The following is a 56,307-nucleotide window of genomic DNA, read 5'->3' as shown; positions in this document are numbered from 1 at the left end:
CTGGCCGGTGACGCCCGCCGTGCCCGTGCCGTTCAGGAAGTTGCCGAGGTCGTTGATGCCGGCGACGTCGAACCAGAACACCGCGTTGAGCGCGTGGTGCAGGCCAAGCGGGATGAGGAGGCGGTTGAAGAAGCCGTACAGACCGGCGCCGACCGGGCCGAGCCCGACCATCCACTCACCGAACGACACGAGCCCGCCGAAGAGGACCGGCCACACGAAGTAGAGCACGAGGGCGACCACGAGGGATGCGCCCGTCGTGACGATCGCGACGGAGCGCTTGCCGGAGAAGAACGAAAGCGCCGATGGGAGCTTCACGTCCTTGAACTTGTCGTAGCAGTAGGCGCCGATGAGGCCACAGATGATTCCGACGAAGGCGTTCTCGATGCGGCCGAAGCCGATGTTGACATCCTCGACAGCGATGCCCTGCAGGGTCGCGACCGTTTCAGGACTGAGGAGGCGCGTGACGACGAGCCAGGACACCAGCCCTGCGAGTGCGGCGGTACCGTCTGGCTTCGATGCCATACCGATCGCCACACCGAGCGCGAAGAGCAGCGGCAGGTTGTCGAGCAGCGCGCCGCCGGCCGCGGTGAAGAAGGCCTGGACGAAGTTCTCGCCTGCCGTGTTGAGGATCCAGTACCCGATACCGGACAGGATCGCCGCTACCGGCAGGACAGCCACCGGCAGCATGAGCGACTTGCCGAGTTTCTGGAGATATTTCATGGCGTGACTCCATGGTCAAAGGAAAAGTTAGGGGGACTCTACTTGGAAAATCCCCCCTGGTATAGACCAGAGTTCGCCGGTGGCTCGTTTGGCGTCAGGAGAACGGCAGCGTGAGGCGCTCCTGGAGCGGGAAAGTGAGCTCGAAACGGTCGGCCGGGAACGTCGCCCGCGAGTAGGACATCGGGAGGCCGCGGGCGATCGCCGCTCGGGTGAGGCGCAGGACCGGGTAGCTTGCGGCGATGCCGAGCACCTCGATCTCCTCGGGGCTCGGCAGTGTGGCGGTGACGACCTCGACGCCCTCCGTCGGCAGGAGGTCAAGGGTCTCGAGCATCTCGTAGAGGCTCCCCTTGGCCGTCTCCTCGTTGAGCTGCGGCACCAGCGCCGCGGGAATCCACTCGTCCTCGAGCGCGAGCGGGCGGTCGTCCCCGAGACGCAGCCGACGCAGGTGGATGGTCTCAGCATCCGGTGGGAGCTGCAGGTGCTCCTCCACTTCGGGCGGGCGCTCCGTGCTCCGAACAAACGACAGCACCTGAGTCTCGGCGCGCATCCCGTGCTCACGGACGGCGCTCGCGAACGACCGAAGCCGAACCTGCAGGGAGACGGGTGGTGCGAGCTTCTCCGTGCCGACGCCTCGCTTGGTGCGGACGAGACCCTCGCGCTCGAGGATGTCGATCGCCGCTCGCACGGTCATGCGCGCCACCCCGAGATCGGCGGCAAGCGTGCGCTCTGACGGCAGCAACTCCCCGGGAGAGAGAGACGAGGCGAGAGCACGAACGCCCTCGAGAGCTGTTGATCCGCTGAGCCGTGCCATGTCGCAAGTATCCCATCGCCTCCGGAGCGCGGCCGCGAGACCAGTGAGCCGTTGTCTCGTGCCGCGGGGGTCGGGTAGCTTCTCACCATGAGGATCAGCGGCGCTCCACGACGGGCCTCGGCCGCATTTGCGGCGATCCTTGCCCTCTTCGCACTCTCGGGATGCGCACCGCAGCTCGACCCCGTCGACCTGCCTCCCACGTTCACCTACGAGGAGTCCGCGTCCCCGGCAGCAACTGAGCCGGAGCTCTTCTGGACAGCCGACAGAACCGGCGTTGTGGTGAGCTTCGAGAGCACCCTCGTGGCGGGCTGCTCCGCCGTCCAGTCGGCCACGGTCGAGCAGGTGGATGAGCACAATCTGACGGTCGAGATCGTGAGCTCAGCATCGCGGACCGGCTTCTGCTTGGCGACAGCTGAACCCCTGCGTGTGACAGCGAACTTCCCAGACGGAGAAACCCCGAAGACGCCGGCCTTCGTCAACTTGGGGTTCCCCGACTCGGGGCAGCACTTTGAGCTCACGCTCAGTGGCGGTGTGACCGCAGAGCCATCATCGACCCCCGCCGATCTGCCTCCGTCGTTCACGTTCGGGGAAGACCCCTACCCGCCAGAAGTGGGCCCAGAGGTGTTGTGGGCGGCAGACCAGACGGGCGTCGTGGTGAAGTTCGCCAGTCACCAGCTCGCGCCGTGTTCGGTCGAGCACTCGAGCACGATCGAACAGGTCGACGACCGGAACTTCACGGTCGTCATCAGGAGCACGGGGGAAGCGGGTGGCGCCGATTGCCCGCTCGACGACCCGCTCAACTACGAGACGATCAACTTCCCCGCGGGTGAAGCGCCTGGCGCGCCGGTGTTCATCGACCTGAGCTTCCCCGACACGAACACCGGCTACGAACTCACGCTGAGCTGAGGCGCCTGCCTCAGCCGAGGCTGACCTGCGCCTTGTCGAAGGCGACGTAGCCGGCGAAGTCGTGGCCGACCCGTTCGGTCGATCCATCGAACGGTTCGGGGTAGCTCCAGGCGGCGTCGCGATGCGTCTCACCGTCGACGACGACGTCCCAGTACTGGGCGTGCCCCTTCCACGGGCAGGTGTATTGCGTGTCGCTCTTCGTGAAGGACGAGGCGTTCAGCGACGACGGCGGGAAGTAATGGTTGCCCTCGATGCCGACGAGCTCCGACTCGGGGGCTTCGGCGATGACGCTTCCGTTGACAGTTGCCTTCATGGTGGTTCCTCCGGTTGGTCGACAGACCCGAAGCCTGACCCTGTCTGCTGGGAGAAGGATGATGCCCGTGGATGAGGCGGCCGCCGTACCTGGGAGAACGTCGGTGGGTCAGCAACATGCCTGGCTTACTGTCATCGGCGGGGACCTCGACCCAGGCCCCGTCTCCCCCCTGTAACTGGAAGGTCCCTCGATGCCAACCCCCGCATCCTCGCTGCCCTATCCGCTCGGCTTCAGCACCGTCGACGGCCGATCGAACTTCGCCGTCTACTCGGAGACCGCCGACGCAGTGTACGTGTGCACGTTCGACGAGTCCGGGGCTGAGACGCGCACACTCCTCGAGGAGCGCACTGGCCACGTCTTCCACGGCTTCGTCGACGAGCTGCAGCTCGGTTCGCGATACGGACTCCGGGTCGATGGCCCGTGGGAGCCGGAGCAGGGCCTCCGCCACAATGTCAACAAGCTCCTCCTCGACCCGCACGCCACCGCGATCGAGGGCCAGTACAACTGGTCGCAGGCAGTGTTCGGCCACGACATGAACGAGCCGGAGCAGCGCGACGACACTGACTCGGCGGGGTCCGTGCCGCTCAGCGTCATCACCGACCCCAGCTTCGACTGGGGCGACGACGTGGCTCCGCGCATCCCGCTCGACCAGACCGTGGTTTACGAAGTGCACGTCAAGGGCTTCACGCAGCTGCACCCCGACGTGCCGGAGGAGATCCGCGGAACGTACGCCGGCCTCGCGCATCCCGCCGCCATCCAGCACCTCGTCGATCTGGGCATCACCTCCGTCGAGCTGCTCCCCGTGCAGCAGTTCGTGCAGGACAGCCACCTCGAGGAGAAGGGCCTCCGCAACTACTGGGGCTACAACTCCATCGGATTCTTCGCACCGCACGGCGACTACGCGGCGGCCGGCGACGGCGGTGGGCAGGTCGCCGAGTTCAAGGAACTCGTGAAGGCCCTGCATGCCGCGGGCCTCGAGGTGATCCTCGACGTCGTCTACAACCACACTGCCGAGGGCAATCACCTGGGCCCGACACTGTCATTCAAAGGCCTCGACAACGCCGCCTACTACCGGCTGGTGGAGGGCGACGAGAGCCACTACTTCGACACGACGGGAACCGGCAACAGCGTCAACGTTGGCCACCCGGCGGCGCTCGGCCTCATCATGGACTCCCTGCGCTACTGGGTGACCGAGATGCACGTCGACGGCTTCCGCTTCGACCTCGCCACGACTCTCACCAGGCAGGGCGGCGACGCGGAGCTGCACAGCGCCTTCCTCACGCTCATCCAGCAGGACCCGGTGCTCGCGCCCGTGAAGATGATCGCCGAACCATGGGATACCGCCGGGTACCAGGTGGGTGGGTTCCCCGCCGACTGGTCTGAGTGGAACGGCAAGTTCCGCGACGACGCCCGCGACTACTGGAACGGCAGCGACGCGACGCTCGGCACGACGGCGCAACGCATCCTCGGCTCCCCCGACGTGTACGAGGCGAGCCGGCGGTCGCCGCTGTCGAGCGTGAACTTCATCACCGCCCACGACGGCTTCACGCTCGCCGACCTCACGTCCTACAACGACAAGCACAACACCGCGAACGGCGAAGACAACCAGGACGGCGAGAGCGACAACCGCTCAGCTAACGGCGGCGCTGAGGGGCCGACCGACGACGAGGCCGTCAACGAGCGCCGTGCGCGCAAGCGCCGCAACCTGCTCGCGACGCTGCTCCTCTCCGCCGGCGTGCCCATGATCCTCGGCGGCGACGAACTCGGCCGCACGCAGGGCGGCAACAACAACGCCTACTGCCAGGACAACAACATCTCCTGGTTCGACTGGGAGGCCGTGGATGCCGACCTGCTCGAGTTCACGCGCAGGCTCATCTCGCTACGCGCCGCGAATCCGGCGCTGCGGCCCGTCTGGTTCCGACAGGCACCGGATACGGGCGCGGACGCCACCGTGGACGTCCTGCGATCGGATGCGCTGGGCTTCGACGACGCCGACTGGGACAACCCGGAGGCGCGCTCCATCGCGTTCGTGTTCTCGCACACGGGTGCCGACTCGTTCGCGCTGCTGTTGAACGCGGCCGAGAACGCCGTCGAGTTCACCGTCCCGGATGCGCCGCACGGCACCTGGGAGCTGGCGATCTCCAGCGACGACGAGCAGCGGGTCAGCGACCCCGTAACGACACTCATGGTCAAAGAGGGCTCGTTCACGCTGCTCCGTTCGCCCGCCGAGAGCTGAGCTTCGCCTCGCCCGCGCCGCGAATGTTCGCGCGCAGTCATGCCACGTGCACGCAGCGGCAAGACCGATCCTCGCCCCGAAAGCACCATGGAGGGAGTGCCCGCTGACGGAGTCGGGCCCGACCACACGGAGGCATCGTGACCAAGAACGCACAGCTCGCCACGGAGCTCGCCACGGACGAGTTCTCGCTCATCGCGGGAGTTCAGGCGCCTGAGGGCCAGGGCCGCGTGGCCGTGGATGCGGCGACGCGGGAGCCCATCGGCCGGGTTCCGCAGCACACGGTCGCGGACCTCGAGGCCGCGATCGAGCGCGCCACTGCTGCCCAGCCGGCGTGGGAGGCGCTCGGCCACGGGGAGCGCTCCCGCCTGCTGCACGCCGCCGCCGATGCCATCGAGGCGAACAGCGAACCGCTCGCGAGGCTCCTCTCCCGCGAGCAGGGGAAGCCGCTCAACGGCCCGAACGCGCGCTTCGAAGTCGGGGCCTGCGCAACCTGGCTGCGCTCCGCGGCCGACACGGTCCTCGAGGCGGAGACGGTCGTGGACGACGCGTCGGGTCACGCCACGCTCCACTACCGTGCCATCGGGCTCGTGGGTGCCATCGGCCCCTGGAACTGGCCCCTCATGATCACGATCTGGCAGATCGCTCCGTCGCTCCGAATGGGCAACTCGGTCATCGTGAAGCCAAGCGGCAACACGGCCCTGAGCGTGCTCACGATGCTGTCGATCCTGAACGAGGTGCTGCCGGCGGATGTGCTCATCGGCATCTGCGGCGAGCGCGGGGTCTCGTCGACGCTGGCCGCGCATCCCGCCGTCGGCAAGGTCATGTTCACGGGCTCGACCCCCACCGGCCGCAAGATCGTGGAGAGCTCCGCGTCGAACCTCGCCCGGCTCACCTTGGAGCTCGGCGGCAACGACGCCGGCATCGTCTTGCCGAGCGCCGACCCCGCCGCAATCGCCGAGGGCCTCTTCTGGGGGGCCTTCATCAACACGGGGCAGACCTGCGCCGCCCTCAAGCGCCTGTACGTGCACGATTCGCTGTACGACGCGGTCGTCGACGCGCTTGCCGACGTGACAGCGCGGATGCCGATGGGCAATGGGCTCGACGAGCAGAATGTCCTCGGCCCGCTGCAGAACAAGGACCAGTTCGACATCGTCGCGAGGCTTGTCGAGGACGCTCGCGCTGGCGGCGCACGAATCGTCACGGGCGGCGCACCGGCGAGCGAGCTCGGTGAGCTCTTCTACCCCGTCACGCTCGTCGCCGACGTCAAAGACGGCGCGGCCATCGTCGACGAGGAGCAGTTCGGGCCCACGCTCCCGATCATCCGCTACAGCGACCTCGACGAGGCCGTGCGGAACGCGAACCGACTCGACGTCGGACTTGGCGCATCCGTCTGGGGAGACCGAGACGAGGCACTTGCCGTCGCGGGTCGGCTGCAGGCCGGAACGGTCTGGATCAACGGGCACGGGGGGTTGCATCCGCAGATACCGTTCGGTGGCGTGAAGTCTTCAGGCTACGGCCTGGAGTTCGGCGTCGAGGGGCTCAAGCACGTGTCCGTCCCCCAGGTCATCAGCGGCTAGGGCAGCACATGACCGATTTCACTCCGCGGATCGACTTTCGCTTCCTCTCCGAGCCGGACATGATCGCGGCCGGAGTCACCGACATGCCAGCCTGCGTCGACGCGATGGAGGAGACCCTCCGACTCGTCGACGCCGGCGACTACCGGATGGCCGGCCCCGACGCGAACTCGCACGGCGCCATGGTGACCTTCCCCCGGGAGTCGCCGCACGACGGCATGCCGCTCGATGGCGCGCACCGACGCTTCATGGCGATGCCGGCCTACCTCGGCGGGTCCTTCCAGACCGCCGGCTGCAAGTTCTACGGCTCCAACCTCGCCAACCGTGAGCGCGGACTCCCCCGCTCCGTGCTCATGTTCACGCTGTGCGATAAGGACACCGGGGCGCCTCTCGCGTACATGTCGGCGAACCTGCTCAGCGCGTACCGCACCGGCGCGATCCCCGGGGTCGGCGCACGCCATCTTGCGAGAGCGGATGCGCGCAGTGTCGGAATCGTCGCCCCCGGCGTCATGAACCGCACAACCCTCGAGGCGTTCGCGGCTGTGCGTCCGGGCCTCGACACCCTCAAGATCGCCGGGCGGAGTCGCGGCAGCATGGATGCGTACGCCGACTGGGTTCGGACGGAACTGCCGCAGTTCACGAACATCCAACTCGTCGACTCCATCGAGGAGGCAGTGCGTGACAGCGACCTCGTCTCCATCGCGCCGACGACGCCCGCCGGGTCCGAGAACTACGTCAGGCTCGAACGTGAGTGGCTCAAGCCGGGCGCGTTCGTGAGCCTGCCGGCGGACATCATGATCGGGGACGGGCTGCTCGACGCCGCCCGCCATATCGCCGACTACCGGGGGCTCTACGAGGCCTGGCACGCGGAAGTGCCCAGCCCCGCGCACGAGCGCATCGGTCTGCACGGCATGTACCTGCTCGATCGGATCGCGGAAGGCACGGTCGACGATGCGGTGCTCGAGAACCTCCCGAGCATCATGGCCGGACGAGCGGCGGGGCGCCGCGACGACGAGGAGGTGATCCTCTTCTCGGTCGGCGGGATGCCGGTCGAAGACGTCGCCTGGGGCACGGTCGTCTACCGCAACGCGGTCGAGCGTGGCATCGGGCAGACCCTCAACCTCTGGGAGACGCCGGCGCTCGCATAGCTGCACACCGCGTCGACTCCAGCCCAAGCCTCACTTCGGAAGAATAGGAACGAACCTCATGTCATCTCCCCCAACGGTTGTCATCGTCGGTCTCGGAGCCGTCGGCGCGATGGCGGCCTGGCAGCTCTCCAAGCGCGACGACGTGCGCATCATCGGTATCGAGCAGTACGGGAGGGTGCACCAGCACGGCTCCTACGCCGGGGAGTCGAGGGTCTTCCGCACCGCCTACCACGAGGGTGGCCTCTACGTGCCGATGCTGCTCGAGTCGCGCGAGCTGTGGCGCGAGCTGGAGCGGGAAGCTGGCCGTGAGCTCTACCTCGAGGTCGGTGCGCTCTCGATCGCGCAGGCGGACCGCATCGAGATGCGGACCACGCTCGAGACCATCGACGAGTTCGACCTGCCGCACCGACGCTACGACACCGATGAGCTGCGTGCGGCGTTCCCGCAGCACCGCATCCACGACGGCGACATCGGCGTGCTCGACGAGTACGGCGGAGGCATCCGGTCGGAGGTGAGCGTCCTGTCCGCGCTCCGCCTGGCGGAGGAGCGGGGCGCCGAGCTGCGGTTCAACACGCGCGTGCTGGCCATCGAGGAAGAGCGCGGTGCCGTTGTTGTGCGCACGCCGGGCGAGGCCATCCGCGCGGACCGCGTGATCGTCGCATCCGGGTCGTGGTCTGGCCGCATCCACCCTGACCTCGACCGTCTCCTCCGCCTGCAGGTGCTCGGTCTCACCTGGTTCATGCCGGACAGCATCGACGCGTTCCTGCCCGACCGCTTCCCCGCGTTCCTGCGTGACATCGGCCCTGTGCACTTCTTCGGCGCCCCGAGCCTCGATGGGTACAGCGTGAAGGCGTGCTCGAACCCGACCTGGCCGGTGTTCCGTGACGTGTCCGAGGTTCCGACGGCGTACACGCGCGACGAGCTCGTGAAGATCGGGCAGCAGGCGAAGGAGTTCTTCCCAGCCCTCAACCCGGAGCCGGTGCGATCGAGCGTGCACCACTGCGCGTACACGCCCGACCGTTTGCCGGTCGTCGACCTGAGCGACTCCGGCCGCCTGGCCGTGCTCGCGGGGCTCTCCGGTCACGGGTTCAAGTTCGCCCCGGTGCTTGGCAAGTGGGCGGCGCAGCTCGCCGTGGATGGCACACGCGACGGGATCGACGAGAGATTCGCCTTGGCGAGCCACCTCGAGCGCCTGGACGCACTCGGCCCGTACACGGGCGGCGGACACTGACGGCGACCGGATGCTGAGCCCGGCTGGGCTCAGCTCCTCGCGCGCTCCGCTCGGAAGGCGCTCGGCGAGATGCCGAACCGCGCCTTGAACGCTCGACTGAAGTGGGCGGCGTTGACGAAGCCCCAGCGCATGGAGATGTCGCTCACCGAGTGCGCGGCCAAGCCGGTGTCGGCGAGGTCCCGGCGACAGCGCTCGAGCCTTCGCGCCCGTATCCACGTCGACACCGTCGTCTCCTGCTCGTGGAAGAGTCCGTGCAGGTGGCGGGTCGAGATGAAGTGGGCGGCCGCGATTCCGGCCGGGTCGAGGGCTGCGTCGTCGAGCCTGTCGTCGATGAACGCCATGATGCGCTGGACGAGGTCCGTGTGCGCGTCGGGGCGGGATACGGAAGTTCCGAGCTCCTGCGCGTAGAGCGCGGAGACGAGGTCGACCGCGCTCTGCGCGAGACGGGTGCCGCTCGACCCGGCCAGCGGCACGTGCTGCGCCGCCAACTGGGTGAAGAACGCCGAGGCGACCGGGGTCAGGCCCTTGTCGGGGTCGAGTCGTACCGCGGTGAGGTCGGCGATCTGACCGACGGGGATGCTCATGAGCTCGCGCGGGAACATCACGACCAGAGTCTGGAAGCGTTCCTCGAACAGCAGCGTGTACGGGCGTCCCGTGTCGTAGATGGCGAGGTCGCCCGGCCGGAGCACGGTCTCGCGGCCGTCCTGCGCGAGGAGCGCGGACCCTGCGACCATCATGCTGAGCTTGAAGTAGGAGCGCGACGCGGCGCTGATCAGCTCGGGAGTGCGCTCGACGGCGTGGCTACCGGCCTGCACCCTGGTGAGGTGGAGGTCGCCGAACCGCTCTTCGTCGAGGGCGCCCACGAAGTCATCCGCGTGGTCGCTCGTGACTCGGAGCGGAACGAAGGACTCGTTCACGGCAGTCCGAAAGCCCGTGATGTCGAGATGTTGCATGGGAGCCTCAATGGTCGAATCGGCACAGCATTGTATACGATTACTCTCGAACTATACCCGACGGAGCCCCGGGTTCCAAGGGATGCGCGCTCTGCGCAGGGCGACAAGCATCGTTCCCGGTCGGTCAAGAGCCCCGCCCGCGGGCCGCGCACGATTGGCTCATGACTCAACTCTCCTCAGCAACGCTCGAGCAGCCGGGACAACGTCGTCTCGGCGTGCTGTCTGTGGCGTTCCTCATCATCGCGGCGTCAGCGCCGCTCACGGTCGTGGCCGGTGGCGCGACGAGCGCCTTCTCCGTCACCCAGGTCCTCGGCATCCCCCTGGGCTACGTCGTCCTGGCGGCGATCCTCGCCATCTTCGCGATCGGGTACTCGGCCATGAGCCGCTTCATCTCGAACGCGGGAGCCTTCTACGCCTACATTGCCCAGGGACTCGGCCGCCCCGTCGGGGTCGGCGGGTCGATCGTCGCGCTCATCTCCTATAACGCCATGCAGATCGGCATCTACGGGATGTTCGGTTTCCAGGTGTCGGCGTTTGTCGCCGAGAAGACCGGCGCCGACATCCCCTGGTGGGTGTGGGTGCTCGTCTGCATCGCCCTCATCGCGGTGCTTGGCGTGAACCGCGTGGACTTCTCGGCGAAGGTCATCGCCGTGCTGGTTGTGCTCGAGTTCCTCGTCGTGATCGTCTTCGACGTCGTTGCGTTCGCCCAGGCCCCGGAAGGCGTCAGCTCCGCCCCGCTCGAGCCCTCGTCACTGTTCGTTCCTGGCATCGGCGCAGTGCTCGCGTTCGGCATCGCGGCGTTCATGGGCTTCGAGTCCGCGGCGATCTACAGCGAGGAATCGAAGGACCCGAAGCGCACGATCCCTCGCGCGACGTTCCTCGCGGTCGCCGTCATCGGCATCTTCTACGCGTTCTCGACCTGGGCACTCGCCCTCGCGATCGGCCCGGATCGGCTCGTCTCCCCCGGAGGCATCAGCCCGGAGGAGGCAGGCCCTCCCCTGTTCTTCACGTTCGTCGCCGAGCATCTCGGCACGCTGTGGGTCGACATCATGTCGCTGCTGTTCATCACGAGCCTCTTCGCGGCACTCATCAGCTTCCACAACGCCGTCGCCCGGTATAGCTTCGCGCTCGCCCGCGAGAGCATCCTGCCCGCGCCGCTCGCACGCGTGCGCGACGGCGTGACGCCCTGGGTCGCGTCGATCGCGCAGACCGTCACCGCCGTCGTCGTGATCGCGGCGTTCGCGATCGGCGAGCTCGGCTGGGATCCCGCCAACGGACCGTTCGCCGTCCTCACCCTTTTCACATGGCTCACCAACCTCGGCGCATTCGGGCTCGTACTGCTGATGCTCCTCACCTCGCTCGCGGTCATCGGCTACTTCCGAAAGGACCCGCGTGACGTCGGTGTCATCTCCCGGCTCGTGGCGCCAGCACTGGCGCTCCTCGGTCTCGGGACCGTGTGGGTGCTCATCCTCCTGAACTGGGATGTGCTGCTCGGGCAGACCGAATCGACTCCGACGACGTTCATCCTGCCCGCCGTCGTGCTTGTCCCCGCGATCGCCGCCACCCTCTGGGCCGTAGGCCTGCGCCGCAAGAACCCCGGCGTCTACGAACGCATCGGCACGGGCACGGTGGCCGTCGTACTGCCAGACGGGGCCGCCGTTCCAGGCGAGCGCGTCCTCTGAGCCCGCACGCCGCTCTCGGGATGGGTTCCTCGTCTCCGCATGGGTTGCTCCCCATCCCGAGATGAGGAACCCATCCCGAATTCATGCAGACGGGAAGGCGAGAGCACGCGGCAACCCGATTGGAAAATCAATACGCACGAGCACTGCGCGCTATACTATAGTATGATCAGATCTGGCGCCCGCCCCGAGGCGTCTCAGATCTTGAGGACGATCCTCCGGGAAAGTTGAGCAAAGGAGCTCCATGAGCGCACAAGACGTCGCAGCGCCCGAGTCAACACAGTTGACGGGCAAAGCCAACAAAACAGAGCGTAAGAACCTTCGCGCGCTCAGCTGGGGCCACGCCCTCGAATGGTACGACTGGGCCATCTTCGGCCTCCTCTCGTCCTACCTGGGAGCCCACTTCTTCCCTGCCGACAGCGAACTCGCATCGACACTGAATGCGCTTGCCGTCTTCGCCGTTGGTTTCGTTGCTCGCCCACTGGGCGGCGTCATCTTCGGATCGATCGCTGACCGCCTGGGCCGCCGCAAGATCATGATCTTCGCCATCGCAGCCGTTGCGTTCGGGAGTCTCGTCATCGGCATCCTGCCGGGTTACGAGACGATTGGTGTTGCCGCACCGATCCTTGTTGTCGCCATGCGCCTGCTGCAGGGACTGTCCGCCGGTGTCGAAGCGCCCCTCGGAACCGCCTATGCGCTTGAGCTGGTTCCGAACCGCCCGGGTTATGTCTCCGGCTTCTTCGGGTTCTTCAACAACCTCGGAAACCTCTTGGCGCCGTTGTCGATCTTCTTCCTCACACAGCTGCTCACGGGTGACAACCTCGCCGAATGGGGCTGGCGCATCCCGTTTATTATCGGCGGCTTGTTTGGTCTCATCGTGTTGCGGCTGCGCTCTACACTTCCCGAGACCCTCGACGTCGCTGCGGCACGCGACGCAAAGGATGAGAAGAAGCAGCTTCCCTCGGTATGGGGCGACGTACGCAAATACTGGCTGAGTGTTCTCGCCACCGTCTTCATCGTCGGTGCAATTCAGGCGTACAACTACACGTGGATCGCCGGCCTCCCCAACCTTGCGCGCGCTGCCTTCCAGGAAGACCCAGCTGCAGTGTTCGGCATCACCACCGGCTTCGGCATCTTCATGACGCTCGGTGCACTGTTCCTCAGCAAGGTTCTTGACCGGTTCGCGTTGTCGAGAGTCTTCGTCGTTGCTCGCGTCTTGGCAATTCCAACGATCTTCTTGTCGCTGCTGTACACCGAGCCCGGCATCGGAACCTTCGCCGGCGTTATGTTCGGTGGCGCAATTGTCCTGCTCCTCAACATGACGATCTTCGTCACGATCTCCAACTCGCTGTTGCCCCAGCACATCCGCGGCACAGGCCTCGGCCTCGGCTACGGCTTCGGGGTTGCGCTCTTCGGCGGCACCGCTTCGTATCTGCTGCTGTGGCTGCAGGGCGAGGGAATGTTCTGGATGTTCCCGGTCTACATCGCCATCCTGTGCGCAATTAGCGTGCTCCTCTACCTTGCGGCCAAGAAGCGCAACGGCATCTTCGTCGGTAAGTAATTCGACACTCTGCGCGGCACCGTCGGCTGCGTCGGTGGTGCCGCAGAGGCTTCCCCACAGATACAGGCACCACACAAAGAACGGAATCATGGAACGTTTCATCATCGACACTGACCCCGGCATCGACGACGCCGGAGCGCTGTTCTGGGCGCTCGCAACGGACAAGTTCCACGTCGAGGCACTCACAACCGTCTTCGGAAACGTCAACGTCCAGAAGGCAACCGCCAACGCACGAAAGATCACGCACCTGTCGGGTCGCGTCGAGCTACCGATCTGGGTGGGCGCTCCCCGCCCGCTCGTTGGAGAGCCGAACTTCGCCGAGCATATTCACCGTCCGAGCGGTGTTGGGTACTGGGAATACCCCGATCCGGCCCCCGGCACCGACGGCCCTACCGAGGCCGTGCAGAACATGATCGACCTCGTCATGTCAAAACCGGGCGAGATCAGCATCATGGCGCTCGCGCCTCTCACAAACGTTGCTCTCGCGATCTCGCTAGAGCCGAAGTTCGCTGAGAACGTTCGCCGCATCATCTACATGGGTGGGGCAGCGCTCACGTGGGGCAACGCCTCGCCCGTGGCCAGCGCGAACATCTTCAACGATCCTGAAGCTGCCGAAATCGTCGTGCAGTCGGGTGCGAAGCTCACACAAGTTGGTCTTGACGTGTGCCGCAAGTTCTCGGTCACCCCCGACCGGGTCGAGAAGCTGTGGGCGTCAGGTTCACCTATGGGCCGCGCACTGTGCGAAATGATCGGGTACCCCGACCGTCACCAAGACACCACTGAGATGCCCGAGTGGAAGAGCGAGGGCATGCACCTCAACGATGTCCCATGCATCGCTTACGCCATCAACCCGAGCTGGTTTGAGGCGCGTCACCTGCGCGTCGACGTTGAGCTGGACGGCAAGCACACCCGCGGCCAGACCGTCGTCCAGATGGTTGACCGCTGGGGTGGCGTTCCCAACGTTGACGTGCTGATGGACATCGACGCGGCGGCCGTCGCGGATGCGCTCGTCGAGGCCGTCACCGCATTCGGAACCAGCAACGAGTAAAACGGACCGCTGCACCCCCGAGTGTGGCCAGCTGCGAAAGCCTTCGGCCGTGGATCTTCTCCACAGTCGAAGGCTTTCGCTCTTGTCCCGTGTAACTAAGAAAGGTACGGAATGACTCACGAACTCCTTCCCTCAGATGCGGAACTCATCGAGGCCGCGTCCGCCCTCCTCTCGCGCGTGCACGATCCGAGCACCGTGCGGGTTGCCGCCGCCGCACGCGGCGTCTCGGGCGCCGTGTATCTCGGCGTGAGCCTCGCCACCCCGCGCGTCAAGGTGTGTGCAGAGAGCAGCGCGGTCGCCAATGCGAAAATCGGCGGCGAGGAAGCCATCACCACAATCGTTTCCGTCGGACTCGGAGTTGACGATGTTCCCCACGTCATCAACCCGTGTGGCGTGTGCCGTGAACTGATCCCGAAGTTTGGTCACGACCTTCGTACGCTCATCGACACGGGTGACGGTGTTGTTGCCGCAGCGGCGCCCGTGGAACTGCTGCCCATGCCGTGGATCCGCGCGCGCTCGTACGAGGACTAGGACAAGCACCAGGACCAGGACCAGGACCAGGACCAGGACCAGGACACAGAGAAATGCCCCTGAACTCGCGTGAGTTCAGGGGCATCCTTGTTCCGCGTCAACGCCAGGGCAGTGGGCGGCGCAGGGTTTCGCCGATCATCTCCAGTACGCCGTCAAAGTCCATATCCACCACGACGCGGTGCCGCGGACGGGGGTCATCCTTCACGGCATGCACGCCGGCCAGGTAGCGATCACCCGTCGCCGGATCCTGGAACGTCTGCAATGGGCGCTGCACAGAAGCCGTGATCAGATCAGGGCGCAGGAGTGCCGCGACGGCCATGCTGTCGTTGATCCCCATGACGCGCTCATCGTCCGGCTGCGGGTAGGAGCGACTGTAGAAGCCTGCGTAATCCGCACTGATCTTGGTGATCAGGCCGGCGGGTGCGTGCCCCGTTGACTCCGCGATCTCGAGGAAGAAGTTCTCCGGAACGAGCGCCTGGCGAGTCACGTACGGGCCGCACCAGGTCACATCGCCCTCGTGTGCGGCGACTGCTTCAGCCGCGTCGATGTCGAACGTCACATTGGGGTCGCGCGAGACGCGGAAGCGGCGATCAGCCCACGGTTCCGTGTCACGGTAAAGCGCAGGCCCCAGCGTGCCAACGATCGTCGTGCTGCGCAGCTTCTGCACCAGATCCGGTTCACTCTCCAAGGCCCGAGCAAGGTTCGTCTGCGGGCCGATGGCGAGGTAGTCGATCTCTCCCGGGTACTCGCGCACAAGATCGAGCACAACTTCGACGCCGTTCGGCTCAGTCGCAACCGAAACCTCGGGGCTCAATCCAGTATTCCCGAATCCGTCTTCGCCGTGGATGCCCGGGTTCAGACGCAGCTCCTGCTTCACCGGAACATCGCTGCCGCGGTACACCGGAACATCGCTGCGCCCGCACGTGTCGAGCACGTATCGAGCGTTGTCTGCTGCGCGTTCGCCCGTGCAGTTTCCGAAAACGCTGACCACCGCAAGGATTTCCACCTCAGGGTCTGCGGCGAGCAACATGATCGCCAGCGCGTCGTCAACACCCGTGTCAGTGTCGATAATCACTTTTCTCTTCGTCATGATCCCTAACTTTCCGCTGCGTCGGCGCAGCAGGTTGTGAGTGTGAGGCCTTATGGCGCGCTGAGTCCAACACTTGCGAATGCCGCTTGCGCACGCGCTTCAGTGAGCGTCGCCGAGAATGCCCGAGCGGATGCAGGGGCAGACACGCCCACACCGATCGCGAAGGCACCGTACGACTGCAGCGCGTGCGGAATCGGAGCCACCACATGCTCACCTTCCACAGAACGCAACTCAGCTATCTGCTGGATCGCGACGTCTGCGCGACCGTCAATCACGGCTTCTACGGTGAGGCCTGCGGGGAAACGCACGGCACGCTCGTCGACAGCATCGAGCAGGTTCCGCTCACGCAGCACATTCATGAAATGGATGCCGCTGGCGCCCGAGAGCGTGTACGCCACTCGAGACTCACGGAGGTATTGGAGAAACGCCTCTTCGGTGTCTTCCGAGGGTGCGGGTGTCTGCGCCAGTCGTGCGAATCCGACGGCCGACACGGCGATGTCTGCAACGGTGTCGGCATCAAGAATCCCCTGAGCCGCGAGCTCATGCGCGGAGGACGAGACACCCAAAAAGAGGTCAGGGCGGTCCCCGCCGGCGATCTTCTCGAGCAGCACGGTCGTTGGTTCAAACGTAGCCACGATGCGCTCGCCGGTCGCGGCCTCGAACGCCGGGATCAGTTCGTCAACGAGCGCCTGTCGAACGACGAGTCCGCTGTACAGGGTGATCATGCGTTGGGCTCCTGAGGGGTCGGGGACTGCAGTGCAGCGAGGTTTTGCGCCGTCAAGGGAGCCGTGCGCATCCCGGACGTGAGGAAGAAGATCTGGGCGGTGTGTTCGAGTTCTTCGAGCGCATCCAGCGCGGAGTCCAGATCTACGCCAGCTATCACGGGCCCATGATTACGCAATAGCAGTGCGTGCGAGAGCGTGGCAGCCTGCTCAACGGCAGAAGTCGCCGCCTCATCTCCCGGCGCAAAGTAGGGCAACAGCTGTAGCGGCGCAACACGCATCCCGTAGTACGCCGTCAGCGGTGGGAGTGGCTCATCGTGATCAAGATCTGCCAGGCAGGCGAGCGCTGCGGCATGTACCGAGTGCGTGTGCACAATGGCTTGGGCCGCCGGACGAGCCCGGAACACGGCAAGGTGCAAGAAGGCCTCTTTGGTCGGTCGAGGGCCGTCGAGATGGCGTCCATCGGCATCGAGCACAGACAGATCATTGGCCGAGACATCGGCCAGGCTCACACCGGTCGGCGTGACCAGAATGCGGGCGCCTTCGCGCACGGCCAGATTCCCCGTGCGACCGTGGGTGAGACCGCGCCGGTGGATCGAGTGCGCAACTCGTTCGACGGTCTTACGGAGCTCGATCATGATTGGCGCCGTCCAGCTACATCGGTAAACATGTCGACGTCGCCAAAGTTCCCTGACTTCAGTACGAGGTGCACGTCTCGGGCAACGTCGTGAACCCAGGGAGCCCCTACGGCGGCTTCCTCCCCGACGACAGCAACGGTTGTTCCCAGTTTGCGAATCACAGCACCCGACGTTTCGCCGCCGGCGATGAGCATTCGCTGAACGCCGCGCTGAGCCAGGCCGTCGGCGACGATTCCGGCCACCTGTTCGTACAGTTCACCGGCCCCTGGGAGCTCGTTCTTGCGTTCTTCGGCCGATCCGGAGGAGTAGATCAGCGCAGAGGTGTCTGCGGGCTGGTTGTCCCACCACGTCAACGCCGCCTCAGCCAGCTCTGCTGCGCTCTGGCCCCGTTCTGCGATGACACGATGCGAGGATCCACCCGCTTTCTTGAAGGCGGCGATCTGCTCGAGCGTCCGCCCTGAACAGCTTCCCGCGATGATCGCGGTGCGTCCCACTGGCGGCGCAGAAACGGTGCGTCCTGACGCGACTTGTCGCCCCGCAATGGCTCCGATCAGACCGGCGGATCCGGCCGTCAGTACGGCGCTGTCTACCGCCTCAGCGATGACGGCAAGATCGGCGTCGGTAACCGCGTCTGCGATCGTGTGCGCCACGCCTGTCCTTTCGGCGTCGGCGATCGTGGCGCGCACCGCGGCCACTCCATCTCGAACGGCAGAAAGCGGCAGGGTCGAGACCGAGCCCTGAACCTGCGGGGTGAGCAAGCACACGAGGTTTGAGTCACGCATCGGCGTGATCGGGTGGTGCGCCATGTGCGTCTCGTGCAGCGGAACATCGAAGACATACAGATTGCCGTCATCCACGGTACGCCCGTGGATCGGGGCCGCCGGGGTCGTCACCACTGTCGACACTCCCAGAGCCTGCGCGACGGCCTCCGTGATGGGACCGATGTTGCCCTCGTCCGTTGAATCGAAGGTCGAACAGTACTTGACGTAAAAGCTCGTGGCACCAGCGTTTTGCAGTGTGCGCAACGCCACCAGGCTCGCCGCTACAGCGTCGGCCACCGGGATCGACCGGGTCTTCAGACCGATCACGATCGCGTCAGCATCTCCCGTGACAGGAGCCTCTGCGTTCAGCGCAAGCAGTGTTCGCAGGCCCTCGCGACTGAACGCTGCAGCCACATCGGTTGCGCCCGTCACATCATCAGCAATCACGCCGATCATCGTGGTGATCCGTCGATCACGTCGCGCAGACGCGCTGCAGCAACACTCGGGCCGTCAAGCACGGGCACGGTGGTGTTCTCGCGGAGCGCTTCTGCAGCGGGGGCAAGCGAATACTGGGCGAGTACGACGACGTCGTAGGCCTCCGAGACCTCGGCGATAGCCGCAGCCAGGTGAGCAGCCAACTCAGGGGTGGCGAGCGGTTCAGACGCGGCGGGAACCACGACGGAGTGGATGTTCGTCGTGGTGCCTGCCGCGGCGAAGACGGCGCGCAGGCGCACGGTGCTGTCTGCAGCCGCCGAATCTAGAGACGCCACAAGAAGAACATTGGCGGGCGCGAGCGACACGGTCTTTTCGAACAGCGGGCCGTCCGCAGAGAACACGCCAACACCGTCGATTGCGGGGTCGCGATGGTCGGCGCGCACGCCGTACTGAGAGCACGTCAGCAAGACACCGTCAGCGCCGCCGGCGAGGGCGGACTCGATGAGGATGTCCATGCGGGCCGCGAGCGGCTCCGTCATCTCCCCCTGCTGCTTCAGATCGGCGAGCAGACGGTCATCGAGAAGATTCCACACCGTGCTGTTCGGAATTGCCGCGCTCACGGCGGCTGCAGCCGGAGCAATTGCCAGCGGTGTTGCACTGATCAGGGCGATCTTCACGTCGTTCACCGGCGTATCCCTTCGATCCACTTGAGGCCTTCTCCGGTGTCGCCGACGGGACCGTACTCGCAACCAATCCATCCGGAGTAGCCGCTGGCAGCGATCCGCGCGAGCACGCGCTCGTACGCGATTTCGCCCGTTCCTGGCTCACCACGGCCAGGGTTGTCTGCAATCTGCACGTGCCTGACCAGTGGGGCAAGCCGTTCGAACCGCTCGATGACGTTTCCGCGATCGGTCTGCGCGTGGTACACATCGAACAGCACGCCGACGGTGTCAGGGCCAACGGCTTGCGCTACCGCTCCCGCCGTTTCCATCGAAGCCAAACCGTATGCAGGCTGCTCGCGCTTGTTGATCGCTTCGAGCACGATGCGAACCCCAGCGGCGCGCGCCTGAGAGGCGGCCCATCCAATGTTCGTGACGTAGGTCGCAAACGCAAGCTCTGGGTCCGCATCCGCAGGGCATAGTCCAGCCATCACGTGAACGATGGGGTTGCCGAGCGCATCGGCATAGTGCAATGCCCGCTCGACGCCCTCACGGAAGACGTCCTGAGCGCCAGGCACGTAGGCCGCGCCCATGACGGTAGCGGAACCGGCAGCGCCGCCAGGAGTGTTGATGAGCACCTGTGTGAGGCCCGCGTTATTCAGCAAGTCTCGCACGCGTGCGGCGGGCAGGCCGTACGGGGATGCAAATTCGACTCCGGTGAATCCCGCGGCCGCAGCTGCGTCGAATCGTGCGTCGAAGGGCAATTCGGTGAACATCCACTTGAGGTTGGCTGCCAGCCGAAGCTGCCCCCCCGATGTCTGAACGATCATGCGACGTCTTCTTTATAGGCTGGGTTGACCACGAATTGCGCATCGCCGCCCGTGAGCACGCTGATGACGTTGGCGGCCGCCATACGGCCAGACTCGCCACGAGCTTCGCGGGTTGCACCCGCGACGTGAGTGGTGGCCAGAATGCCAGGTGTGTGGAGCAGCGCGCTGTCTGCCGGCAGAGGCTCCTTCTCGAAGACATCCAAAGCTGCACCGCCAATCACTCCGGTGCGAACAGCCTCGACGAGGGCTACCTCATCGACGATGCCGCCACGAGCCGTGTTCACCAAGATCGCGTCGTTCTTCATGTGGCGCAGGCGATCTGTGTTGATCAGGTTGCGCGTCGATTCATCGAGAAACAGGTGCAAGGTCACAAAATCGGCCTGCGCCAGCACATCGTCAAGTTCGGCACGAGCAATGTTGTGTGCCGACGCGAATGCGTTGTCGAAGTACGGGTCGTAGGCGATGACATTCATTCCGAAACCTGCGGCAATCTTGGCGACGGCCTTTCCGATGGATCCAAGGCCCAGCACACCCAACGTCGCGCCGCGGAGTTCCCGGCCGGTGAGCTGCTGCCAGCTCCCAGACGCCAGGTTCGTGATGTTCTCCGGAACGCGACGGGCCACCCCCAGCATGAGGGCGAACACGTGTTCGGCGACGGCCTGGCGGTTGGCGCCCGCCGTGACGCACACGGGAATGCCGTGGTTCGTCGCTGCGGCAACGTCAACACTGTCGTACCCGACGCCCGTCCGAACAACGATCTGCAGGTTCGGGGCGCTGGCGAAATCGCTCGATGTCAGCGGTTGTGTTCCCGCGATGATGGCGCGTGTCGAGGCGAGGAGCGCACGACGCTCTGCAGCCGGGAGGGCCGCAAGGTTGGGTTCGTGGTGCGTCGCCAGACCGGAACCACGCAGCAGGGCGTCGACGTCGTCGCCGGGGTTCAGAAAGGCAGTCGTGATCAGTACATCGTGGGACGTGGTGTTTTGGCTCACCAGATTCCTCCTTGATACTCGGAAGCGGTGAATGCTCCGCCGTGATATTTCGGTGCGGGAACACTGTGATCAACGTTCTGCGCGTGTTCCGCCGCATTGTCCTGCGGGGTGAATCCGATGGCGGCCCAACCTGCCTGCGCGTTCCACCAGCCGTCGGCATTTGCCGAAACGCCGTAGACAACCTGGCATCGCACTGGGCCGTTTTCGATCGCGCAGCGGGTCAGCTCGATGCCATCTCGCCAGCTCAGCCAGAGCGCAAGCTGGCGCACATCCTCAGGGGCAGGTCGAAAGGTTCCGATGCGCAGCAGGACCGACTCAACCCCCCACTTGTCGGAGTAGAGGCTCGCCAACGCCTCGCCAAAGGCTTTCGAAACGCCGTAATAGGTATCTGGACGAATCGAAGCGGTTTCGTCGAGACGTTCGGAGGCTGGATGGAAACCAATGATGTGGTTCGAGCTGGCAAAGACCACGCGGCGCACCCCAGCGAGGCGTGCTGCCTCGTAGACGTTGTAGGTGCCGTCGATATTGGCTTCGCGGATGCGCTCAAACGACTCTTCGTCGGCGATAGCTCCGAGGTGCACGATAACGTCGATGCCCTTGACCGCCGTCTTCAGAGTTTCGAGGTCGCTGAGGTCACCTACGACGACCACTTCGTTGGCGAAGAGGGGTTCGACGGGTTCCTTGCGCACGTAGAGGACGACGCGTTCGTAGCGTCCAGCGAGTCCTTCACGAATCACGCGGCCCATGCGGCCAGCGCCTCCGGTATAGAGGACAGAAGTCATCATTGTCCTTTCATGCAGCATCGACTCAGCCGATGCTGCGGTCGCTCTCGGGGCTCAGTGCGTCGGCAAAGAAGCTGATCTGTGCGCGCTGTTCTCGGAGGCGTTGCACCTCGCCGTTGATGAGGTTGAGACCGACATCGTGACCAGGCAGCAGCGTCGCGCTGGTCTCGGTCAGGAGAGAGCGCAAGCGATGGATCGTGCGCGTGCTTGCGTCTGCGTCCATGGTCGAGTCGACGCGCGCAGTTGCCAGCTCGTGAATGTTCTTCACCGAGTCCCCGGCGAAGAGGAGCGGTCGCGCAGCGCGCTCAGTGAAGAATGCCAAATGATGGGGCGTGTGACCAGGGGCCGCAATCGCATGGATTCCTGGCAGTATCTCTTGCCCAGGGCTCATCCGTTCGACGCGCTCCTTGCGGCGAATAAGTTCCTGCACATGCAAGTCAGGGATGAATTGGGTTCCGGCTGGCCGCTCTGCGGCCCACTTGAGTTCGTGCTCGCCCACCCAGGTGACAGCGTTGGGGAACATCGTGAAGTTTGCGACGTGGTCCCAGTGCATGTGAGTCAGCACGATATCTGTAACGTCGGCCGTTGTGAGGCCGAGCCGTTCGAGTGACTCGTGGATCAGCGGAATGTAGGCCGGCTGACCCGCATCGATGAGGACACGGCGCGCGCCATCGTCGAGCAGCCAAAGACTGCTCCAGCCAAACGCACCGTGTGTGGTGGACTTGCCGGGGAATCCCTCAACGAGTGGGTGAGCGGTGTAGTGCCCCGCAGTCTCGTATGCCTGTGCCATGAACCCTCCAATCCAATACTATTCACTATAGTATTGGATTGTCTCTCCATTTGTCCAGGGTCTCGCCACTGAATTAGCTACCCAGGAGTCGCTCCGTCGCACCGAGAACGTGCAGACGCATCGCCTCGGCGGCAGCATCCGCATCACTTGCCGCCAGCGCATCGAAGACCGCGCTGTGCTCAGGTGCAGCCTGACGTGCGCCCGTGCGACCAAACTTGGAAAAGAGCCGGAACCGCTGAATCTGGCCGCTGAGCGCCGCATACGCGAGCGCCAAGAACTGGTTGCCTGACTGTTCCGCGATCAGGGTGTGGAAGCGGTTGTCCGAGCGCCAGTACATGTCAAAACCCTCGGTCTCCATGTCTGCTGCATCCGCCGAGCGCTCAAACTCGTTCATGGTCTCGCGCAACGCGGCAAGAAACTCGGGCGTGCTGTGCAGCGCGGCGTCATGCGCGAGTTGGGGCTCCAGGACAAGTCGCGCTTCCTTCAGCTGCTCGACTTCGGCGCGCGTCATCATGGGTGCGACGCGATATCCGCGAAGCGCCTCACGTTGCACAAGGCCGGTGAATTCCAACCTCGCGAGGGCCTCACGCAGCGGCGTCTGGCTGACGTCGAACTCACGCGAGAGTGCACCGATGTTCAGACTCTCACCCGCGCCGCGCTCACCCGACATGAACTGGTGCAGCAACACGTCGTGCATCTGATCGGCGATCGGTCGCCTCGTCGACTTACGCTCGGCCACTAGCTCTCCCCTGCGTCAATACCCTCAATCAGGTTTGAGCCTACCGCCCGCGCCCTGTACCGCCTGACCGGCTGTCTATCGCGACGCGATGTGTCGCATGCAGTAAGAGTGGCGACGACGGGTGAGGTCGAAACCGCCCTCCGTCCACCCGGGGCATTCTCGTGCGATTGATCAGTAGGAGCTACGGTGTTCCGCGTCGTCGGAGATGAACGTCGCGGCGAGGTGCTCAGAGGCGCGCGCCACGAGGGCGACGTCGGCGCCCACCAAGACGAAGCTCACACCGGCCGCGACGTAGTCGCGAGCGGTCTGCTCATGGAACGCATTCACGCCGACGGGCTTGCCCGCATGCACAACACCCTCGAACGCACGACGAACCGCCGCGACGACCTCGGGATGCGTCTGCTGGCCGAGCAGCCCCATCGAGGCCGCGAGGTCGCTCGGCCCGACGAACACGCCCGCAATCCCTGGCGTAGCCGCGATCTCGCGCGCGTTGTCGACGCCTTCAGAAGTCTCGATCTGCACGAACACCGCGACGTGCGCGGCCGCGTCCTGCAAGTAGTTGTCGACCCGGTTCCAGCGGGCCGAGCGGGCAAGCGCGCTGCCGACGCCGCGTCGCCCGGCCGGCGGGTAGTGCGCCGCCTCCGCGACAGCCTGCGCTTCTTCGCTCGTCGACACCATCGGCACGAGGATGCTCTGCGCGCCGAGATCAAGCACCTGCTTGATGATCACGGGATCAGCGGACGGCACGCGCACGACGGGCGTCACCGGGTAACCGGAGACGGCGTGCAGCTGCGACAGCACCGACTCGAGGCCGTTCGGCGCGTGCTCCATGTCGATGAGCACCCAGTCGAGGCCGGAACCCGCCATGATCTCGGCCATGACGGGTGAGCCGGAGCACACCCACCCGCCGTACAGCGCCCGCGGCGAGGCCTCGATGCGCTCGCGCAGCGTCTGGTTCAGATGAAGCGACATTCGATGACTCCCATCGGCCCGAAGTCGCAGCGCACCTCGTCGCCCTTGGACACCCACATCGGACGAGTGAAGGAACCCGCGAGGATCGTCTCCCCCGCCTCCAACCGCGCCTCGTGCTGGTGGAACTTGCGTGCGAGCCAGGCGACACCAGTCGCCGGGTGGCCCATGACCCCGGCGGCGACGCCGGTCTCCTCAATCTCGCCGTTGCGGGAGAGCACACCTGGCACCCACCGCAGGTCGATCTCGTCCGGCCGCTTGTGGACGTCGCCGAGCACCATGGCGCCGTAGGCAGCGTTGTCGCTGATCGTGTCGACGATCGTGCGCCCCTCCAACTCGATGTGCGAGTTCAGCACCTCGAGTGCCGGGACGGCGTAGTCGATCGCGTCGAGCGCATCCTCGAGCGTGCAGTCGGCGCCCTCGAGCGGCTTCTTCAGCACAAACGCGAGCTCGACCTCGATGCGCACGTTCGAGAAATCGTCGAACGGGATCTCAGCCCCCGACGTATACACGGTGTCGTCGAACATGACCCCGTAGTCGGGCTCGGTGATGCCCGTCGCCTGCTGCATGGCCTTCGAGGTGAGCCCGATCTTGCGCCCCACGAGGGTGCGGCCGGCCGCCAGGTTCTGGTCGCGCCACACCCCCTGGATCGCGTACGAGTCCTCGATGGTCGCGTCCGGGTAGCGCGCCGTGATGCGAGGGATCACGCCGCGCGTGCGGGACGCCTCAGACAGCTCGGTCGCGATCTCGGTGATCTTGTCTTGCGGGAGCATTCGGATTCTCCGATCCTTCGAAACTGCGGATACGCGGGGATGCGCGGGGATGCGCGGGACGGCGACCTACAGCTGGTTGCCGAGCTTGTACTCGCCCTGCTTCCAGGCGGGCATCGCTTCCTCGTCGTCTGCGCGCGTGTAGGAGAACCCGTCTGCACCGATCGTGACAGCCATCTCGGAGTCGTCGCTGCGGGCGACGACCGGCTGCGGGTTCCCGTCAAGGTCGAGCACAAGCGAGCCGTCCGTGTACCAGGAGGGCACGACGGGGTTGCCCCACCAGTCGCGGCGCTGGTTGTCGTGGACATCCCACGTGACGACGGGGTTGTCGGGGTCGCCCGTGTAGTAGTCCTGCGTGTAAACCTCGACGCGGTGCCCGTCCGGGTCGCGCAGGTACAAGTAGAAGGCGTTGCTCACGCCGTGCCGGCCCGGGCCTCGCTCGATCGCATCAGAGCGGCGCAGCGCACCGAGCTTGTCGCAGATGGCGAGGATGTTGTGCTTCTCGTGGGTCGCGAAGCACACGTGGTGCATGCGCGGGCCGTCCCCACCGGTCATGGCGGTGTCGTGCACGGTGGGCTTGCGGCGCATCCACGCCGCGTACACGGTGCCTTCCTCGTCTTGGATGTCCTCGGTCACGCGGAACCCGAGATCCTGCATGAATTTGACGGCGCGGGGAACGTCGGGGGTGATCTGGTTGAAGTGGTCGAGCCGCACGAGCTCGCCGGGGATGTGCAGGTCGTAGCGCCACGACATCCGCTCGACGTGATCCGACTGGTAGAAGAACTCGTATGGGAAGCCGAGCGGGTCGACGACCCGCACCGAGTCGCCGATGCCCTTCACGAAGCCCGTCTCCGAGCGGCGGACGTCGCAGCCGAGCTCGGTGTAGAACTCGACGGCCCGGTCGAGCTCCTCGGGGCTGCGCACGCGGTAGGAGAACGCGGCCACCGCGGCGACGGGCCCGAGGCGTAGCACGAGGTTGTGGTGGATGAACTCCTCCGTCGAGCGGAGGTAGATCGCCTCATCGTCTTCCTCGGTGACGTAGAGCCCAAGGATGTCGACGTAGAACTCGCGCGACGCGGCGAGGTCCGTGACGATCAATTCCATGTAGGCGCACCGGAGGATGTCGGGAGCCGGCGTCGACGGCGTAGCGATCGCGTTCGCGGTTTCGATGGGTGCTTCCTGCGAGACGAAGAAGCCCGAGGAGGTCTTCGTGCCCCGTGGGTCGACGGTGTCTGTAGTCATTTCAGCGTCCTTGCGTGAGATGCGTGTGGGTGAAGTGTGGCGTGCGGCGAGGGCAGCGCGCTCGGCGGCTACTGCTTGCCGAACGTGGGGTTGTGGGGTGCGCCGAGCGTGATGTGCACGCTCTGCTGGTCGGTGTAGAAGTCGATCGAGCGGTAGCCGCCCTCGTGGCCGAGGCCCGACGCCTTGACGCCACCGAAGGGGGTGCGCAGGTCGCGCACGTTGTTGCTGTTGAGCCAGACCATGCCGGCCTCGACGGACTGCGAGAAGTTGTGCGCGCGCTTGAGGTCGTTGGTCCAGATGTAGGCGGCGAGCCCGTACTTCGTGTTGTTGGCGAGGGCCAGCGCCTCGTCGTCGGAGTCGAACGGCGTGATCGAGACGACGGGGCCGAAGATCTCCTCCTGGAAGATGCGGGCATCCGGCGAGACGTCGGCGAAGACCGTCGGCGAGACGAAGTTGCCGGTCGGGAAGCCCTCCGGGCGTCCACCGCCGGCGACAAGGCGCCCCTCGGTCTTGCCGAGCTCGACGTAGCTCATGACCTTCTCGAAGTGCTCCGGGTGCACCAGCGCGCCGACCTCGGTCGACTTCTCGTGCGGGTTGCCGACCTTGACACGCGTCGCCTGCGCCGCGTACTTCTCGACGAACTCGTCGTAGACCGACCGCTCGACGAGGATGCGGGAGCCTGCCGTGCAGCGCTCGCCGTTGAGGGAGAAGACGCCGAAGATGCAGGCGTCGATCGCGGTGTCGAGGTCGGCGTCGGCGAACACGACCGCGGGGCTTTTCCCGCCGAGCTCCATCGAGAGCCCCTTCAGGAAGGGGGCGGCGTTGGCGAAGATCAGCTGGCCCGTGCGGCTCTCGCCCGTGAAGGAGATGAGGGGCACGTCTGGGTGCTTGACCAGCGCGTCTCCGGCCTCCTCGCCGAGCCCGTTGACGAGGTTGAAGACGCCCTTCGGCAGGCCGGCTTCCTCGAAGATGCCAGCCCACAGCGACGCGGAGAGTGGCGTGAACTCGGCCGGCTTCAGCACCACGGTGTTGCCGGTGGCAAGCGCGGGGCCGAGCTTCCACGACTCGAGCATGAACGGCGTGTTCCAGGGTGTGATGAGGCCCGCGACGCCGATCGGCTTGCGGTTGACGTAGTTCATCTGGCGGCCTGGCACCTTGTAGGCGTCGTCAGCCTGCGCGACGATGAGGTCCGCGAAGAAGCGGAAGTTCTCGGCGGCACGTCTCGCCTGCCCGAGCGCCTGGGTGATCGGCAGACCGGAGTCGAACGACTCGAGCTCGGCGAGCCGCGCATCCCGCGACTCGACGATGTCGGCGATGCGGTGCAGGATGCGCGCGCGGTCGCGCGGAATCATGCGCGGCCACGGGCCTTCCTCGAAGGCGGTCTTCGCGGCGGCCACGGCGCGCTCGATGTCCTCGCGCTTGCCCGCCGCGGCGTGCACGTAGGTCTCGTTCGTGACTGGGTTGAGCACTTCGAACGTGTCGCCGTCGATGGAGTCGACGAACTCACCGTCGATGTAGTGCTGGATCTTCGCTGGCAGGTCTGCGGGGGCGTACGTGTCGGTCATCATCGTCCTTACTCTCCGGGTCTGAATGGTGTGTCGTGGCTACGCGTGCGTGGCCGGCGCGGTGCGCCGAGCCTCGAGGAACGCGTCCCTCGTACGAAGTCGGTGGTTTCGTGCCGTGGTCTCGAGCTCGAGCGCGTCGGCACCCTCGCGGATGAGCCGCAGGATCTGCGTGTGCTCCTCGACGGAGCGCTTCGCCCGGTCGGGAACAAACGCGAAGGTCGAGTCGCGCATCGAGGAGAGGCGTGACCAACCGCGCTGCACGAGGTCGAGCACGTGGGGGTTGGGGCAGGGCTCGAAGAGCACCGAGTGGAACTGCCGGTTGAGCTCCGTGAAGGCGTGCGGGTCGAAGTCGTCGAGGAGGCTGATCATGCGGTTGTTGATCTCCTCCGCCCGCTGCAGGTCTTCCGGGCCGAGCAGCGGGGCGGAGAGCGCCGTCGCGAATCCCTCGACGAGCCCGAGCGTCTCCATCGTGTGGGCGTACTCGGAGGCGTCAACCAGCGCGACGCTCGCGCCGACGTTCCGCTCGAAGGTCACGAGCCCCTCGGCTTCGAGCCTGCGGACCGCCTCGCGCACCGGGACCACGCTCATCCCGAGCTCGTAGGCGATCGGCGAGAGCACCAGGCGGAAGCCGGGGCTGTAGGCGCCAGAGCTGATGCGCTCACGCAGCCAGGCGTACGCCTGCTCCGACTTACTTCCCTGGTCGGGCGCGGTCGCCGTGCCCGATGCTGTCTGCTGGGCTGTGCCGCTCATCGCCGTGCCTCCTCGTTGCTCTGATCTGCGACGTGCTGCTCAGTCTGTGCCTGCTCATATCTGGCTCGCCACTCGGCGTTCATGGGGAAGAGCCCGTCGACCGGATGCCCCTCCGCCACTCGTTCCGCGATCCAGGCGTCTTCCGCCTCCTGCGTGAAGGCCGCGTCTGCGACCTCCTGCGCGAGGGCGGGCGGGATCACGATGACGCCGTCTCCGTCGCCGACGATGATGTCGCCCGGCTGCACGGTCGCGCCGCCACAGGCGATCGTCACGTCGAAATCCCACGGCACGTGGCGCCGCCCAAGGACGGAGGGATGCGCGCCGCGCGAGAAGACGGGGAGCCCGATCTCTACGACCGCGTCGTAGTCGCGCACGCCGCCGTCGGTGACGACGCCAGCCGCTCCGCGGGCCTTGGCGCGCAGGGCGAGGATGTCGCCGAGCGTGCCAGATCCCGTCTCTCCCCTGGCCTCGATGACGATGACCTCACCCTCGCCGACCGCGTCGAACGCCTGCTTCTGCGCGTTGTAACCGTTGCCGTGGCTCTTGAAGAGATCCTCGCGGCCCGGCACGAAGCGGAGGGTCTTGGCGACCCCCACGAGCGAGAGGCCTGGGCGGTTGGCGGCGACGCCGTCGATGACGCACGCGTTGATGCCGCGCTTGCGGAGCTGCGCGGAGAGGCCGGCGGTCGGGATGGTGGCGAGCTTGGCGCGCAGCTCCGGGGAGAGCGCTGGGCCTGCCGGCTCGTCCGCGTCCTCGGGCGGCCCGGCCGCTTCGCGTGACCCCCAGGCCTCGGCCCGCTGATGGTCATCGACGGCGGGAAGCGAACCGAGGGCGTCGTCGAACGGGGCCTCGCCCTGCGTGACGGTCGTGACGAGACGGCCACTGGAGGGCACGCCGTCGATGGTGGGTGCATCCACTTCGACTTCGACGACGTCGCCGGGCACGATGACCGACGAGCCTGCGGGGGTTCCCGTGAGGATGACGTCGCCCGTCTCGAGCGTGAAGTGCTGGGAGAGGTCGGCGACGATCTGCGCGAGCGGGAAGAGGAGGCCCGCGGTTGTGTCGTCCTGGCGCAGCTCCCCGTTGACCCAGGTGCGAACACGCAGCGCCGCGGGGTTGATTGATCGGGCATCAAGCAGCTCAGGGCCGAGCGGCGTGTAGCCGTCGCCGCCCTTGGAGCGCACGTTCGAGCCCTTGTCGTTGGCGCGCAGGTCGTAGAGCCCGAGGTCGTTCGCCGCGGTGACGGATGCGATGTGCTGCCAGGCGTCCGCTGCGCTCACTCGGCGCGCTGGAGTCCCGACGATCAGGGCGATCTCGCCTTCGAAGGCGAGCAGCTCACCTCCCGCGGGCCGCTCGACTGTGGCGCCGGAGGCAGCGATGGAGCTCGAGGGCTTGAAGAAGTACGAGGGATGCGCGGGGCGGCGACCCCGCTGGTCAGCGCGAGACGCGTAGCTGAGGTGGATGGCGATGATCTTCCCCGGCTGGGCGATCGATTCCGTCATTGCTGGCCTCCTTGCGAGCGGACGCCGCAAGATCACGACGTATTTGAAATCGTATAATATCTAATCCTGGTCAGCAACCCCCACCAGAAAACGACTCCACTCGCGCGGGCGCCTGGGGCGCTCAGCCGTCGAGCGCCCGCCGCAACGCCTGCGCCGCGAGCAGCAGCCGGGCCGCGATCACGGACTCGTCGGCGTCGGACACCACATGGACCACGGCAAGCGCGGCTGGCTGCCGGCCGCGGAGCGCGAGCGGAACGGCCACGGAGCGCAGCGTGGGGACAACCTCGTCGTGGCTCGTTGCGTAGCCCGCAGCCCGCACCGCATCGACCGCAGCGAGGAGCTCGTCATCCGCCAGCTCCGAGAGCTCATCGCGCCCGAGCTGCGAGAGGATCGCCTTTCCGGGCGCCCCGGCCGTGACGCGGTGGCGAACACCGGGGCGCTGCGCGACGCGCGCCAGCGCCCGCGTCGGCTCGACGCTCACGAGGGTCACGCAGTCCGCGTCGTCGCGCACCGCGAGGAACGCCGTCATCGCCAGCTCGTTCGCGACCGCGGTGAGCTCCGGCAGCGCGGCACCCTGCAGGTCGCGCGAGACTCCCGCCGCGAGCGCCGCCATCTTGGCACCGAGCACGACGCTGCCCGCGGGCGTCCGCGTCACCAGCCGGTGGTCCTCGAGCGTGCGCAGGAGTCGGTACGCAACCGAGCGGTGGACCTCGAGTCGTGAGGCGAGCTGGTCGATCGTGAGGGGAGCATCCACCTCGGCCAAGATCTCGAGGATTCGGATGCCGCGGCTCAGCGTCTGTGAGGCGGGTGGTGGGGTTGCCATGAAGCTCCGTCCGGATGTGATCGCACCGCGATCCTTGCACGACGTGCGACTTGTGCTTACGATCAGTTCGCAAGCAGAACAGCGTGTTCTATATTAGAACGTGCGGCCCGGCCTTGCCACCGACAATGACGTCCGGAAGGAACCGACCACGATGCAGTTTCACCACCACGGGTACGTCTCCGGAGACCCGCGCACGCTCCCGGCCGCCGGAACCGGCCTCGACCGCCCAGCTGATCTCCCCGACCAGGTCGACGTCCTCATCGTGGGTTCCGGCCCCGCCGGCATGCTGCTGGCCGCGCAGATGTCGCAGTACCCAGGCATCACGACGCGGATCATCGAGCGCCGGGAAGGTCGCCTCCCCCTCGGCCAGGCCGACGGCATCCAGCCCCGCAGCGTCGAGACGTTCCAGGCGTTCGGGTTCGCTGAGCGCATCCTCGCCGAGGCCTACAACATCGCGTACATGAACTTCTGGAGCCCCGACCCCCAGAACCCGGGGAACATCGTGCGCACCGCCCGCACGGAGGACTACGCGCTGCAGATCAGCGAGTTCCCGCACCTCATCGTCAACCAGGCGCGCGTGCTCGACTACTTCGCGGAGGCCGCCCAGCGGGGCCCCGGGCGCATCGCGCCCGACTACGGCGTCGCGTTCGACGGCCTCACGGTGCACGAGGACGGCGACTACCCGGTCGAGGTGCGGCTGCGCTCCGAGACGGATGCGCGCGAGTGGACGGAGCGCACGATCACGGCGAAGTACGTGGTCGGCTGCGACGGCGCCCGCAGCCGGGTCCGCGCTGCGATCGGACGCAAGCACGTGGGCGAGCACGCTGCGCACGCGTGGGGCGTCATGGACGTACTCGTGAACACGGACTTCCCCGATTGGCGAACCAAGTGCGCCATCAACTCGGCCGCTGGCAACATCCTCCACATCCCGCGCGAGGGCGGCTACCTCAGCCGCGTGTACGTCGACCTCGGCGAGGTCCCGGAGGACGACAACCACAACGTCAGGCAGACGACGATCGAGGCCACCATCGGGAAGGCCAACCAGATCCTGCACCCGTACACGCTCGACGTGAAGGAAGTCGCCTGGCACAGCGTCTACGAGGTCGGCCACCGCGTCACCGACCGCTTCGACGACAGCGAGGACGACTCCGAGCTCACGCCCCGCGTCTTCCTCACGGGCGACGCCTGCCACACGCACAGCGCCAAGGCCGGCCAGGGCATGAACGTCTCCATGCAGGACGGTTTCAACCTCGGCTGGAAGCTCGGCTCGGTGCTCACCGGCCGCAGCCCGGAGACACTGCTGCGCACCTACTCGGCCGAGCGACAGCCGGTCGCACAGCAGCTCATCGACTTCGACCGCGAGTGGTCCTCGCTCATGGCGCGCAAGCCAGAGGAGATCTCCGACCCGCGCGAGCTCGCCAACTACTACCTCGCGACCGCCGAGTTCCCGTCCGGGTTCATGACGACCTACGGCGCATCCGCTCTTGTGCAGGACCCCACCCACCAAGCCCTCGCCCCGGGGTTCCCGCTCGGCAAGCGCTTCAAGTCGGTCGAGGTCGTGCGCACCTGCGACGGCAACGTCGTCCACCTCGGACACCACGCCAAAGCCGACGGGCGCTGGCGCATCTACGTCTTCGCGGATGAAGAAGGCTCCGCCGTCGAGGCCTGGACCCAGGCGGCGACGCCCGTGCTCGCGAGCTACACCCCAGCGTCCGCAGACAGCGACTCCGTCTTCGACACCAAGGTCATCTACCAGCAGGGGTACGAAGCGATGGAGGTCACGGCGGCCCCGGCACTGTTCCTCCCCCAGACGGGGCCCCTCGGGCTCACCGACTGGGAGAAGGTGTACGCCGCCGGCGCGAGCGCTTGGAGCGACTCCGACATCTTCGCGGAGCGCGAGATCTCCCGCGACGGCGCCGTCGTGGTCGTACGGCCAGACCAGTACGTCGCGGCGATCCTCCCCCTCGATGCCGTCGATGAACTGGACGAGTTCCTCAGCGGCTCGCTCCTCAAGCCGCACAGCTGACCCCTCTCCCCCTGCCCCTCCCCTGCGACATCGCCGCCGCGCCAACGCGCATCCCCCATCCACGCCACAACGGAGTGACACATGCCAAAGCAACCCCCGACGCCCCACCTCACCCAGACGGGCACCATCGCCCTCACCACCGACCGCAGGCGCGTCGCCTTCGCCACGATCGTCGGCACCACCGTCGAGTGGTACGACTTCTTCCTCTACGCCTCCGCCGCCGGGCTCGTCTTCGGGCAGCTCTTCTTCGCGCCGGCAGGCCAGGAGTTCGCCCAGATCATCGCGTTCGTGAGCGTCGGCATCAGCTTCCTGTTCCGACCACTCGGCGCCTTCATCGCAGGCCACCTCGGCGACAAGTACGGGCGCCGGCTGGTGCTCATGCTGACCCTCATCCTCATGGGCGTCGCGACAACGCTCGTGGGACTCCTCCCGACATACGAGAGCATCGGCCTGGCAGCGCCGGTCCTGCTGATCCTCCTGCGCATCCTGCAGGGCATCTCCGCCGGTGGCGAGTGGGGCGGCGCGGTGCTCATGGCCGTGGAACACGCCCCCAAGACGCGGCGCGGGCTCTTCGGCGCGGCGCCGCAGATCGGCGTGCCCCTCGGCCTGCTCCTCGCCTCCGGCGTGCTCGCCCTCATGACCGTGATCGCACCAGGCGACGCGTTCCTCGAGTGGGGCTGGCGTATCCCGTTCCTCTTCAGCGTCGTCCTCATCGTGGTCCGCTACTACGTGCGCCGCAAGGTCGAGGAGAGCCCCGTCTTCACCGAGATCGCGGCGCGCAAGGAGCAGACGACGGCCCCCATCGTGCAGCTCTTCAAGAAGCACACGCCGCTTGTGCTTGTCGCGGCTCTTGTCCTCGCCGGCAACAACGCGGTCGGCTACATGACCACAGGCGGGTACATCCAGAACTACGCGACCGACCCGAGCGGTGCCGTCGGCCTCGAGCGCGGTGAGGTCCTGTGGGCTGTGACGGGGTCGGCGGTGACGTGGCTCATCTTCACCGGGCTCTCCGGCTGGGTCTCCGACTTCTGGGGCAGGCGCAACACCTACATCGTCGGCTGGATCGCGCAGCTTGTCGGCGTTGCCGCCCTGTTCCCCCTCGTGAACACCGGCAACCCGTGGCTGCTCTTCCTCGGCCTCGCGGTGCTCACAGTTGGCACCGGATTCACCTACGGCCCGCAGGCCGCGCTCTACACGGAGCTGTTCCCCGCATCCATCCGCTTCTCTGGCGTCTCCATCACGTATGCGATCGGCGCGATCCTCGGCGGGGCGTTCGCTCCCACGATCGCCTCGGCCCTCGTGCAGGCGACGGGAGGGACCACGGCGGTCGCCTTCTACCTCGGCGGAATGACGCTCATCGGCCTCGTCGCGACCCTCCTGCTGCGCGACCGCAAGGGCATCCCGCTCGGCCCCGACCACGAGGAGGAGCAGGCCAAGAGCCCCTTCGTGCTCTCGAGCAAGTAGCCGCACGCCGCAGACCCCGTCAAGACGCCGATCGCCCGTCCACCGCTGAGGTGGGCGGGCGATCGTCGTCTGCTCCGGATGAAGGGCAGCTGCGAGCTACGCGCGGATGGCCTCGCGCAGGCCCATGGCCTCGACGTCGAGGCCGAAGACCTCGTCGAGGATCTCAACCTGGTACGGCGCGACGATTTCTCGCGAGATGCGGCAGTCGAGCAGGAACGTGCCGTGTGCGCCGGCGCGCAGCCAGTCCTCGAAGGGGGCAAGATCGGCCCAGCTGCGGATGATGCTCGAGGCTGCGCCCACGCCCTTAGCGATCTGCGAGAAGTCGACCTCGTCGATGAGCATCGGAGCCTGGTCGAGGCCCTGGCGCCCGTACTGCTGCACCTCGGCGTTGTAGGCGGCGTCGTTGTAGACGACCACAACAGCGCTTCGGGCGGCACGCACGAGCGAGTCCAGGTCGGCGATGCCCATGAGCCCGCCGCCGTCGCCCGTCGGCACCACCAGGAGGCTCTCCGGGCGCGCCCTCGCCGCCCCCGGCGCGCTCGGGAAGCCGAGTCCGATCGATTGGAACGCCGTGCCCACCATGGTCACGCTGTCCGGGCGCGGCACGGAGAAGTGGGTGGACGCCCAGCCGATGAAGTGGCCGCCGTCGCTCGCGAAGTGGCGGTCAGCGGGGAGCATCCCGTTGAGGGTTGTCGCGAGGCCACGCGGGTCAAGCCGTCCGTCGTCCGCGAATTCCGCGCCGAGCGGCCGGTCGAAGTGCGCGCCCGCGATCTCGTCGCGGTTGATGCCAGCCCAGCGGTCGCCGGCAACCGATGAGGAGCGACCCGAGACGGCGCCGAGCAGCGCCTGCACTGCGTCGACCGCGTCGGCACGGACATACTCGTCAACACGAGCGTGTGTCGCCTCGTCAAGCACGTCGATCTGCACGACGTGCGCTTCCGCCCCGAGCAGGTTCCCGAACGCCATCGTGAACTGGTTCAGGGATGCCCCCACAACCAGCACCACGTCGGCCGAGCGCGTGTGCGCGAGCGTCGTCTCGCTGGAGAACCCGCCAGCCACACCGAGGTCCAGGGGCAGCGCTCGGCCCTCGAAGAAGCCGCGGGTGGGGGCGGACGCGACGCTCAATGCGCCGAGCTCGTCGGCCAGGTCTCGCAGTTCGGCGCGAGCCTGCAGAGCGCCGCGGCCGGCAAGAATCAGCGGTCGCCGAGCGCTTCGCAGGCGTTCCGCAACGCGCTCGACAGCTTGAGCATCCGCCTGCAGCCGCTCGACGGCGAGTGTGGGCGCCCACACTTCCGGCTCGTCGGTGGATGCGGTGGGCAGGTCGTACGGCAGCGCCAGCACCACGGGTGTCCGGTCCGCGACGGCGAGCCGCATCGCGGCCAGCGTCGCCGCCCCCGGCGCTTCCGCCGTGACCTCGATCGTCGGCACGCCGAGGGCCGCGGCAAGCGCGGTCTGATCGACATCCCACGGCTTCCGGCCCGTCGTGCGGGGAGCCCCGGCGACGACCAGCATCGGGGTCCGCTGCATGCGGGCATCCGCGAGGGCCGTAAGCGTGTTGGTGAATCCGGCGCCGTACGTGACGCTCGCGAGCGCCAACTGCCGGGTGATGCGCGTATACGCGTCGGCGGAGGCGACCGTCGCGACCTCGTGCCTCACGGTCGTCAGGTGGACGTCGGTGAGCCGCGAGATGGCGTCGAGAAGATAGGCGTTGCCGTTGCCCATGAGGGCGAAGGCTTCAGAGATGTGGGGGGCGATTGTCGTGGCGATGCGTTCGACAACAGAGGTCATGAGGGTGCTCCTGAGTCATACCGGTGGGATTCCGTGTATGTCTCACAGCGTGTGAACCGAGCGCTGCGACGATGCCACGCTGGTAGCGCCCCTTTTCCGGGCGCGAGCACTGGATCAGTGCCTGACCATTCGAGTGTAGGCATCCCGCGGAGCAAGCACAACGTCGGGCGCTCGCGTGGCCCCGGATGCGCCTCCCAGCGCGGATCACGCCCCGAACCTGAGCGCTACCTGTGAGCACCAAACGGGTTTGTGACACATCGGGGGTCGGCTGCGTCTCACCTGTACAAGCCCACACGGTGCACCGGCACCGGGGCAGAGACCAGAAAGAAGAGCATCATGGCGAACACGACACCCAACACCGCTTCCGCCCCCAAGACGGTTCAGACCTCGAGCAGCGTTGTCCCCACGAACACCGCAGGCGGACGCGGAACGACGACGATCGTCGACAGTGTTGTGGCCCGCGTTGCCGGCATCGCAGCACGCGACGCTCGCGGCGTCTACGACCTGGGTGGCGGCGCGGCTCGTGCCATCGGTGCCATCCGCAACGCCATCAACCAGGCCGACCAGAGCCAGGGCGTGAACGTCGAGGTCGGCGAGAAGCAGGTCGCAGTCGACGTCACCATCGTCGCCGAGTACCCCGTCTCGCTGCAGGATGTCGCGGACGGCGTGCGCGCCGACGTGATCCGCGCCATCGAGACCATCGTCGGCCTCGAAGTCACCGAGGTCAACGTCACCGTCAACGACGTGCACCTCCCCTCCGAGGACGACAACAATGACAAGACGGAAGAAGCGCGAGTCCAGTGAACACCGCATCCCTCACACGAACCGGCATCCTGATCGGCGCGGTCCTCGCGCTCACCTGGATCATCCTGGGCTTCTGGGCATTCTTCTTCGTGGCGATCGCAATGATCGTCGGCGGCATCATCGGACGCATCCTCGAAGGAAAGCTCGACGCCACCGCGCTCGTTGACGTCATTCGTGGACGGAACACCTCCTCATGAGCGCAGCCGCGACCACACTCAGCGGCGCGGCGCAGCGAGGCACTACACGACTCACCGCGAAGGCCCTGACCCGTCTCGTGTCAGCTGTCGCCGGTGACGCGCTCGGGGTCGACGCTGGCAGCGTCAGCGTCGACCTCGACGACCACAACGGCAAGCTCGCACTCCGCCTGCGGACCCCCATCCGGGTTCCATCGCTCGCCCGCATCCGCGAGCAGCCAGGCGCACTCGAGCGCAGCGGCGGTCCACTCCTCGAGCGGGTCGACACCGCGAAAACCACCATCCGCGACCAAGTGCAGGCCCTCACCGGCTCGCACGTCGGCCTCGTCACCATCCGGGTGACCGGGCTCAACATCAAAGCCGAGGAGCGAGTCAGATGAGCACCCCCACGTCGCTCTACGCACGCATCTCCCGACGGGAGACGCACTCCCCCCGGTCGGTGCTCGCGATCATCCTCGCGGTGCTGCTCATCATCGTGGCGGCCTGGATCGGCACGGAGATCGTACTGTCGCTCCTCGCCCTCCCGGCGCTGCTCGTCGCGCCAGCTGACATGTTCAGCTCCGCGCTGGGCGTGCTGGAGCAGCCGGCGCAGTACGTCGGGATCGCCGGCGTGATCGTCGCCGTCGTCGGCCTGATCCTGCTCATCGCGGGTCTCGCCCCAGGACGACGCGCACGCCACACCCTGAACTCCACTCGCACCGCGACGATCGCCGACAACGCGGTCATCGCATCAGCCCTCGCCCGCCATGCGGCTCGCGCCGGCCACGTCAGCCCAGACAACGTGACCGTCTCGGTCTCGCATCGACGCGCGGACGTGCACCTCATCCCTGCTTCGGGCGTGCCCGTCGACGCAGCCGCCATCGCGGCGGCCGTGAACGAGCAGCTCGAGCAGTACAAGCTGCAGCCGAGCGTCACCGCGAAGGTGCGCATCGCAGAGAACGGGAAGGTCGGCGCATGAACAGCACGAACCGAGGCCTGAACCGCCTCCTCATCGTCGCCACGGGCCTCCTCCTCCTCCTCGTCGGCGCGGCCGCGGCAGTCGGAGCGTGGCTTCCCGGAGCGAAGGACACCTGGACGCCCATCGCAGACAGCGTGAACACGCAGGTCACGGGCTGGCTCCAGCAGACCCCGCTCGCGGACAGCGGATCAAGCTGGCTCCTGATCGCCCTTGTCGCGGTCATCGTTATCGGCATCGTCCTGTTGCTCGTGTTCAGCCTCCGCCAGGGGCAGGGACGCACGGGAACGATCATCCGCGACCGCACGGCCGACACCGGCCGCACCATCGTCGATGTCACGGTCGCCAAGGACGCACTCTCGGAGGCGCTCGGTGCCCGTGACGAGTTCCTCACGACCAGTGTCTCCGCCTACGACGTGAAGCGCACGCCCGTGCTCAAGGTCTCGGCAACCTGCCGACGTGGCGTCTCCCCAAGAGACGCGACGGCGATCGTCGAGCAGAACCTCGAGGCCCTGGATGCGCTCCTCGGCCGGGAGGTCCCGGTCCTGCTTCAGCTGAGCGGCGGGTTCCGCGCTCGCGTCCAGCAGTCGACGCGGCTCCAGTAGGAACCGCCACCACAACTCACCACCGCGGTTCCGCACTTCGACGGCACCGCATCCCGCAACAGAAAGGAACTGCCATGAGCGCAGGAGACAAGATCAAGAACGCAGCCGAAGAGTTCGGCGGCAAGGCCAAGGAAGCACTCGGCAAGGTCACCGACAACGACAAGCTCGTCGCCGAGGGCAAGGCCGACCAGGCCAAGGCCAACGTGAAGCAGGCCGGCGAAGACGTCAAGGACGCCTTCAAGAACTAGCTCTCACGAGCACACGCTTCAGCACCGGGATGCGGCAGTCGACTCAGTCGGCTGCCGCTTCTCTGCATCCCTGATCAGCTCAGCGCTGGCTCTCCCCCTCTTCCTCCGAGCAGACTCTCCAGCCGTTCCAGCACCTGACGGACGGTCTGATCGAGGATCTCGTCCGGCTCCCCGTCGAAGTCGTGACGTTCGCTGCCCACGACGCCGTCCACACACCAGCCGACGTAGACGGTGCCTTCCGGCTCCCCCTCTTCCGGCCCTGGACCGCCTGCACCCGTCGTCGCGATCGAGACGTCGGATTCGAGCAGCCTCGCCACTCCGACCGCGAGCTCTTCCGCGCATCGCGCTGAGACGACCGGGCCGGGCGTCACCCCGAGGACGCGCTGCTTGACCTCCGTCTGGTAAGCGACGACTCCGCCACGCAGCCACGTCTTCGTGTCAGAGCCGCCACCGAGCGTGGAGGCGACCCTCCCGCAAGTGAGGGACTCCGCCACGCTCAGAGTGCGGCCCGTCTCCACGAGTCGTTCGGCGATGGACTCGATGAGGTTCTCGATGAGGTTCTCGTCACTGAGCTGTGCCATTGCAGCATCGTAGGAACGCACGCTGAACGGCGGCGGAGTTCAAGGTGAGCGTGTCCGCAGAGCGACGCGCTGGACTCCACCGTGTTGCCTCAGACGACTCGGGGGTCCCGACCGTACTGGGCCGGCGCACCGAGGTGATTCCGAAGCGTCGAACCCTCGTAGTCGTCGTGGTAGATGCCACGCTCCTGCAGGATCGGGATCACCTCGTCGACAAACGCGTCGATGCCATCCTCGTTGACGTCGACCGACACCCAGAAGCCGTCGCACGCCCCGGCCTCGAACCACTCCTGCATGTGGTCGGCGACCACGCTCGCCGGGCCGACAGGGGTGGGGTGGTAGTCGTTGACTCCGTGCGCGAGGATGTCGCGGATCGTCCACCCCTCGCGAGCGATCTCGAGGGCGCGGGCGGAGCGCGGGTCGTACGGGTTCGGGCTCGCGGCGACCAGCTGGCCGGCGGTGAGGGGCTTGTCGAGCTGGGAGGGGTCGAGAGCCGACGGCAGATTCAACATCTGGCCGAGGTACCCGACACGGGCCGGCGCAGAGAACTCACCGAGGGCCACCCGACGGTCGAGTGCCTCACGCTTCGTGGCGCCGAGGGCGGGCATGAGACCGGCGAAGAACTTCACGTCGTCCGGGTCGCGGCCAGCCGCCCGCGCGGCTTCCCGCAACGCCTCCCGCTGCTCCCGCGCATCCTCGATCGTGAACACGGCCCCGATGACGCCGCTCGCGTGACGGCCGGCGATCTCGGCCCCGTTCGCTCCGCCTCCGGCCGAGAAGATCACGGGCTGCCCCTGCTCCGACGGCGGGATGTTCAACGGTCCGCGGGAGGCGACGTGCTCACCCTGCAGGTTGATGGGCCTGATCTTGTCCCGGTCAGCGAAGCGACCCGTAGACCTGTCCCTCACCCACGCATCCTCTTGCCAGCTCCCCCAGAGCGCCTCGACGATCTGGATCGTCTCGTGGGCGCGCTGGTATCGCTCGGGTCTCGGCGCGACGGTGCGGCCGAAGTTAGCAGCCGCTCCCGGGTCGCTTGTCGTGACGGCGTTCCAGCCAGCTCGGCCGTGGCTCATGATGTCGAGCGCCTTGAACTGACGGGCGATCGTGAACGGCTCGTTGAAGGTCGTGGATGCGGTCGCGACGAGGCCGATCCTGTCGGTCTCGCGTGCGATCGCCGCGAGCGTCATCAGCGGATCGATGGAGATCATGAACGACTCTCGGGAGAGGTCCACCTGCTCGCCCGGGAAGTCCGGGAAGAACAGGAACGCGAACTTCCCGCGCTCGGCGGCCTGCGCGTACCGGACCTGCGCGTCGAAGCTCGTGTAGTTGGCCGGGTCGACGCCGGGGGCCCGCCAGGCTGAGCTCTGCGAGCCGTATCCGCTGCCGGTGTGCAGCCCGAGGATCATCTTGTTCTTGCCGGTCATTGTGCCCGCTTCCTGTTGCTGTCGGGAGCACTGGCACTCGCGACGAAATGGAGATACTCTCCTCTTTGAGAGGACGATACGGAGACGCTCTCCACTTTGTCAACCGAGGGGCATCATGATCGAATCCACCGCGAGCGCACGCCGAGCGCCACGTGCCGACGCACGGCGCAACCGTGACCACATCCTCGACACCGCCGAGCAGTACTTCTCGGAACACGGCGTCACCGGATCACTGGATGCGATCGCGAAACGTGCCGGCATCGGCGCCGGCACGCTCTACCGCCACTTCCCCAACCGCGAGGCACTGCTTGCCTCCCTCCTCGCCGCGCGCGACGAACAGCTCGTGGCCCGACGGGATGAGCTCCGCACCTCGGCGAAGAACGCCGCCGAGGCACTCGACGGCTGGCTCAGGGCAGTCACCGACTGGGCCTGCGCCTTCGACGGCCTCCCCGAGCCGCTGCGCGTCGCCACCACAACCGACCATTCCCCGCTCGCGCTGACCTGCCAGGGCTTCATCACAACCACCGATGAATTCCTCCGTACCGCCCAGGAGGAGGGAAGCGCGCGCACCGACATTCGCGCCCTCGACCTCTTCCTCGCAGCCCTCGCAACGAGCTGGGTGCGAGGGGCCGCGATGGCGGACGAGGCCTCCGGTGCTGCACTGTCGGAGCTGACGAGAAGCGGATGGGAACAGGCCACCAATCACTCGAACCCAAGGAGAACAGCATGAAGCGCATCGGAATCATCGGCAGCGGATCCATCGGAGCAGCGGTCGCCCGCCTGGCGGTCGCGGCAGACTTGGAAGTCCTGGTCGCGAACTCGCGCGGGCCAGCATCCCTCTCGGAACTCATCGAGGAGCTCGGCCCGCTGGCACGGGCCGGCAGCGTCCGCGAAGCCGTCGAATTCGGCGAGATTCCAGTCCTCGCCGTGCCGCTGGGGGCCTACCCGAACCTCCCCCAGGAAGCCTTCGCGGGGAAGACCGTCCTCTCTACCGGCAACTACTACCCGCACCGCGACGGCCGAATCGAACAGCTCGACAGCCTCGCCGTCACGACCGCCGAGTACGAGCAGTCGCTGCTGCCGGACACGCGCATCGTGAAGGCGTTCAACAACATCCTCTTCACGCACATCCCCAACCTCGCCGGTTCGACGCCGCGCACCGCGCTACCGATCGCCGGCGATGACAGCGACGCCAAGGCCCGCGTCTCGGAGCTCGTCGACACGCTCGGCTTCGACACCGTCGACGCAGGCACCCTCGCCGAGTCGTGGAGCTTCGAACCCGAGTCCGGCGGGTACACGCAGATCTACGCAGCCGACCTGGACGCGTTCCGCGCCGACTACCTGAGCGACCCGGGCGCCCCGCTCCCCGCGGACCGCCTCGTCGAGATCCTGGCCACCGCCCATCGCGCGGACGTTGGCGCGCGACAGTTCTGAGTCCGCAGCGCCTCGGACTCAGTCCGCGGCAGCGCTCACTGAGCCACAGCCGACAGCCACCGCGTGAGCTCCGCCGCGAGCGCGGCAGGCGCATCCAGCTGGATCAGGTGGCCGGCGCCGTCGATGAGGGTGACCGTGGCGTGCGGGATGCAGTCGCTGAGCCGTTGCGCACGGTCGCTCGGGATCCAGGTGTCCTCGTTCCCCCAGATGATGTGCACGGGTTCGGTGATCGTGCCGTAGAGCGGTTCGACCTCATCGGTGAAGCGCTCGTCGGCCTGCGCGATCTGCCGGTAGAACGCCGCCTGTCCTTCCGCATCCGCCCACGGCTCGACGAGCAGGGCAAGGTGATCCGCGCGCAGGCCCGCGTGGCTGGCCCCGCGGATGTATGCCTCGATGGCGCCTCGATGCACGGCGGCTGGCAGTTGCTCGAAGACAGCGGCGTGCTCTTTGACGAGGGTGAAGAACGGCGACCCCCACGGTGACAGGGCGACGACGTCGACGAGGCACAGCGACGCGTACGCCGCACCGTGGAGCAGGCGCGCACGCAAGGCCACCGCGCCGCCGAAGTCGTGCGCGACGACGTGTGGTCGTTCGAGGGCCCAGAAGTCGAGCAGCTCCGCGAACAGCTCGCCCTGCAGCCCCAGGTCGACCGCATGTGACGGGTCTTTCGAAGATGCACCGTACCCGGGCATGTCCCACAAGTAGACGGTGAACTGCTTCGACAGCGCCTCCGCGATCGGCCGCCACAGCGCCGAAGACCAGGGTGTGCCGTGCAGGAGCACGAGGGCGGGCCCCTCACCGAAGCTCCACCAGTGGACGGACCGGCCACGCCAGGCGAGCACATGCGTCAAGGACTCGTCGATCTGCATCCGACGATTGTGGCATCCGTCGTCGGTGCGCCAGCCGGGCGCAGTGCGATCACGAAGACGAGACCGGTGCACTGCCCGCAGGCAGGGCACCGGTCTCAGGAGGCCAAGACGCGCCTCAGTCCTTCGCGGCGAGCCTCGTCCACGTCTCCACGACCGTGTCGGGATTGAGCGACAGCGAGGAGATACCGCGGTCGAAGAGGTACTGCGCGAGCTCCGGGTGGTCGCTCGGCGCCTGCCCGCAGATGCCGACGTACCGGCCGTGCTTCACACAGGCCTCGATCGCGAGGTCGATCAGCCGCAGGACGGCCGGGTTGCGCTCGTCGAAGCTGTCCGCGATGAGCGCAGAGTCGCGGTCGATGCCGAGGGTGAGCTGGGTGAGATCGTTCGAGCCGATCGAGAAGCCGTCGACGACCTCGAGGAACTGCTCGGCGAGGAGCGCGTTCGAGGGGACCTCGCACATCATGATCACCTCGAGGCCGTTCTGCCCGCGCCCGAGTCCGTTCTCCGCGAGACGCTCGACAACGGCGCGTGCCTCCTCGACCGTGCGCACAAACGGGATCATGACCTTCACGTTCGTGAGCCCCATGTCATCCCGTACGAACCTGATCGCCTCGCACTCGAGCGCAAACGCCTCCGCGAATTCGGCGGAGATGTACCTGGACGCCCCGCGGAAGCCGAGCATCGGGTTCTCCTCGACGGGCTCGTAGCGTGCACCGCCCAGCAGCCCCGCGTACTCGTTCGACTTGAAATCGGAGAGGCGCACGATGACGGGCTTCCCGTCGAAGGCCGCCGCGAGCGTCGCGACCCCCTCGGCGAGACGCCGCACGAAGAGGTCCGCGGGAGAGTCGTAGGCCGCGATGCGCTCTTCGACCTCGGCGCGGATGCTCGGCTCCTGGTCGCCGAGCTCGAGCAGGGTGCGGGGGTGCACGCTGATCTGGCGCGAGATGACGAACTCCATGCGGGCGAGGCCCACGCCGTCGTTGGGCAGCGCGGCGAGCGTGAACGCGGCGTCGGGATTCCCGACGTTGAGCATGATCTTGCCCGGCAGCTCGGGGAAGGAATTGAGCTCGATGCGCTCCACCTCGATGGGCAGGATGCCCTCAAGCACTGCCCCCGTCTCTCCGTCGGCGCAGGTCACGGTGACCTCGTCGCCGTCCATGAGGCGCTCGGTCGCATCCCCCGCGCCGACAACGGCGGGCACTCCGAGCTCGCGGGCGATGATCGCGGCGTGGCAGGTGCGCCCGCCCCGGTTCGTGACGATCGCGGATGCGCGCTTCATGATCGGCTCCCAGTCGGGGTCGGTCATGTCGGCGACCAGCACGTCGCCCTGCTGGAACTCGCTCATCTGCGAGGGCGAGGTGAGCAGACGCACGATGCCGGCGCCGATGCGCTGCCCGATGGCCCGACCCTCGATGAGCGTCGCGCTGCGCTCTCGCAGGGTGTGCCGCTCGAGGGTGCCGGCGGCCCGCTGGGAGATCACGGTCTCGGGGCGCGCCTGCAGGATGTAGATGCGCCCGTCGATGCCGTCCTTGCCCCACTCGATATCCATGGGGCGGCCGTAGTGCTCCTCGATCGCGAGGGCCGCGAGCGCCAGCTCGGTGACCTCGGCGTCGGTCACAGAGAACCGCCGTTGCGCATCCACCGGCGTCTCGACGAACTCGGTGGTGCGGCCGACGCGGGTGTCGTCCGTGAAGACCATGCGGGTCGCCTTGCTGCCGACACGACGAGAGAGCACCGCAGGCCGCCCCTCGCGGAGGGTGCGCTTGTGCACCGTGAACTCGTCTGGGTTCACCGCGCCCTGCACCACCCCTTCGCCGAGCCCGTAGGCGCTGGTCACGAACACGGCGCCGTCGTAGCCCGACTCGGTGTCGACGCTGAACATGACTCCGGCCGCGCCCTCGTCGGAGCGCACCATGCGCTGCACGCCCACCGAGATCGCGACCCCGGTGTGCGCGTAGCCCTGGTGCACGCGGTAGGCGATGGCCCGGTCGGTGAAGAGCGACGCGAAGACCTTGCGGGTGGCGGCGAGCAAGTTCTCGATGCCGGCGATGTTGAGGAACGTCTCCTGCTGCCCCGCGAAGGACGCATCCGGCAGATCCTCGGCGGTGGCACTCGAGCGCACCGCGACGAGGAGCTCACCGTCGGTCTCGGCCTCGAGATCGGCGAAGGCCTCTCGAATCGCGGCCTCGAGCTCGGGGGCGAGGGGCGCTGACTCGATGCGGGAGCGGATGCGAGCGCCGACGATCGCGAGGCGCGCCACGTCGTCGACGTCGAGGCCCACGATCTCTCCGCGGATCCACGAGTCGATACCCGTCTCGCGGAGGTGCTGGTTGAAGGCGCTCGCCGTCGTCGCGAAGCCGTTCGGGACGCGCACCCCGGCGTCCTGCAGGTTGGCGATGAGCTCGCCGAGTGAGGCGTTCTTGCCGCCCACCTCCGGAATATCGCCGAGCCGCACGGCACTGAAGGGGAGCACGTAGGCCTCGCTGCCCGCAGATGCGTCAGTGTCGACACCTTCGCCGGTGTCTGCGTCTGCGTCTGCGGAGGTCGGGGGTTCATGGAGCAGGGTCATGGTGAGTCCTCGTGGGTTGTCGTCGTTGACGGTTGTTGCGGGGTGAACCCAGTATTTGATGCAGTTCCGGAGCTCTTTCGAAGAAACATGCGTAAAGAAGTTCAGTTCTTGCGCTAGCGTCATGTCATGCCCGCCGACGTGTATACCGCCTCCGTGCTCGGAGCCCGCATCCGCCATTACCGCTCGCTCGCAAAGCTCACGCTCGACGACCTCGCTGCACTGGTCGAGACGAGCCCCAGCCGCATCTCCCTGATAGAGAACGGGCGTCGCGAGCCGAAGCCCTCCGAGCTGCCCTCCTTCGCGAGGGCCCTCGGGGTGACCGTCGAGGACCTTGTGCGCGCTGAGGCGCCGAACAGCCGGGCAGCACTCGAGCTCGAGCTGAAGCGAGCCCAGGCCTCCCCGCTGTTCGCCGGCCTTGGACTTCCCAAACTGCGCGGGGGCAAGGGCATGCCAGACGACACCCTCGAGACGCTTGTCGGCCTCCACCGTGAACTCGAGCGTCGCGCACAGACCGCCTCTGCGACACCAGAGGAAGCGCGCATCCGGAACACGCAGCAGCGGGCGTGGATGCGGGAGCGGAACAACTACCTGCCCGAGATCGAGGCGGTCGCCGAAGAGCGCCTGCGCCAGGTGGGGCACGTCGCCGGGGCGCTCACGCACCGTGAGGTGCACCTCATGGTCGAGCAGCTCGGCCTCGAGATCGTCTACGCCGACGATCTTCCCCGCTCGACGCGCAGCATCACCGACCTCGAGAATGGCCGCATCTACCTGCCGCCGGAGTCCATCCCGGGCGGCCACGGACTGCGCTCGATCGCCCTGCAGGCCGTCGCCCACCGCATCCTGGGCCACACACCACCAGACTCGTACGCCGACTTTCTGCGGCAGCGGCTCGAGATCAACTACTTCGCCGCGGCCTGCCTCATCCCTCGCACGCAGGCCGTCGACTTCCTGAGCGCCCGCAAGAAAGACCGAGACCTCGCCGTCGAGGACTTCCGCGATGCCTTCGGCGTCACTCACGAAGCGGCCGCCCTACGCATGACGAACCTCATGACCGAGCACCTCGGGATGCGCGTGCACTTCCTGCGCGTCGGCTCGGTCGGCGAGGTCTACAAGGCGTACGAAAACGACGACTTGCCGCTGCCGCTCGACGTGACCGGCGCCGTTGAAGGGCAGATCGTCTGTCGCAAGTGGGGCGCACGACGCGCGACGGAGATCGAGCACCGCACGACAGAGTTCTGGCAGTACACGGACACCCCGGCCGGCACCTTCTGGAGCACCATCCAGACCGGCAAGTCAGCCGAGGGCACGTTCTCGATCACCTTCGGGGTGCCCTTCGACGACGCGAAGTACTTCCGCGGTCGCGACACCGAGAACCGACAGGTGTCCCGCTGCCCGGACGAGACCTGCTGCCGGCGGCCCGACCCCGCGCTCGCAGCCCGCTGGGCCGGACGCGCGTGGCCCAGCGCGCGACTGCACGCGCAGATCCTCGCATCCCTCCCCGCAGGCCGCTTCCCAGGCGTCGACGACAGTGAGATCTACAGCTACCTGGAACGGCACGCGCCTCAGCAGTGATCGACACCGAGCCAGTACGGTCTAGGAGGCAGCTGGGCCCGTCGAATCACGCACGATCAGCTCGGTCGAGAGCTGGTCCGTTGTGACTTGCGCGCTTCCGGCAATCTGCAACTGCAGGAGCTTGACCGCCGACTCACCCAGCTGCGCGAGCGGGCTCCTCACCGTCGTCAGCGATGGAGTGAGCAATTCTGACCCGAAGATGTCATCGAATCCAACGACACTCACATCCGCCGGTACGTGGGCGCCCGTGCCTCGCAGGCCATGGATGACGCCGAAGGCAAGAAGATCGTTGTAGGCGACTACCGCGGTGGCGCCTGTCTCGAGGATGCCCGGAACGGCGAAACGGCCACCGTCGACTGTCGGCCCCGACGAGGCGACTGAACGAACGACGATGCCCAGCTCGGCCGCCGCACTGATGATCGCTTCAGATCGCCGCGCATTCATCCACGACGCCGCAGGCCCCGGCACGTAGGCGATGTGGCGGTGCCCGAGTGAATGAAGGTGCTGCACGATCGCGCGCGCACCAGCACTTGTCTCAACCGTCACCCCCGCGACACCTTCCACAACACGATTCACCACAACGACCGGCTTGATGTTCGACAGCGCAACGATCTCCTCGTCAGCAAGCCGAGAACCGACGAGAATCAGGCCATCAGCAACACGCAGAAGCCTGTCCGCCGCTTCCGCCTCCACGGCCCCGTCTTCCTGGGAGTCCGCGAAGAGCAACATCGATCTTGCTTCCGCCGTGACTCTTTCTGCTCCGCGCACCAGGTTGAAGTAGACAGGGTTGGTGAGGTCGGAGACCACTAGGGCAAGGTTGCCCGTGAGCCCCGTCTGCAAGGAACGAGCCATGGGGTTGGTGCGGTAGCCGAGCTGATCCGCGGCCTGCTGAATCCGGCTCGCAGTCTCGGCGTTGATGCGGCCCGGCTTATTCAGCGCCCTGGACACGGTCGAAGCGGAGACCCCGGCAAGCGACGCGATGTCGTAGATCGTTGGCGCCGATGCTCTCGCCTTTTCGCGATCCGCCATCGTCACAGCCTCCGTTCGTGCGTTCGCGGGCGACCTCGCCCGGTGTTCGGCCTCAGGGGCAGGCGCATCCGCGCACCCGCTTCTTCAAGGCTATACGACGAATTGGCAATCGATTGTGGCAATCGATTGCAATCGGTCGCGAATCGTCCTACAGTGATCGCAAGGCAGCAGCAGCCGACCGCTCCGTCAGAACAGGGCCGGGCGCCGCGAGCTCCCTCTCCTGTATCGACGACGAACAAGGAATCTGACAATGAAGTTGGCAAAGAAACGACTTGTAGCAGTTGCCGCCACTCTCGCGGCGACGGCACTCCTCGCCGGTTGTGCCGGTGGCGGCGCACAAAACGGGGGCCCAGCTGCCGGAGGCGCGCAGACCCTCACGCTCGGCATCCTCGGAGAGCCCACCTCGTGGGATCCCTCGCAGGCTCACGTCGGGCACTCCCTGCAGCCGTACCAAATCGCCTACGACACACTCATCCTCCGCGAGCCGGACGGCACGCTGTCGCCGATGCTGGCGGAAGAGTGGAGCTACAACGAAGACCGCACTGTACTGACCCTCGAGCTGCGAGACGACGTGACGTTCAGCGACGGCGCCGCCTTCGACGCGGAGGCGGTCAAAGCCAACATCGAGAACCTCAAGAACAACAACGGTCGCCAAGCCGCACAGGTCGCGGCCGTATCCGTGGTCGAACCCGTAGACGCGGACACCGTGACGATCACGCTGAGCCAGCCGGACCCCGCCTTCGAGTACTACCTCTCGCAGGCAGCCGGCCTCATGGGCAGCCCCGCCTCACTCGCCACTGACGGGATCATCGCGACACCGGTCGGCAGCGGACCGTACGTCATGGATACGGCGCAGTCCGTGACAGGGTCTCAGCTCGTCTTCACCGCGCGGGAAGACTACTGGAACCCAGAACTTCAGAAGTTCGGCTCCGTAGTCCTCAAACCATACGAAGAGCTCACCGCCCGGTTGAATGCGCTCCTCTCCAACCAGGTTGACGCCACCATCCTGGACGCGTCCACCGCAGAGCAGGCAACCGCAGGCGATCTCGCCACGATCGAGGACTACCAGGTCGACTGGCAGGGCCTCCTCCTCTTCGACCGCGCAGGGGAGACAGTGCCCGCCCTCGGCGACGTGAAAGTCCGTCAGGCAATCAACTTCGCCATTGATCGCGACACCATGCTCACCTCCATCCTTCGCGGGTACGGAGACCCGACTCAGCAGGTCTTCGGACCTGACAGCGGGGCATTCGTCGACGACCTCGACAGTGCGTACAACTTCGACCCTGACCGCGCTCGCAAGCTCCTCGCCGAAGCCGGCTACGCAGACGGATTCGAACTTCCGATCGCAGCCGGGCCCGGCTTCGAGTCAGCGCTCGCTGCTCTGTCCCAGCAACTCGCCGATGTCGGCATCACTGTGAAGATCGAGACGGTCAACGTGCAGACGTTCCTCGATGACCTCACGGCTGGTAAGTACCCAGTGCTCTACCAGAACCTCTTCCAGGGAGAGCCGTGGGTCGCGATTAACCAGATCATCTCGACTGAGGCGATCTACAACCCCTTCGACTCGACCGACCCAGAGCTGCAGGCGCTCATCGCCGAGGTGCAGGCGGGCGGTGACGAATCCGCGGATCGCGCGCAGGCCGTCAACAAGTGGATCTCGGACAACGCCTGGTTTGCGCCTGTGTACCGGATCGATCAGGTCTACACCTACCACTCCGACCTCATCACGGTTGAGAAGCAGGTTCAGCAGGCCGTCCCGTCCATCTACAACTACGCGCCAGCCGCCTAACCCGATTCGAGTGGGGAGGGAGTTCAGCTCCCTCCCCACCCCGAACGGGCGAGCATCGGAGTCACCTGTGATCCCATTTCTTCTCAAGCGCATCGCATCAGGAGTTGTCCTCCTGATCGCCGTCTGCGCCGTCGCCTACACGCTCCTCTTCGCGAACGGCAGCAGCATCGCCCGCAACATCGTCGGTGATCAGGCAAGCGAAGCCCAGGTCGTCGCCAAGGAGGTCGAGCTCGGTCTCGATCAGCCGTTGCCGATCCGTTTCGCAAATTGGGTCGGATCCGCGGTGACCGGCGATCTCGGGCGCAGCTGGTTCGGCCCCGTCACAGTGGCGGACTCGCTCACCACCCGCCTCCCGGTGACACTCGCCCTGATCGGGACTGCCATGATCCTCGTGACGATACTCGCGACCGTCATCGGCACGACAGCGGCAGTCAAGCGTGGCTGGGTCGACCGCGCAGTCCAGATCGGTGCCGTCATCGGCGACGCCATCCCTGGATTCGTTCTCGCCATCGTCCTGGCGACAGTCTTCGCGGTACAACTTGGACTCTTCCCTGCTGTGAGCACCATCGCCCCAGGCGCCGGACCAGAAGCATGGATAGCGTCTCTCACCCTCCCGGTGATTGCGATCGTGCTCAATTACGTCACGGCCAGCGCCCAGCAGATCCGCTCCGCGGTCATCCAGCAGCGAGACCGGGACTTCGTTCGCACGCTTCGCAGCCGTGGCCTCGGCGAAGGCGAGATCCTCGTCCGTCACGTTCTCCGCGGTGCTGCTCCGGCCGGACTCACCGTCCTCAGCTTGCAGTTCGTCGGACTGCTCGGAGGAGCGGTCATCCTCGAGCGGATCTTCGCTCTCCCCGGAATCGGGCAACTGGCAGTGACCTCCACCGTCAGCGGCGACATCCCGATCGTGATGGGTGTCGTCCTCTACACCGTGCTCATCGTCGTCATCGTCAACCTGCTCGTCGACCTCATCAACGGCTGGCTCAACCCCAAGGTGCGTGTGTCATGACCAGCAAGACCGCTCAGCCTCAGAAGGAGCGGGGCCGCGGCAGCGTCTTCGCCCGATTCATCCGCAACCCGCTCGGTGCCATCGGCGTCGTCGTCCTTCTCGTCGCGATCACCGGCGCGGCTCTCGCTCCCGTCCTCGCCCCCGGTGGCCCGAATGCGGCCGAGATCGCCAACACCTTCGCCTCCCCGGACGCCACTCACCTGCTGGGAACGGACAGCGCAGGCCGCGACACTTTCGGCCGCCTGCTGTGGGGCGGGCAACTCACGCTGCTCTCAGCCCTGCTCTGCGCAGTCGTCGCCATCTCCATCGGGCTGCCCTCCGGACTCATCGCCGGCTTCTACGGAGGACCATTCGACGGCGTGTCCTCCTGGTCAGCCAACGCGCTCATGAGCCTCCCCGCGATCATCGTGCTGCTCTCCGTCCGATCCGCGGTCGGCCCGTCCGTCTGGATCACGATGATCGTCTTCGGCATCCTGTTGAGCCCCGGGTACTACCGACTCACCCGAACAGCAGTGCAATCTGTGCGCAACGAGCTGTACGTCGACGCGGCACGAGTCTCGGGCTTAAGCGACTGGCGCATCATCAGCCGCCACATCATGTCGGTCGTTCGGGCACCGATCATCATCCAGACGGCGCTGATCGCCGGAGTCGCCATCGCGATCCAATCCGGACTCGAGTTCCTAGGACTCGGCGACCCTCAGGAGGCGACCTGGGGCGCGATGCTCAGCGAGGGCTTCCGGAACATCTACATCGCACCGCTCCTCATGCTCTGGCCAGCGCTGGCAATCGGTCTCACCGTCGGCGCCTTCGTGCTCATCGGGAACGCGCTCCGCGACGCTCTCGAAGACCTGCCGAGCATCCGAGTGAATAGGAAGGCCGCGGCAGCGCTCGCAGCGAGCGGCGTGAGCTCTTCCGCGAACGCGGAGCCGATCACGGCCGGCATCGCAACTGGCACCGCCCTTGAGGAGCCACCCACCGTGTCGATCCGCACGGACTCCGATCCCCTCCCGGGCACGGACGAGCTGCCGGACGGCGATCACCTCCTCGCGGTCCGCGATCTCGAAATCGCCTACGCCAACACGGAGGGCGGCCTCACCCGCGTCGTGCAAGGAGTGACCTTCCACATCGACCGAGGCGAAGTCCTCAGCATCGTCGGCGAGTCCGGGTCAGGGAAGAGCCAGACCGCGTTCTCCGTCCTCGGGCTTCTCCCGAGCTCCGCCCACGTTGTCGGCGGCACCATCACCATCGATGAACTCCAGACGGTGGATACGCAGTCCGAGCGCATCGATCAGAGCAAGATCCGCGCGATCCGCGGCCGCCGAATCTCCTACATCCCGCAGGAGCCGATGGCGAACCTCGACCCGAACTACACGATCGGGCATCAACTCAGCCGTCCCATGGTCAAGCTGCTTGGTGTCCCTCGCAGCGAAGCGCGCAACCGTGCCTTGGCCCTCCTGGAGCGGGTCGGGATCGCAGATCCGAAACGAACCTTCGACTCGTACCCCCACGAGATCTCAGGCGGCATGGCCCAGCGTGTGCTCATCGCGGGAGCCGTGAGCTGCGAGCCCGACCTCATCATCGCGGACGAGCCGACCACAGCCCTTGACGTGACCGTCCAAGCAGAGGTGCTCGACCTGCTCCGCGGGATGCGCGACGAGCTTGGAGTAGCGATCCTCCTGGTCACCCACAACTTCGGAGTCGTCGCCGACATCGCAGACCGGGTCGCTGTCATGCAGCGTGGCCGGCTTGTGGAAGAAGGCCCCGTACGCGACGTCCTCCGACACCCCGTTCACCCGTACACCCGCGCTCTGCTCGCATCCACACTCACCGGACGAGAACCACTCACCATGCTGACCAAGGAGGCGAACTGATGACCGAGACAATTCTCGAGGTCAACGATCTCGTAGTGGCCTACCCGCGTCCCGGCATCGGCAAGGCGCCCATCGAGATCCTCCACGGTGTCTCCGCCAAAATCGAAGCGGGTAAGACACTCGGAGTCGTCGGCGAATCCGGGTCAGGAAAGACCACACTGGGGCGCGCGATCCTCGGACTCGCCCCGATCGTCTCCGGCACGGTGAGCTTCGACGGTGAAGACATCTCGACTGCCAGCCGAAAGCGACGAGCGGCTCTCGCCAAAGACCTCCAGGTCGTTTTCCAGGACCCGTTCACGTCGCTGAATCCGGCCATGGAAGTTGGTCAGATCCTCTCCGAGCCGCTGCAGATCCAGCGGCTTGGTGCCAAAGAGAGCAGGGCGCGGGTGGCTGAGTTGCTCGACCGCGTCGGCCTACCCTCCCAGGCAGTCACGCGCCTGCCGCGCGAGTTCTCCGGCGGGCAACGCCAGCGCATCGCCATCGCCAGGGCACTCGCACTGCGTCCGCGGCTCATCGTCTGCGACGAACCCGTGAGTGCGCTCGATCTCACCACACAGGCCCGAGTCCTCGACCTGTTCCTCGAGATCCAACAGGACCTCGGCGTCTCCTACCTCTTCATCTCCCACGACCTCGACGTGATTCGCCACATCAGCCACGAAGTGGCGGTCCTCTACCGCGGGGACATCGTCGAGCAGGGGCCAGCGGGCCAGGTGACGGAGGCTCCCCAACACCCGTACACACAAAAGCTGCTGCTCGCGTCACCCCTGGCCGATCCAGATCAGCAGGCCGAACGCCGAGCGCTGCGCGCCCAGATGGCACGAGACAGCGGTGCGGGGGTTGCCAAGTGACCGCGCAGACCACCACCGAACTTCTCGACTCGCAGGTTCAGGACAACGCGCAACGCCTCATGCCGTCGGACGCGCGGACCCGTGGCATCGCAGAGGAGCTCTACGCTTCTGTCGCCGATTCCCCGATCATCTCCCCGCACGGACACGTGTCGGCCGAGCTCTTCCGCCTCGATGTCCCGTTCGAGGATCCAACGGAGCTTCTCGTCACTTCCGACCACTACGTCACGAGGCTCCTCCACGCGAACGGCGTCGACTACGAGGATCTCCATCCGTCTGACGGGTCGCCCGCAGGAAAGCGCGCGTGGCACCTCCTTGCATCTCACTGGCACGAGTTCGCAGGCACAGCATCCGGCTACTGGCTCGACCAGACCTTCCGCGAGGTCTTCGGCATCGAAGAGGAACTCACGGAGGAGAGCGCCGACCGCATCTATTCGGCCATCGACAGTCAGCTCCGCGGTCCCGCCTTCCGCCCGCGAGCATTGTTCGATTCCTTTGGTGTTGAGGTCCTCGCCACCACCAACGACCCGCTGGACGACCTCGACGACCACGCGGTCCTGCGAGACGACGCAACGTTCACCGGTCGTGTGCTCCCCACGTTCCGTCCCGATGCCTACCTCGATCCGAGCGATCCGAGCTTCGTGGAACGAATCGATCAGCTCCACCAGCGCACCGGACGAAAGGACACGTTCGCCGGCTACCTCCTGGCGCTCGAAGATCGCCGAGCACACTTCCTTCAGCACGGCGCCGTGTCAGCTGATCACGGTGTCGGCGAACTGCGGATCCGCGACCTTGGAGCCGAGCGAGCAGCCGAGCTCTACACCAGAGCCAGGAGAGGCCAGCTCACCGCGGCCGAATCGTCGGCGTTCCAAGGGCACATGCTCTTGGAGATGGGCCGGATGAGCGCCAGAGACGGATTGGTCATGACGATCCACCCGGGTGTCCGCCGCAACCACAGCTCCGCGACCTTCCAACGCTATGGCTCGGACACCGGCCACGACATTCCGTTCGCTACGCACTTCACTGACGAGATCAGGCCCCTTCTCGAAGAGGTCGGCCTCACGCCAGGTATGCACATCGTCCTGTTCGCGGTCGACGAAACCGTCTACTCGCGCGAGATAGCACCGCTCGCTGGCTTCTACCCCTCCGTGTTCATCGGCGCTCCATGGTGGTTCCTCGACGCACCGGACGCCGGGCTGCGCTTCCGTGAGGCTGTGACCGAAACCGCCGGCTTCTACCGACACTCCGGATTCATCGACGACACACGGGCCTTCCTCTCCATCCCAACTCGGCATGACATGGCCCGCCGGCTCGATGCCGCCTTCCTCGCTCGTCTCGTCGTCGAGGGTCGAGTTCGACCGACCTCGGCCAAGCGCATCATCAAGGACCTCGTCGAGACACTCCCCCGAAAGGTGTTCAAGCTGTGAGCAAGAACCTGAATCGATCCACGCACGCAGCGCCAGCTGCCCCTCGCGATCGAAGAATCGTGCACCTTGGACTCGGTGCGTTCCATCGCGCACATCAGGCTTGGTACACGAGCCGCGCATCTGACGGAGACCGCTGGGGCATCACGGCCTACACGGGAACCCGGCCTGACGCAGCCACTGCGCTCCAGGCGCAAGACGGGCTCTACACGCTCATCGAACGCAGCGTCGTCTCCGACCGAGCAGAGATCATCGATGTCATCACCGAGGCGGTGGACGGCGCAGACGTCGCGCACCTCGAGCGCACTCTCGCTGATTCGGCCACGGCGCTCGTGACCCTGACCATCACTGAAGCCGGCTACCAGCCGTCCACTGAACCGTTGCGAAGCACGCTCCATCGGCTCGCGCTCGGACTCGAGGCCCGCCGCCTCGCCGACGCGGGCCCGATAGCCCTGGTCAGCTGCGACAACCTCCCCGACAACGGGTCCGTCTTGCGAGCGGCACTCGCGCCTCACCTCGAAGCGATCGGCCGGGAGACGGCGGAGTGGGTCGCGTCGAACGCCAGCTTCGTTTCGACTTCGGTCGACCGGATCACCCCGCGGACGACGGCCGCGGATCTCGAGCTAGCTGAGAGCCTGACGGGACTGCACGATAGTTGCGCGGTGACAACCGAACCCTTCAGCGACTGGATCCTGCAGGGCGAATTCCCGGCGGGGCGACCAGCCTGGGAGACGGCAGGCGCTCGCTTCGTGCAGGATTTGGAGCCATACGAACGGCGGAAGCTGTGGCTCCTGAATGGGGCGCACACGCTCCTGGCTGCAGCCGGACCGCTTCGAGGACACGCGTTTGTGGACGAAGCCTTCGGTGACCCACTCCTTCGCCAGTGGGTTGAGGACTTCTGGGACGCCGCAGCGCGGCACCTGCCTTCGACGCTCAACACCAGCGAGTATCGCCGCGCGCTCACCGATCGATTCGCCAATCTCTCCATCAGGCACGAACTGGCACAGATCGCCACCGGAGTCGAAACGAAGCTGCGCGTACGT

53 protein-coding genes (2 of these 53 only partly in view) are annotated in these 56,307 nt (G+C 66.5%); 26 read left to right on the top strand and 27 right to left on the bottom strand.

Going from position 1 to position 56,307, the window contains the following annotated elements; genetic code table 11:
* A protein-coding gene (gene nagE, locus C5B85_RS07815; RefSeq protein ID WP_104285439.1) for an N-acetylglucosamine-specific PTS transporter subunit IIBC crosses the window boundary here: on the bottom strand, positions 1-720 show its 5' portion. The gene continues 1,206 nt to the left of window position 1, outside the view; 720 of the gene's 1,926 nt are visible here — the first part of the coding sequence; it begins with the start codon at positions 718-720; its stop codon lies beyond the left edge, outside the window.
* Positions 721-814: 94 nt separating this feature from the next.
* On the bottom strand, positions 815-1,531 hold the full coding sequence (locus tag C5B85_RS07810) for a GntR family transcriptional regulator (RefSeq protein WP_104285438.1): 717 nt from the start codon (positions 1,529-1,531) through the stop codon (positions 815-817).
* Between the two features lie 87 nt (positions 1,532-1,618).
* Here C5B85_RS07810 and C5B85_RS07805 point away from each other — a divergent pair, with 87 nt between their 5' ends.
* The gene (locus tag C5B85_RS07805) at positions 1,619-2,437 is read left to right on the top strand and encodes a hypothetical protein (protein WP_104285437.1); all 819 of its coding nucleotides are present in this window, start codon (positions 1,619-1,621) and stop codon (positions 2,435-2,437) included.
* Positions 2,438-2,447: 10 nt separating this feature from the next.
* On the opposite strand, the gene C5B85_RS07800 is transcribed toward C5B85_RS07805, so the two are convergent.
* Positions 2,448-2,750 (bottom strand): DUF427 domain-containing protein, encoded by a 303-nt coding sequence (locus C5B85_RS07800; protein WP_104285436.1) that lies wholly within the window; start codon positions 2,748-2,750, stop codon positions 2,448-2,450.
* A gap of 190 nt (positions 2,751-2,940) precedes the next feature.
* Between C5B85_RS07800 and glgX the strand changes: the two genes are divergently transcribed.
* From glgX to solA, 4 genes are all read left to right on the top strand, one after another.
* Positions 2,941-4,986 (top strand): glycogen debranching protein GlgX, encoded by a 2,046-nt coding sequence (glgX, locus tag C5B85_RS07795; protein WP_104285435.1) that lies wholly within the window; start codon positions 2,941-2,943, stop codon positions 4,984-4,986.
* Between the two features lie 137 nt (positions 4,987-5,123).
* Positions 5,124-6,563, top strand: a complete 1,440-nt coding sequence (locus C5B85_RS07790; protein ID WP_104285434.1) for an aldehyde dehydrogenase family protein — start codon at positions 5,124-5,126, stop codon at positions 6,561-6,563.
* A gap of 8 nt (positions 6,564-6,571) precedes the next feature.
* Entirely contained in the window at positions 6,572-7,708 is a 1,137-nt protein-coding gene (locus tag C5B85_RS07785) for a tyramine oxidase subunit B (protein WP_104285433.1), read from the top strand.
* Positions 7,709-7,766: 58 nt separating this feature from the next.
* Complete coding sequence (gene solA, locus C5B85_RS07780; RefSeq protein WP_104285432.1) at positions 7,767-8,939, top strand: N-methyl-L-tryptophan oxidase; 1,173 nt, start codon at positions 7,767-7,769, stop codon at positions 8,937-8,939.
* 29 nt (positions 8,940-8,968) lie between these two features.
* Here solA and C5B85_RS07775 read toward each other — a convergent pair whose 3' ends face one another.
* The gene (locus tag C5B85_RS07775; protein ID WP_104285431.1) at positions 8,969-9,892 is read right to left on the bottom strand and encodes a helix-turn-helix domain-containing protein; all 924 of its coding nucleotides are present in this window, start codon (positions 9,890-9,892) and stop codon (positions 8,969-8,971) included.
* 161 nt (positions 9,893-10,053) lie between these two features.
* Here C5B85_RS07775 and C5B85_RS07770 point away from each other — a divergent pair, with 161 nt between their 5' ends.
* The 4 genes from C5B85_RS07770 to C5B85_RS07755 all read left to right on the top strand — a co-directional run bounded on the left by C5B85_RS07770 (position 10,054) and on the right by C5B85_RS07755 (position 14,711).
* Positions 10,054-11,574 (top strand): APC family permease, encoded by a 1,521-nt coding sequence (locus C5B85_RS07770; RefSeq protein ID WP_104285430.1) that lies wholly within the window; start codon positions 10,054-10,056, stop codon positions 11,572-11,574.
* A gap of 241 nt (positions 11,575-11,815) precedes the next feature.
* On the top strand, positions 11,816-13,132 hold the full coding sequence (locus C5B85_RS07765) for an MFS transporter (RefSeq protein ID WP_104285429.1): 1,317 nt from the start codon (positions 11,816-11,818) through the stop codon (positions 13,130-13,132).
* A gap of 88 nt (positions 13,133-13,220) precedes the next feature.
* On the top strand, positions 13,221-14,180 hold the full coding sequence (locus C5B85_RS07760; RefSeq protein WP_104285428.1) for a nucleoside hydrolase: 960 nt from the start codon (positions 13,221-13,223) through the stop codon (positions 14,178-14,180).
* A 111-nt stretch (positions 14,181-14,291) separates the two neighbouring features.
* On the top strand, positions 14,292-14,711 hold the full coding sequence (locus C5B85_RS07755; protein WP_104285427.1) for a cytidine deaminase: 420 nt from the start codon (positions 14,292-14,294) through the stop codon (positions 14,709-14,711).
* Between the two features lie 97 nt (positions 14,712-14,808).
* Here C5B85_RS07755 and C5B85_RS07750 read toward each other — a convergent pair whose 3' ends face one another.
* The 17 genes from C5B85_RS07750 to C5B85_RS07670 all read right to left on the bottom strand — a co-directional run bounded on the left by C5B85_RS07750 (position 14,809) and on the right by C5B85_RS07670 (position 30,767).
* A complete protein-coding gene (locus tag C5B85_RS07750) occupies positions 14,809-15,786 on the bottom strand; it encodes a nucleoside hydrolase (protein ID WP_181064330.1) in 978 nt (325 codons plus the stop codon).
* A gap of 65 nt (positions 15,787-15,851) precedes the next feature.
* A complete protein-coding gene (locus C5B85_RS07745; protein ID WP_104285425.1) occupies positions 15,852-16,526 on the bottom strand; it encodes a substrate-binding domain-containing protein in 675 nt (224 codons plus the stop codon).
* Complete coding sequence (locus C5B85_RS07740; RefSeq protein ID WP_104285424.1) at positions 16,523-17,161, bottom strand: class II aldolase/adducin family protein; 639 nt, start codon at positions 17,159-17,161, stop codon at positions 16,523-16,525. Before C5B85_RS07740 ends, C5B85_RS07745 begins: the two co-directional genes overlap by 4 nt.
* The gene (gene otnK, locus C5B85_RS07735) at positions 17,158-18,378 is read right to left on the bottom strand and encodes a 3-oxo-tetronate kinase (RefSeq protein ID WP_104285423.1); all 1,221 of its coding nucleotides are present in this window, start codon (positions 18,376-18,378) and stop codon (positions 17,158-17,160) included. The genes C5B85_RS07740 and otnK overlap by 4 nt, the downstream gene beginning before the upstream one ends.
* Complete coding sequence (locus tag C5B85_RS07730) at positions 18,375-19,043, bottom strand: hypothetical protein (RefSeq protein ID WP_104285422.1); 669 nt, start codon at positions 19,041-19,043, stop codon at positions 18,375-18,377. Before C5B85_RS07730 ends, otnK begins: the two co-directional genes overlap by 4 nt.
* On the bottom strand, positions 19,040-19,846 hold the full coding sequence (locus tag C5B85_RS07725) for a hydroxypyruvate isomerase family protein (protein ID WP_104285421.1): 807 nt from the start codon (positions 19,844-19,846) through the stop codon (positions 19,040-19,042). Before C5B85_RS07725 ends, C5B85_RS07730 begins: the two co-directional genes overlap by 4 nt.
* Positions 19,843-20,835 (bottom strand): phosphoglycerate dehydrogenase, encoded by a 993-nt coding sequence (locus C5B85_RS07720; RefSeq protein ID WP_104285420.1) that lies wholly within the window; start codon positions 20,833-20,835, stop codon positions 19,843-19,845. Before C5B85_RS07720 ends, C5B85_RS07725 begins: the two co-directional genes overlap by 4 nt.
* Complete coding sequence (locus C5B85_RS07715; RefSeq protein WP_104285561.1) at positions 20,832-21,617, bottom strand: NAD(P)-dependent oxidoreductase; 786 nt, start codon at positions 21,615-21,617, stop codon at positions 20,832-20,834. The genes C5B85_RS07720 and C5B85_RS07715 overlap by 4 nt, the downstream gene beginning before the upstream one ends.
* Before the next feature lie 25 nt (positions 21,618-21,642).
* Positions 21,643-22,407: an MBL fold metallo-hydrolase gene (locus tag C5B85_RS07710; protein WP_104285419.1), complete on the bottom strand. Its 765-nt coding sequence runs from the start codon at positions 22,405-22,407 to the stop codon at positions 21,643-21,645.
* A 73-nt stretch (positions 22,408-22,480) separates the two neighbouring features.
* Complete coding sequence (locus C5B85_RS07705) at positions 22,481-23,146, bottom strand: GntR family transcriptional regulator (protein WP_258070650.1); 666 nt, start codon at positions 23,144-23,146, stop codon at positions 22,481-22,483.
* A 171-nt stretch (positions 23,147-23,317) separates the two neighbouring features.
* Positions 23,318-24,118: an HpcH/HpaI aldolase/citrate lyase family protein gene (locus C5B85_RS07700; RefSeq protein ID WP_104285418.1), complete on the bottom strand. Its 801-nt coding sequence runs from the start codon at positions 24,116-24,118 to the stop codon at positions 23,318-23,320.
* A complete protein-coding gene (locus C5B85_RS07695) occupies positions 24,103-24,888 on the bottom strand; it encodes a fumarylacetoacetate hydrolase family protein (protein ID WP_104285417.1) in 786 nt (261 codons plus the stop codon). Before C5B85_RS07695 ends, C5B85_RS07700 begins: the two co-directional genes overlap by 16 nt.
* A gap of 66 nt (positions 24,889-24,954) precedes the next feature.
* Complete coding sequence (gene hpaD, locus C5B85_RS07690) at positions 24,955-26,127, bottom strand: 3,4-dihydroxyphenylacetate 2,3-dioxygenase (RefSeq protein WP_104285416.1); 1,173 nt, start codon at positions 26,125-26,127, stop codon at positions 24,955-24,957.
* 68 nt (positions 26,128-26,195) lie between these two features.
* On the bottom strand, positions 26,196-27,692 hold the full coding sequence (gene hpaE, locus C5B85_RS07685; protein ID WP_104285559.1) for a 5-carboxymethyl-2-hydroxymuconate semialdehyde dehydrogenase: 1,497 nt from the start codon (positions 27,690-27,692) through the stop codon (positions 26,196-26,198).
* Positions 27,693-27,731: 39 nt separating this feature from the next.
* A complete protein-coding gene (locus tag C5B85_RS07680; protein WP_104285415.1) occupies positions 27,732-28,442 on the bottom strand; it encodes a GntR family transcriptional regulator in 711 nt (236 codons plus the stop codon).
* Positions 28,439-29,944: a fumarylacetoacetate hydrolase family protein gene (locus C5B85_RS07675; protein WP_104285414.1), complete on the bottom strand. Its 1,506-nt coding sequence runs from the start codon at positions 29,942-29,944 to the stop codon at positions 28,439-28,441. The genes C5B85_RS07680 and C5B85_RS07675 overlap by 4 nt, the downstream gene beginning before the upstream one ends.
* A 121-nt stretch (positions 29,945-30,065) precedes the next feature.
* The gene (locus C5B85_RS07670) at positions 30,066-30,767 is read right to left on the bottom strand and encodes an IclR family transcriptional regulator (protein WP_104285413.1); all 702 of its coding nucleotides are present in this window, start codon (positions 30,765-30,767) and stop codon (positions 30,066-30,068) included.
* Between the two features lie 151 nt (positions 30,768-30,918).
* On the opposite strand from C5B85_RS07670, the gene C5B85_RS07665 reads away from it, so the two are divergent.
* Both C5B85_RS07665 and C5B85_RS07660 read left to right on the top strand, forming a co-directional pair.
* Positions 30,919-32,793 carry an FAD-dependent monooxygenase gene (locus C5B85_RS07665; protein WP_104285412.1) on the top strand — a complete coding sequence of 625 codons (1,875 nt, stop codon included), beginning with the start codon at positions 30,919-30,921 and terminating at the stop codon, positions 32,791-32,793.
* Between the two features lie 81 nt (positions 32,794-32,874).
* The gene (locus C5B85_RS07660; RefSeq protein ID WP_104285411.1) at positions 32,875-34,257 is read left to right on the top strand and encodes an MFS transporter; all 1,383 of its coding nucleotides are present in this window, start codon (positions 32,875-32,877) and stop codon (positions 34,255-34,257) included.
* Between the two features lie 96 nt (positions 34,258-34,353).
* Here C5B85_RS07660 and C5B85_RS07655 read toward each other — a convergent pair whose 3' ends face one another.
* Entirely contained in the window at positions 34,354-36,045 is a 1,692-nt protein-coding gene (locus tag C5B85_RS07655; protein WP_104285410.1) for a thiamine pyrophosphate-binding protein, read from the bottom strand.
* A 336-nt stretch (positions 36,046-36,381) separates the two neighbouring features.
* On the opposite strand from C5B85_RS07655, the gene C5B85_RS07650 reads away from it, so the two are divergent.
* The 6 genes from C5B85_RS07650 to C5B85_RS07625 all read left to right on the top strand — a co-directional run bounded on the left by C5B85_RS07650 (position 36,382) and on the right by C5B85_RS07625 (position 38,851).
* A complete protein-coding gene (locus C5B85_RS07650) occupies positions 36,382-36,849 on the top strand; it encodes an Asp23/Gls24 family envelope stress response protein (RefSeq protein WP_104285409.1) in 468 nt (155 codons plus the stop codon).
* Positions 36,846-37,046: a DUF2273 domain-containing protein gene (locus C5B85_RS07645; protein ID WP_104285408.1), complete on the top strand. Its 201-nt coding sequence runs from the start codon at positions 36,846-36,848 to the stop codon at positions 37,044-37,046. Before C5B85_RS07650 ends, C5B85_RS07645 begins: the two co-directional genes overlap by 4 nt.
* Positions 37,043-37,423 carry a hypothetical protein gene (locus tag C5B85_RS07640; protein ID WP_104285407.1) on the top strand — a complete coding sequence of 127 codons (381 nt, stop codon included), beginning with the start codon at positions 37,043-37,045 and terminating at the stop codon, positions 37,421-37,423. The genes C5B85_RS07645 and C5B85_RS07640 overlap by 4 nt, the downstream gene beginning before the upstream one ends.
* Entirely contained in the window at positions 37,420-38,001 is a 582-nt protein-coding gene (locus C5B85_RS07635) for a DUF6286 domain-containing protein (protein ID WP_104285406.1), read from the top strand. Before C5B85_RS07640 ends, C5B85_RS07635 begins: the two co-directional genes overlap by 4 nt.
* The gene (locus tag C5B85_RS07630) at positions 37,998-38,603 is read left to right on the top strand and encodes a hypothetical protein (protein WP_104285405.1); all 606 of its coding nucleotides are present in this window, start codon (positions 37,998-38,000) and stop codon (positions 38,601-38,603) included. Before C5B85_RS07635 ends, C5B85_RS07630 begins: the two co-directional genes overlap by 4 nt.
* Before the next feature lie 74 nt (positions 38,604-38,677).
* A complete protein-coding gene (locus C5B85_RS07625) occupies positions 38,678-38,851 on the top strand; it encodes a CsbD family protein (protein ID WP_104285404.1) in 174 nt (57 codons plus the stop codon).
* A 74-nt stretch (positions 38,852-38,925) separates the two neighbouring features.
* Here the strand turns inward: C5B85_RS07625 and C5B85_RS07620 are convergent, their stop codons facing one another.
* Together C5B85_RS07620 and C5B85_RS07615 are read right to left on the bottom strand one after the other, a co-directional pair.
* Entirely contained in the window at positions 38,926-39,432 is a 507-nt protein-coding gene (locus C5B85_RS07620; RefSeq protein ID WP_104285403.1) for a CinA family protein, read from the bottom strand.
* Positions 39,433-39,521: 89 nt separating this feature from the next.
* Positions 39,522-40,853, bottom strand: coding sequence for an NtaA/DmoA family FMN-dependent monooxygenase (locus C5B85_RS07615; protein WP_104285402.1), 1,332 nt, complete (start codon positions 40,851-40,853; stop codon positions 39,522-39,524).
* A 115-nt stretch (positions 40,854-40,968) separates the two neighbouring features.
* Here C5B85_RS07615 and C5B85_RS07610 point away from each other — a divergent pair, with 115 nt between their 5' ends.
* Both C5B85_RS07610 and C5B85_RS07605 read left to right on the top strand, forming a co-directional pair.
* A complete protein-coding gene (locus C5B85_RS07610) occupies positions 40,969-41,583 on the top strand; it encodes a TetR/AcrR family transcriptional regulator (RefSeq protein ID WP_104285401.1) in 615 nt (204 codons plus the stop codon).
* Positions 41,580-42,287, top strand: coding sequence for an NADPH-dependent F420 reductase (locus C5B85_RS07605; RefSeq protein ID WP_104285400.1), 708 nt, complete (start codon positions 41,580-41,582; stop codon positions 42,285-42,287). The genes C5B85_RS07610 and C5B85_RS07605 overlap by 4 nt, the downstream gene beginning before the upstream one ends.
* A gap of 35 nt (positions 42,288-42,322) precedes the next feature.
* Here the strand turns inward: C5B85_RS07605 and C5B85_RS07600 are convergent, their stop codons facing one another.
* Positions 42,323-43,156 carry an alpha/beta fold hydrolase gene (locus C5B85_RS07600; RefSeq protein WP_104285399.1) on the bottom strand — a complete coding sequence of 278 codons (834 nt, stop codon included), beginning with the start codon at positions 43,154-43,156 and terminating at the stop codon, positions 42,323-42,325.
* A 115-nt stretch (positions 43,157-43,271) separates the two neighbouring features.
* Positions 43,272-45,725 carry a phosphoenolpyruvate synthase gene (gene ppsA / locus C5B85_RS07595; RefSeq protein WP_104285398.1) on the bottom strand — a complete coding sequence of 818 codons (2,454 nt, stop codon included), beginning with the start codon at positions 45,723-45,725 and terminating at the stop codon, positions 43,272-43,274.
* Positions 45,726-45,851: 126 nt separating this feature from the next.
* On the opposite strand from ppsA, the gene C5B85_RS07590 reads away from it, so the two are divergent.
* Positions 45,852-47,297 carry a helix-turn-helix domain-containing protein gene (locus C5B85_RS07590; protein ID WP_104285397.1) on the top strand — a complete coding sequence of 482 codons (1,446 nt, stop codon included), beginning with the start codon at positions 45,852-45,854 and terminating at the stop codon, positions 47,295-47,297.
* A gap of 21 nt (positions 47,298-47,318) precedes the next feature.
* Here the strand turns inward: C5B85_RS07590 and C5B85_RS07585 are convergent, their stop codons facing one another.
* A complete protein-coding gene (locus C5B85_RS07585) occupies positions 47,319-48,326 on the bottom strand; it encodes a LacI family DNA-binding transcriptional regulator (RefSeq protein ID WP_146077877.1) in 1,008 nt (335 codons plus the stop codon).
* 250 nt (positions 48,327-48,576) lie between these two features.
* On the opposite strand from C5B85_RS07585, the gene C5B85_RS07580 reads away from it, so the two are divergent.
* The 6 genes from C5B85_RS07580 to C5B85_RS07555 form a co-directional block, all read left to right on the top strand.
* Positions 48,577-50,115 carry an ABC transporter substrate-binding protein gene (locus tag C5B85_RS07580; RefSeq protein WP_104285395.1) on the top strand — a complete coding sequence of 513 codons (1,539 nt, stop codon included), beginning with the start codon at positions 48,577-48,579 and terminating at the stop codon, positions 50,113-50,115.
* Positions 50,116-50,182: 67 nt separating this feature from the next.
* On the top strand, positions 50,183-51,124 hold the full coding sequence (locus tag C5B85_RS07575) for an ABC transporter permease (RefSeq protein ID WP_104285394.1): 942 nt from the start codon (positions 50,183-50,185) through the stop codon (positions 51,122-51,124).
* Positions 51,121-52,995 carry a dipeptide/oligopeptide/nickel ABC transporter permease/ATP-binding protein gene (locus C5B85_RS07570; protein ID WP_104285393.1) on the top strand — a complete coding sequence of 625 codons (1,875 nt, stop codon included), beginning with the start codon at positions 51,121-51,123 and terminating at the stop codon, positions 52,993-52,995. The genes C5B85_RS07575 and C5B85_RS07570 overlap by 4 nt, the downstream gene beginning before the upstream one ends.
* Positions 52,995-53,843: an ATP-binding cassette domain-containing protein gene (locus tag C5B85_RS07565; protein WP_104285392.1), complete on the top strand. Its 849-nt coding sequence runs from the start codon at positions 52,995-52,997 to the stop codon at positions 53,841-53,843. The genes C5B85_RS07570 and C5B85_RS07565 overlap by 1 nt, the downstream gene beginning before the upstream one ends.
* 59 nt (positions 53,844-53,902) lie before the next feature.
* Positions 53,903-55,267, top strand: a complete 1,365-nt coding sequence (gene uxaC, locus C5B85_RS07560) for a glucuronate isomerase (protein WP_104285558.1) — start codon at positions 53,903-53,905, stop codon at positions 55,265-55,267.
* Positions 55,264-56,307: the 5' portion of a mannitol dehydrogenase family protein gene (locus C5B85_RS07555; protein ID WP_104285391.1), read on the top strand. Its footprint extends 243 nt past the window's final position; 1,044 of the gene's 1,287 nt are visible here — the first part of the coding sequence; the start codon lies at positions 55,264-55,266; its stop codon lies off the right edge, out of view. The genes uxaC and C5B85_RS07555 overlap by 4 nt, the downstream gene beginning before the upstream one ends.

This window comes from Pseudoclavibacter sp. AY1F1, assembly GCF_002931075.1.
Taxonomy (GTDB): Bacteria; Actinomycetota; Actinomycetes; order Actinomycetales; family Microbacteriaceae; genus Pseudoclavibacter.
Note: the sequence above shows the minus strand (reverse complement) of the source record. Positions and strands in the feature narration are given on the sequence as shown.

What these genes read in the sequence shown, in the direction of transcription:
- C5B85_RS07810 (WP_104285438.1), bottom strand. Translation starts at nt 1,531, where the DNA reads ATGGCACGGCTCAGCGGATCAACAGCTCTCGAGGGCGTTCGTGCTCTC.
- C5B85_RS07805 (WP_104285437.1), top strand. Translation starts at nt 1,619, where the DNA reads ATGAGGATCAGCGGCGCTCCACGACGGGCCTCGGCCGCATTTGCGGCG.
- C5B85_RS07800 (WP_104285436.1), bottom strand. Translation starts at nt 2,750, where the DNA reads ATGAAGGCAACTGTCAACGGAAGCGTCATCGCCGAAGCCCCCGAGTCG.
- glgX (WP_104285435.1), top strand. Translation starts at nt 2,941, where the DNA reads ATGCCAACCCCCGCATCCTCGCTGCCCTATCCGCTCGGCTTCAGCACC.
- C5B85_RS07785 (WP_104285433.1), top strand. Translation starts at nt 6,572, where the DNA reads ATGACCGATTTCACTCCGCGGATCGACTTTCGCTTCCTCTCCGAGCCG.
- solA (WP_104285432.1), top strand. Translation starts at nt 7,767, where the DNA reads ATGTCATCTCCCCCAACGGTTGTCATCGTCGGTCTCGGAGCCGTCGGC.
- C5B85_RS07775 (WP_104285431.1), bottom strand. Translation starts at nt 9,892, where the DNA reads ATGCAACATCTCGACATCACGGGCTTTCGGACTGCCGTGAACGAGTCC.
- C5B85_RS07770 (WP_104285430.1), top strand. Translation starts at nt 10,054, where the DNA reads ATGACTCAACTCTCCTCAGCAACGCTCGAGCAGCCGGGACAACGTCGT.
- C5B85_RS07765 (WP_104285429.1), top strand. Translation starts at nt 11,816, where the DNA reads ATGAGCGCACAAGACGTCGCAGCGCCCGAGTCAACACAGTTGACGGGC.
- C5B85_RS07760 (WP_104285428.1), top strand. Translation starts at nt 13,221, where the DNA reads ATGGAACGTTTCATCATCGACACTGACCCCGGCATCGACGACGCCGGA.
- C5B85_RS07755 (WP_104285427.1), top strand. Translation starts at nt 14,292, where the DNA reads ATGACTCACGAACTCCTTCCCTCAGATGCGGAACTCATCGAGGCCGCG.
- C5B85_RS07745 (WP_104285425.1), bottom strand. Translation starts at nt 16,526, where the DNA reads ATGATCACCCTGTACAGCGGACTCGTCGTTCGACAGGCGCTCGTTGAC.
- C5B85_RS07740 (WP_104285424.1), bottom strand. Translation starts at nt 17,161, where the DNA reads ATGATCGAGCTCCGTAAGACCGTCGAACGAGTTGCGCACTCGATCCAC.
- otnK (WP_104285423.1), bottom strand. Translation starts at nt 18,378, where the DNA reads ATGATCGGCGTGATTGCTGATGATGTGACGGGCGCAACCGATGTGGCT.
- C5B85_RS07725 (WP_104285421.1), bottom strand. Translation starts at nt 19,846, where the DNA reads ATGATCGTTCAGACATCGGGGGGGCAGCTTCGGCTGGCAGCCAACCTC.
- C5B85_RS07715 (WP_104285561.1), bottom strand. Translation starts at nt 21,617, where the DNA reads ATGACTTCTGTCCTCTATACCGGAGGCGCTGGCCGCATGGGCCGCGTG.
- C5B85_RS07710 (WP_104285419.1), bottom strand. Translation starts at nt 22,407, where the DNA reads ATGGCACAGGCATACGAGACTGCGGGGCACTACACCGCTCACCCACTC.
- C5B85_RS07700 (WP_104285418.1), bottom strand. Translation starts at nt 24,118, where the DNA reads ATGTCGCTTCATCTGAACCAGACGCTGCGCGAGCGCATCGAGGCCTCG.
- C5B85_RS07695 (WP_104285417.1), bottom strand. Translation starts at nt 24,888, where the DNA reads ATGCTCCCGCAAGACAAGATCACCGAGATCGCGACCGAGCTGTCTGAG.
- hpaD (WP_104285416.1), bottom strand. Translation starts at nt 26,127, where the DNA reads ATGACTACAGACACCGTCGACCCACGGGGCACGAAGACCTCCTCGGGC.
- hpaE (WP_104285559.1), bottom strand. Translation starts at nt 27,692, where the DNA reads ATGACCGACACGTACGCCCCCGCAGACCTGCCAGCGAAGATCCAGCAC.
- C5B85_RS07680 (WP_104285415.1), bottom strand. Translation starts at nt 28,442, where the DNA reads ATGAGCGGCACAGCCCAGCAGACAGCATCGGGCACGGCGACCGCGCCC.
- C5B85_RS07675 (WP_104285414.1), bottom strand. Translation starts at nt 29,944, where the DNA reads ATGACGGAATCGATCGCCCAGCCGGGGAAGATCATCGCCATCCACCTC.
- C5B85_RS07670 (WP_104285413.1), bottom strand. Translation starts at nt 30,767, where the DNA reads ATGGCAACCCCACCACCCGCCTCACAGACGCTGAGCCGCGGCATCCGA.
- C5B85_RS07665 (WP_104285412.1), top strand. Translation starts at nt 30,919, where the DNA reads ATGCAGTTTCACCACCACGGGTACGTCTCCGGAGACCCGCGCACGCTC.
- C5B85_RS07660 (WP_104285411.1), top strand. Translation starts at nt 32,875, where the DNA reads ATGCCAAAGCAACCCCCGACGCCCCACCTCACCCAGACGGGCACCATC.
- C5B85_RS07655 (WP_104285410.1), bottom strand. Translation starts at nt 36,045, where the DNA reads ATGACCTCTGTTGTCGAACGCATCGCCACGACAATCGCCCCCCACATC.
- C5B85_RS07650 (WP_104285409.1), top strand. Translation starts at nt 36,382, where the DNA reads ATGGCGAACACGACACCCAACACCGCTTCCGCCCCCAAGACGGTTCAG.
- C5B85_RS07640 (WP_104285407.1), top strand. Translation starts at nt 37,043, where the DNA reads ATGAGCGCAGCCGCGACCACACTCAGCGGCGCGGCGCAGCGAGGCACT.
- C5B85_RS07635 (WP_104285406.1), top strand. Translation starts at nt 37,420, where the DNA reads ATGAGCACCCCCACGTCGCTCTACGCACGCATCTCCCGACGGGAGACG.
- C5B85_RS07630 (WP_104285405.1), top strand. Translation starts at nt 37,998, where the DNA reads ATGAACAGCACGAACCGAGGCCTGAACCGCCTCCTCATCGTCGCCACG.
- C5B85_RS07625 (WP_104285404.1), top strand. Translation starts at nt 38,678, where the DNA reads ATGAGCGCAGGAGACAAGATCAAGAACGCAGCCGAAGAGTTCGGCGGC.
- C5B85_RS07620 (WP_104285403.1), bottom strand. Translation starts at nt 39,432, where the DNA reads ATGGCACAGCTCAGTGACGAGAACCTCATCGAGAACCTCATCGAGTCC.
- C5B85_RS07615 (WP_104285402.1), bottom strand. Translation starts at nt 40,853, where the DNA reads ATGACCGGCAAGAACAAGATGATCCTCGGGCTGCACACCGGCAGCGGA.
- C5B85_RS07610 (WP_104285401.1), top strand. Translation starts at nt 40,969, where the DNA reads ATGATCGAATCCACCGCGAGCGCACGCCGAGCGCCACGTGCCGACGCA.
- C5B85_RS07605 (WP_104285400.1), top strand. Translation starts at nt 41,580, where the DNA reads ATGAAGCGCATCGGAATCATCGGCAGCGGATCCATCGGAGCAGCGGTC.
- C5B85_RS07600 (WP_104285399.1), bottom strand. Translation starts at nt 43,156, where the DNA reads ATGCAGATCGACGAGTCCTTGACGCATGTGCTCGCCTGGCGTGGCCGG.
- ppsA (WP_104285398.1), bottom strand. Translation starts at nt 45,725, where the DNA reads ATGACCCTGCTCCATGAACCCCCGACCTCCGCAGACGCAGACGCAGAC.
- C5B85_RS07590 (WP_104285397.1), top strand. Translation starts at nt 45,852, where the DNA reads ATGCCCGCCGACGTGTATACCGCCTCCGTGCTCGGAGCCCGCATCCGC.
- C5B85_RS07585 (WP_146077877.1), bottom strand. Translation starts at nt 48,326, where the DNA reads ATGGCGGATCGCGAAAAGGCGAGAGCATCGGCGCCAACGATCTACGAC.
- C5B85_RS07580 (WP_104285395.1), top strand. Translation starts at nt 48,577, where the DNA reads ATGAAGTTGGCAAAGAAACGACTTGTAGCAGTTGCCGCCACTCTCGCG.
- C5B85_RS07570 (WP_104285393.1), top strand. Translation starts at nt 51,121, where the DNA reads ATGACCAGCAAGACCGCTCAGCCTCAGAAGGAGCGGGGCCGCGGCAGC.
- C5B85_RS07565 (WP_104285392.1), top strand. Translation starts at nt 52,995, where the DNA reads ATGACCGAGACAATTCTCGAGGTCAACGATCTCGTAGTGGCCTACCCG.
- uxaC (WP_104285558.1), top strand. Translation starts at nt 53,903, where the DNA reads ATGCCGTCGGACGCGCGGACCCGTGGCATCGCAGAGGAGCTCTACGCT.